The 56,687-nt window shown below is 61.4% G+C and carries 51 protein-coding genes and 7 pseudogenes (1 of these 58 running past the window's edge); 19 read left to right on the plus strand and 39 right to left on the minus strand.

Features of this window, described 5'->3' with window-relative positions:
- Both LB554_RS17670 and LB554_RS17675 read right to left on the minus strand, forming a co-directional pair.
- A partial coding sequence (locus tag LB554_RS17670) for a DUF4347 domain-containing protein (protein WP_224585910.1) occupies positions 1–1,601 on the minus strand: 1,601 nt, incomplete at its 3' end.
- A 92-nt stretch (positions 1,602–1,693) separates the two neighbouring features.
- On the minus strand, positions 1,694–2,494 hold the full coding sequence (locus LB554_RS17675) for a DUF4347 domain-containing protein (protein ID WP_224585911.1): 801 nt from the start codon (positions 2,492–2,494) through the stop codon (positions 1,694–1,696).
- A gap of 948 nt (positions 2,495–3,442) precedes the next feature.
- Here LB554_RS17675 and LB554_RS17680 point away from each other — a divergent pair.
- Together LB554_RS17680 and LB554_RS17685 are read left to right on the plus strand one after the other, a co-directional pair.
- Complete coding sequence (locus LB554_RS17680; protein ID WP_224585912.1) at positions 3,443–5,467, plus strand: tetratricopeptide repeat protein; 2,025 nt, start codon at positions 3,443–3,445, stop codon at positions 5,465–5,467.
- A gap of 70 nt (positions 5,468–5,537) precedes the next feature.
- Complete coding sequence (locus LB554_RS17685; RefSeq protein WP_224585913.1) at positions 5,538–6,473, plus strand: hypothetical protein; 936 nt, start codon at positions 5,538–5,540, stop codon at positions 6,471–6,473.
- Positions 6,474–7,039: 566 nt separating this feature from the next.
- Here LB554_RS17685 and LB554_RS17690 read toward each other — a convergent pair.
- From LB554_RS17690 to LB554_RS17700, 3 genes are all read right to left on the minus strand, one after another.
- Complete coding sequence (locus LB554_RS17690; RefSeq protein ID WP_181171503.1) at positions 7,040–8,026, minus strand: GNAT family N-acetyltransferase; 987 nt, start codon at positions 8,024–8,026, stop codon at positions 7,040–7,042.
- Positions 8,027–8,285: 259 nt separating this feature from the next.
- Entirely contained in the window at positions 8,286–9,830 is a 1,545-nt protein-coding gene (locus LB554_RS17695; protein ID WP_140793341.1) for an oligosaccharide flippase family protein, read from the minus strand.
- 59 nt (positions 9,831–9,889) lie between these two features.
- Complete coding sequence (locus tag LB554_RS17700) at positions 9,890–11,029, minus strand: DegT/DnrJ/EryC1/StrS family aminotransferase (RefSeq protein ID WP_140793339.1); 1,140 nt, start codon at positions 11,027–11,029, stop codon at positions 9,890–9,892.
- Between the two features lie 1,368 nt (positions 11,030–12,397).
- On the opposite strand from LB554_RS17700, the gene LB554_RS17705 reads away from it, so the two are divergent.
- Together LB554_RS17705 and LB554_RS17710 are read left to right on the plus strand one after the other, a co-directional pair.
- Entirely contained in the window at positions 12,398–13,585 is a 1,188-nt protein-coding gene (locus LB554_RS17705; RefSeq protein ID WP_140877024.1) for an acyltransferase family protein, read from the plus strand.
- 21 nt (positions 13,586–13,606) lie between these two features.
- Positions 13,607–14,695 (plus strand): acyltransferase family protein, encoded by a 1,089-nt coding sequence (locus LB554_RS17710; protein ID WP_224585914.1) that lies wholly within the window; start codon positions 13,607–13,609, stop codon positions 14,693–14,695.
- Positions 14,696–14,700: 5 nt separating this feature from the next.
- On the opposite strand, the gene LB554_RS17715 is transcribed toward LB554_RS17710, so the two are convergent.
- The 4 genes from LB554_RS17715 to LB554_RS17730 all read right to left on the minus strand — a co-directional run bounded on the left by LB554_RS17715 (position 14,701) and on the right by LB554_RS17730 (position 19,425).
- The gene (locus tag LB554_RS17715; protein ID WP_140793333.1) at positions 14,701–15,672 is read right to left on the minus strand and encodes a glycosyltransferase family 2 protein; all 972 of its coding nucleotides are present in this window, start codon (positions 15,670–15,672) and stop codon (positions 14,701–14,703) included.
- Positions 15,673–16,644 carry a glycosyltransferase family 2 protein gene (locus tag LB554_RS17720; RefSeq protein WP_224585916.1) on the minus strand — a complete coding sequence of 324 codons (972 nt, stop codon included), beginning with the start codon at positions 16,642–16,644 and terminating at the stop codon, positions 15,673–15,675. It abuts the gene before it with no gap.
- Positions 16,641–17,276, minus strand: coding sequence for a polysaccharide deacetylase family protein (locus LB554_RS17725; protein ID WP_224585917.1), 636 nt, complete (start codon positions 17,274–17,276; stop codon positions 16,641–16,643). The genes LB554_RS17720 and LB554_RS17725 overlap by 4 nt, the downstream gene beginning before the upstream one ends.
- Before the next feature lie 577 nt (positions 17,277–17,853).
- The gene (locus LB554_RS17730; protein WP_224585920.1) at positions 17,854–19,425 is read right to left on the minus strand and encodes a glycosyl transferase family 1; all 1,572 of its coding nucleotides are present in this window, start codon (positions 19,423–19,425) and stop codon (positions 17,854–17,856) included.
- Positions 19,426–19,662: 237 nt separating this feature from the next.
- On the opposite strand from LB554_RS17730, the gene LB554_RS17735 reads away from it, so the two are divergent.
- From LB554_RS17735 to LB554_RS17750, 4 genes are all read left to right on the plus strand, one after another.
- Positions 19,663–20,148, plus strand: coding sequence for an acyltransferase (locus LB554_RS17735; RefSeq protein WP_140793327.1), 486 nt, complete (start codon positions 19,663–19,665; stop codon positions 20,146–20,148).
- Positions 20,149–20,442: 294 nt separating this feature from the next.
- Entirely contained in the window at positions 20,443–21,468 is a 1,026-nt protein-coding gene (locus LB554_RS17740; RefSeq protein WP_140793325.1) for a Gfo/Idh/MocA family protein, read from the plus strand.
- 1 nt (position 21,469) lies between these two features.
- Entirely contained in the window at positions 21,470–22,573 is a 1,104-nt protein-coding gene (locus LB554_RS17745) for a DegT/DnrJ/EryC1/StrS family aminotransferase (RefSeq protein ID WP_140877014.1), read from the plus strand.
- 69 nt (positions 22,574–22,642) lie between these two features.
- A complete protein-coding gene (locus LB554_RS17750) occupies positions 22,643–23,710 on the plus strand; it encodes an NAD-dependent epimerase/dehydratase family protein (protein WP_224585922.1) in 1,068 nt (355 codons plus the stop codon).
- A 977-nt stretch (positions 23,711–24,687) separates the two neighbouring features.
- On the opposite strand, the gene LB554_RS17755 is transcribed toward LB554_RS17750, so the two are convergent.
- Positions 24,688–25,083, minus strand: coding sequence for an ArsR/SmtB family transcription factor (locus LB554_RS17755; RefSeq protein ID WP_224585924.1), 396 nt, complete (start codon positions 25,081–25,083; stop codon positions 24,688–24,690).
- 421 nt (positions 25,084–25,504) lie between these two features.
- Here LB554_RS17755 and LB554_RS17760 point away from each other — a divergent pair, with 421 nt between their 5' ends.
- Positions 25,505–26,569: a TadE/TadG family type IV pilus assembly protein gene (locus LB554_RS17760; protein WP_140877008.1), complete on the plus strand. Its 1,065-nt coding sequence runs from the start codon at positions 25,505–25,507 to the stop codon at positions 26,567–26,569.
- A 725-nt stretch (positions 26,570–27,294) separates the two neighbouring features.
- On the opposite strand, the gene LB554_RS17765 is transcribed toward LB554_RS17760, so the two are convergent.
- The 10 genes and pseudogenes from LB554_RS17765 to LB554_RS17805 all read right to left on the minus strand — a co-directional run bounded on the left by LB554_RS17765 (position 27,295) and on the right by LB554_RS17805 (position 34,731).
- Entirely contained in the window at positions 27,295–28,164 is an 870-nt protein-coding gene (locus LB554_RS17765) for an SDR family oxidoreductase (protein ID WP_224585926.1), read from the minus strand.
- A gap of 593 nt (positions 28,165–28,757) precedes the next feature.
- The gene (locus LB554_RS17770; protein WP_224585928.1) at positions 28,758–29,036 is read right to left on the minus strand and encodes a DNA -binding domain-containing protein; all 279 of its coding nucleotides are present in this window, start codon (positions 29,034–29,036) and stop codon (positions 28,758–28,760) included.
- Between the two features lie 770 nt (positions 29,037–29,806).
- A pseudogene (locus LB554_RS17775) lies at positions 29,807–30,412 on the minus strand (amino acid ABC transporter substrate-binding protein); the annotation flags it as partial.
- A gap of 195 nt (positions 30,413–30,607) precedes the next feature.
- Positions 30,608–30,832 carry a DUF982 domain-containing protein gene (locus LB554_RS17780; RefSeq protein WP_224585930.1) on the minus strand — a complete coding sequence of 75 codons (225 nt, stop codon included), beginning with the start codon at positions 30,830–30,832 and terminating at the stop codon, positions 30,608–30,610.
- Positions 30,833–31,647: 815 nt separating this feature from the next.
- Entirely contained in the window at positions 31,648–31,869 is a 222-nt protein-coding gene (locus LB554_RS17785) for a DUF2274 domain-containing protein (protein WP_140877006.1), read from the minus strand.
- A gap of 1 nt (position 31,870) precedes the next feature.
- Positions 31,871–33,004, minus strand: coding sequence for a TrbI/VirB10 family protein (locus LB554_RS17790; protein WP_224585932.1), 1,134 nt, complete (start codon positions 33,002–33,004; stop codon positions 31,871–31,873).
- Positions 33,001–33,285, minus strand: a complete 285-nt coding sequence (locus LB554_RS29455) for a TrbG/VirB9 family P-type conjugative transfer protein (RefSeq protein WP_318013210.1) — start codon at positions 33,283–33,285, stop codon at positions 33,001–33,003. The genes LB554_RS17790 and LB554_RS29455 overlap by 4 nt, the downstream gene beginning before the upstream one ends.
- Positions 33,283–33,822 (minus strand): annotated as a pseudogene (locus LB554_RS17795) (replication initiator protein A); the annotation flags it as partial. The gene LB554_RS29455 and the pseudogene LB554_RS17795, both read right to left, overlap by 3 nt.
- A 17-nt stretch (positions 33,823–33,839) precedes the next feature.
- Positions 33,840–34,121, minus strand: coding sequence for a helix-turn-helix transcriptional regulator (locus LB554_RS17800; RefSeq protein ID WP_140715771.1), 282 nt, complete (start codon positions 34,119–34,121; stop codon positions 33,840–33,842).
- Between the two features lie 283 nt (positions 34,122–34,404).
- On the minus strand, positions 34,405–34,731 hold the full coding sequence (locus tag LB554_RS17805; protein ID WP_224585936.1) for a DUF736 domain-containing protein: 327 nt from the start codon (positions 34,729–34,731) through the stop codon (positions 34,405–34,407).
- A gap of 702 nt (positions 34,732–35,433) precedes the next feature.
- Here LB554_RS17805 and LB554_RS17810 point away from each other — a divergent pair.
- Positions 35,434–36,159 carry a GNAT family N-acetyltransferase gene (locus LB554_RS17810; RefSeq protein WP_224585938.1) on the plus strand — a complete coding sequence of 242 codons (726 nt, stop codon included), beginning with the start codon at positions 35,434–35,436 and terminating at the stop codon, positions 36,157–36,159.
- Positions 36,160–36,362: 203 nt separating this feature from the next.
- Here the strand turns inward: LB554_RS17810 and LB554_RS17815 are convergent, their stop codons facing one another.
- The 4 genes from LB554_RS17815 to LB554_RS17830 form a co-directional block, all read right to left on the minus strand.
- Positions 36,363–36,725, minus strand: a complete 363-nt coding sequence (locus tag LB554_RS17815; RefSeq protein WP_224585939.1) for a recombinase family protein — start codon at positions 36,723–36,725, stop codon at positions 36,363–36,365.
- A 168-nt stretch (positions 36,726–36,893) separates the two neighbouring features.
- Positions 36,894–38,396: an FAD-dependent monooxygenase gene (locus LB554_RS17820; protein WP_224585941.1), complete on the minus strand. Its 1,503-nt coding sequence runs from the start codon at positions 38,394–38,396 to the stop codon at positions 36,894–36,896.
- A gap of 210 nt (positions 38,397–38,606) precedes the next feature.
- Positions 38,607–39,464, minus strand: coding sequence for a sigma-70 family RNA polymerase sigma factor (locus LB554_RS17825; RefSeq protein WP_224585943.1), 858 nt, complete (start codon positions 39,462–39,464; stop codon positions 38,607–38,609).
- Positions 39,464–39,937 carry a carboxymuconolactone decarboxylase family protein gene (locus LB554_RS17830; RefSeq protein WP_224585945.1) on the minus strand — a complete coding sequence of 158 codons (474 nt, stop codon included), beginning with the start codon at positions 39,935–39,937 and terminating at the stop codon, positions 39,464–39,466. Before LB554_RS17830 ends, LB554_RS17825 begins: the two co-directional genes overlap by 1 nt.
- A 388-nt stretch (positions 39,938–40,325) precedes the next feature.
- Between LB554_RS17830 and LB554_RS17835 the strand changes: the two genes are divergently transcribed.
- Positions 40,326–40,847, plus strand: coding sequence for a GNAT family N-acetyltransferase (locus LB554_RS17835; RefSeq protein WP_224585947.1), 522 nt, complete (start codon positions 40,326–40,328; stop codon positions 40,845–40,847).
- 79 nt (positions 40,848–40,926) lie between these two features.
- On the opposite strand, the gene LB554_RS17840 is transcribed toward LB554_RS17835, so the two are convergent.
- Both LB554_RS17840 and LB554_RS17845 read right to left on the minus strand, forming a co-directional pair.
- Positions 40,927–41,880, minus strand: a complete 954-nt coding sequence (locus LB554_RS17840) for an alpha/beta fold hydrolase (protein WP_224585949.1) — start codon at positions 41,878–41,880, stop codon at positions 40,927–40,929.
- Between the two features lie 68 nt (positions 41,881–41,948).
- The gene (locus tag LB554_RS17845; RefSeq protein WP_140789386.1) at positions 41,949–42,404 is read right to left on the minus strand and encodes a hypothetical protein; all 456 of its coding nucleotides are present in this window, start codon (positions 42,402–42,404) and stop codon (positions 41,949–41,951) included.
- A gap of 90 nt (positions 42,405–42,494) precedes the next feature.
- Here LB554_RS17845 and LB554_RS17850 point away from each other — a divergent pair, with 90 nt between their 5' ends.
- Positions 42,495–43,118 carry a TetR/AcrR family transcriptional regulator gene (locus LB554_RS17850; RefSeq protein WP_140876988.1) on the plus strand — a complete coding sequence of 208 codons (624 nt, stop codon included), beginning with the start codon at positions 42,495–42,497 and terminating at the stop codon, positions 43,116–43,118.
- A gap of 587 nt (positions 43,119–43,705) precedes the next feature.
- Here LB554_RS17850 and LB554_RS17855 read toward each other — a convergent pair.
- The 3 genes from LB554_RS17855 to LB554_RS17865 all read right to left on the minus strand — a co-directional run bounded on the left by LB554_RS17855 (position 43,706) and on the right by LB554_RS17865 (position 45,268).
- Positions 43,706–44,206, minus strand: a complete 501-nt coding sequence (locus tag LB554_RS17855; protein ID WP_224585951.1) for a DUF2285 domain-containing protein — start codon at positions 44,204–44,206, stop codon at positions 43,706–43,708.
- A 55-nt stretch (positions 44,207–44,261) separates the two neighbouring features.
- A complete protein-coding gene (locus LB554_RS17860; protein WP_140715787.1) occupies positions 44,262–44,456 on the minus strand; it encodes a transcriptional regulator domain-containing protein in 195 nt (64 codons plus the stop codon).
- A gap of 128 nt (positions 44,457–44,584) precedes the next feature.
- Positions 44,585–45,268: a hypothetical protein gene (locus LB554_RS17865; protein WP_224585953.1), complete on the minus strand. Its 684-nt coding sequence runs from the start codon at positions 45,266–45,268 to the stop codon at positions 44,585–44,587.
- Between the two features lie 95 nt (positions 45,269–45,363).
- On the opposite strand from LB554_RS17865, the gene LB554_RS17870 reads away from it, so the two are divergent.
- Positions 45,364–45,624: a helix-turn-helix transcriptional regulator gene (locus LB554_RS17870; protein ID WP_224585955.1), complete on the plus strand. Its 261-nt coding sequence runs from the start codon at positions 45,364–45,366 to the stop codon at positions 45,622–45,624.
- Between the two features lie 45 nt (positions 45,625–45,669).
- Here the strand turns inward: LB554_RS17870 and LB554_RS17875 are convergent.
- Positions 45,670–45,849, minus strand: a pseudogene (locus LB554_RS17875) (DUF736 family protein); the annotation flags it as partial.
- Between the two features lie 89 nt (positions 45,850–45,938).
- On the opposite strand from LB554_RS17875, the gene ligD reads away from it, so the two are divergent.
- Positions 45,939–47,978: a DNA ligase D gene (ligD, locus tag LB554_RS17880; protein ID WP_224585956.1), complete on the plus strand. Its 2,040-nt coding sequence runs from the start codon at positions 45,939–45,941 to the stop codon at positions 47,976–47,978.
- A 4-nt stretch (positions 47,979–47,982) separates the two neighbouring features.
- Complete coding sequence (xth, locus tag LB554_RS17885; RefSeq protein WP_224585958.1) at positions 47,983–48,786, plus strand: exodeoxyribonuclease III; 804 nt, start codon at positions 47,983–47,985, stop codon at positions 48,784–48,786.
- Between the two features lie 148 nt (positions 48,787–48,934).
- On the opposite strand, the gene LB554_RS17890 is transcribed toward xth, so the two are convergent.
- Positions 48,935–49,525, minus strand: a complete 591-nt coding sequence (locus tag LB554_RS17890; RefSeq protein WP_224585960.1) for an SOS response-associated peptidase — start codon at positions 49,523–49,525, stop codon at positions 48,935–48,937.
- A gap of 59 nt (positions 49,526–49,584) precedes the next feature.
- On the opposite strand from LB554_RS17890, the gene LB554_RS17895 reads away from it, so the two are divergent.
- Together LB554_RS17895 and dinB are read left to right on the plus strand one after the other, a co-directional pair.
- On the plus strand, positions 49,585–50,091 hold the full coding sequence (locus LB554_RS17895) for an SOS response-associated peptidase family protein (protein ID WP_224585962.1): 507 nt from the start codon (positions 49,585–49,587) through the stop codon (positions 50,089–50,091).
- A 33-nt stretch (positions 50,092–50,124) separates the two neighbouring features.
- Positions 50,125–51,210: a DNA polymerase IV gene (gene dinB, locus LB554_RS17900; protein WP_224585964.1), complete on the plus strand. Its 1,086-nt coding sequence runs from the start codon at positions 50,125–50,127 to the stop codon at positions 51,208–51,210.
- 167 nt (positions 51,211–51,377) lie between these two features.
- Here dinB and LB554_RS17905 read toward each other — a convergent pair.
- The 6 genes and pseudogenes from LB554_RS17905 to LB554_RS17930 form a co-directional block, all read right to left on the minus strand.
- Positions 51,378–52,173: pseudogene (locus tag LB554_RS17905) on the minus strand (ArdC family protein).
- A gap of 259 nt (positions 52,174–52,432) precedes the next feature.
- Positions 52,433–52,744, minus strand: a complete 312-nt coding sequence (locus LB554_RS17910; protein WP_224585967.1) for a hypothetical protein — start codon at positions 52,742–52,744, stop codon at positions 52,433–52,435.
- A 262-nt stretch (positions 52,745–53,006) separates the two neighbouring features.
- A pseudogene (locus LB554_RS17915) lies at positions 53,007–53,117 on the minus strand (proline racemase family protein); the annotation flags it as partial.
- A pseudogene (locus LB554_RS17920) lies at positions 53,110–53,280 on the minus strand (helix-turn-helix domain-containing protein); the annotation flags it as partial. The pseudogenes LB554_RS17915 and LB554_RS17920, both read right to left, overlap by 8 nt.
- Before the next feature lie 154 nt (positions 53,281–53,434).
- Positions 53,435–53,917 carry a hypothetical protein gene (locus LB554_RS17925; RefSeq protein WP_224585968.1) on the minus strand — a complete coding sequence of 161 codons (483 nt, stop codon included), beginning with the start codon at positions 53,915–53,917 and terminating at the stop codon, positions 53,435–53,437.
- A 31-nt stretch (positions 53,918–53,948) separates the two neighbouring features.
- Positions 53,949–54,671: a thermonuclease family protein gene (locus LB554_RS17930; RefSeq protein WP_224585970.1), complete on the minus strand. Its 723-nt coding sequence runs from the start codon at positions 54,669–54,671 to the stop codon at positions 53,949–53,951.
- Between the two features lie 248 nt (positions 54,672–54,919).
- On the opposite strand from LB554_RS17930, the gene LB554_RS17935 reads away from it, so the two are divergent.
- Positions 54,920–55,102 (plus strand): hypothetical protein, encoded by a 183-nt coding sequence (locus LB554_RS17935; protein ID WP_224585972.1) that lies wholly within the window; start codon positions 54,920–54,922, stop codon positions 55,100–55,102.
- Between the two features lie 41 nt (positions 55,103–55,143).
- Here LB554_RS17935 and LB554_RS17940 read toward each other — a convergent pair whose 3' ends face one another.
- Complete coding sequence (locus tag LB554_RS17940) at positions 55,144–55,566, minus strand: hypothetical protein (RefSeq protein ID WP_224585973.1); 423 nt, start codon at positions 55,564–55,566, stop codon at positions 55,144–55,146.
- 538 nt (positions 55,567–56,104) lie between these two features.
- Here LB554_RS17940 and LB554_RS17945 point away from each other — a divergent pair.
- Positions 56,105–56,305 (plus strand): annotated as a pseudogene (locus LB554_RS17945) (SOS response-associated peptidase family protein); the annotation flags it as partial.
- 242 nt (positions 56,306–56,547) lie between these two features.
- Here LB554_RS17945 and LB554_RS17950 read toward each other — a convergent pair.
- Positions 56,548–56,687: the 3' portion of a hypothetical protein gene (locus LB554_RS17950; RefSeq protein ID WP_140620253.1), read on the minus strand. It continues 67 nt past the right edge of the window; 140 of the gene's 207 nt are visible here — the last part of the coding sequence; its start codon lies off the right edge, out of view; the stop codon is at positions 56,548–56,550.

A 56,687-nucleotide genomic window follows, 5' to 3' on the forward strand; every position in this document is an offset into this window, starting at 1 on the left:
GCACCCGTGGCTCCGGTATCGCCGGTTGCACCCGTGGCTCCGGTATCGCCCGTTGCGCCAGTTGCTCCGTTGTCGCCGGTCGCGCCAGTCGCTCCAGTGTCGCCGGTCGCGCCAGTCGCTCCAGTGTCGCCGGTCGCGCCAGCCGCACCCGTTGAACCTGTGGCGCCGGTGTCCCCAGTCGCACCGGTGTCGCCCGTAGCGCCGGTGGCACCTGTTGAGCCAGGATCCCCGGTCGCACCCGTGGCTCCGGTATCGCCGGTTGCACCCGTGGCTCCGGTATCGCCCGTTGCGCCAGTTGCTCCGTTGTCGCCGGTCGCGCCAGTCCCACCGGTTGAACCGGTGTCGCCCGTTGCGCCAGTCGCTCCAGTGTCGCCGGTCGCGCCAGTCGCACCCGTTGAACCTGTGGCGCCGGTGTCCCCAGTCGCACCGGTGTCGCCCGTAGCGCCGGTGGCACCCGTAGCGCCGGTGGCACCCGTTGAGCCGGGATCCCCGGTCGCACCCGTGGCTCCGGTATCGCCGGTTGCACCCGAGGCTCCGGTATCACCCGTTGCACCCGTGGCTCCGGTTGCACCAGTATCACCGGTGACGCCAGCGGCGCCGGTCGCTCCAGTCGAACCCACCGGGCCGGTCGCACCAGTAGAACCCGTGGCTCCACTCGAACCTGTGGCGCCTGTGGCGCCAGTCGAACCTGTAGCGCCTGTCGAACCTGTAGCTCCAGTCGCACCGGTGGCGCCTGCGTTGCTGCTAGAAGAAACAGCTGTGAGCCTGAAGACACCATTTGAATTACTGGTGTCTGGGCTCGCAATCGTTCCCGCCCCTGAGGATGCAATTGTGAAGGTGCCCGCGGCTACAACGGTATAGCTCGAATTATTGTCATCGCTGTTGGTAGGAACCAGAGCTATAATATTATAATTTCCGCTTACCGGCACGTCTGCAATCATCTGAACAGAAGAAAAATTACTTGTTGATGTTCTAGAAGGTAACGTAAAACTGCCTACAATAACGTCAGATGAATTTGTTATATAATATTGCACAGGGAACACGCCTGACACCCCCATGGATGTGTCAAGCGAACCGGTAAGGGTGACCTCAAGACTTAGAATGGCGGCGAACCTTCTCACCCCCATTTCAGTTAAAGGCGGCATCACCCGTTCACCATCAGACACAAGGTCCCACGCTCCGTTCAGCGCCTCGGCGCCCACGAGCCCTGCCGCGGCCATGACCTCCGCGCCGGTCGCATCATGCAGCGCCTCGACAAACGTCTCGCCTGTCTGGCCCTTGCCCGTCTCGCAGCTCCACAGCCTGAAATCGCCGTCGATGCTCAGCGCCCTGCCGATCGCCGCGAAGTCATCCGCCGCATCCTCCAACATGTCGACTGACCAGTCGCCCGAGCTGAAATGCATTCGGCCTGGCGAGCCGTGGGCGACCACGTGCACGGCGACCAACCCGCTGCGCCCTTCCAGTGTCTCGGCAATCTGGCGCGCCACCTGTCGGTGGCCGTCCAGCATGATCGCTTCTACCTCCGGCCGCAGGTTGGTCAGGATTGTCCCCAGATCCGGCGCGGAGGGGTCGACAAAGAGAATTTCAGAAACGAGGGCCATGGCGAGGTCCTTTTGACTCGAAGTCAGCTCACGAGAACGACAAAGGCCGGCAGTGCCGGCACTGCGAAATGGGAGGTCTGGAGGATCAGCGATCATCTGCTAGACGGCCCAAGCGCTCCGGTTGGCTCCGCGGAGGCGCTCACGCTCAGGATGCTGGAACGCTGGAAGTCGCCGGCGGCGTCGAATGTGCCGATGGCTAGCGAGGCTGTTGCGTTCGGCACCTTGACCGCCATGGACACGGGCATTGCCTTCGGCATCGCACTGGGCAACATGACCTGACCGACGATGGCCTTCTGGTTCATGTCGACGATGTAGTAGGTGACCGACCCGGCCATATTGCCGACCGGCAAGGTACCGGTAACCATCACCTCGGCGATCAGAATTCCCGCATAGATTCCCATGCCCACCTCCGTTAGCGGCGGCTGCGCCTCGGCGCCCTCCGTCCGCACGTTCAGTTCCCAGAATCCGCCGAGCACATGCGCACCGACGTTGTGCGACGCTGCCGCGACCGGCCTGCCGGCCGCCCGAGACAGCGAAACGATGAAATCAGATCCCTCAGCGCCGGCGCCCGCCTGGCAGCTCCACAGCCCGAGAGCGCCGCCTTCGTCGAGCGAGCCGCCGATCGTGGCGAGGTCGCCCGCCTCATCTACCGGCGTCTGGGACGACCAGTCGCCAGCAGCAAAGGCGACCCGGCCAGGCGCGCCGTGCGCGATGATGTGGATCGCGCGCAGTTCCGAACGGTCTACCAGCGCCGCCGCCATCTGACGCGCCGCTGGCCTCCAGGCGTCGAGAACGATCGCCCCGATCTCCGGCCTCAGATGCCAGATGATTGCGCCGAGATCGGATACGTTGGGATCAACGAAGAGGATTTCGGAGACGCCGTGGAGGGCCACGCCGGGGTCTCGAACAGGAGGCGGTCCGGCCTTGATCGAGGCAGTGGCCTGTTGAGGCACCTGGCGCCCAAGCTCCAATGCAGTGGAAGAACTCTCTCCAGCGCCGGACCGCCGGTTGACCCGACGCTTGTCCGAGCCGCGGGTTTCATTGCCCTGACTCTCGTGAGATCCGATGCGATACAAAACGCCCCCCATCCCGGTGGCACTGCTTTGCCAGCGACAACTTGCGAGGGACCCGAACTACATGCGAGGAACATCAATTTCGGAAAGACGTCGCCCGGGTGAAGTCGGCACGACGCCATGGTGGCAAGCAAACACCCTGTGCCTCTGACGCACAAAGTGGCCTCCCTCCCGACATTCTCCTAGCTTTGCAGATCTCCACGACCCGGCCGCCCTTCGGCTAGTCAGTGGCCCACTCTCGTTACCTAAACGTCTAGTAAATTGGAAATAATCTGGTTGTAAATGGATCAATTTATAATGGTAACTGCGAGTGGTAGATTTAATTTGTTACGAAAGACAATTGGAATCCGTGACTTAGACACCTTACGTTGACACCACGGCAATCTCGTATACTCCAAAAGTTTGATGCCGACGATGGCTGGTATGAGCAAGCTCCTCCAAAAAGAGTATCCCTCTACGCCGGCGCAAACATTGGCTAACACGGCACGCGCCGGCATTTTCCAACGAGTCGATTGCGACCGAAGTAGAAGAGCAGGCGATGAAATGAGTGATCATGCAAGAAGTTGAGACACCCAAAGCTTGGCGGGGCATAGTCCGCATCCGATTGCGCCTGCGGCTAGCTAGATTCAACAGCTGCTAGTCCATGGCCAGCCGGGACAATCGAGGGTCCCTTATACAGCCGCAATGCAAATATGGCGGCCTCTGTGCGCAATTATCCAAGGAGCGGGCAGTCGGAAAATGACAAACGGCGGGCGAATTTGTCTGAACATGATCGTCAAGAATGAGATGGCTAATCTCGAGCGCTGTCTTGGCGCGGTTGCGGAGCACATCAATTGCTGGGTCATTGGCGATACCGGCTCGACCGATGGAACCCAGGATTTCATCCGCAACTTCTTCGCCGCACGCAATCTGCCGGGCGAACTGCATGAGTTTCCTTTCTACAATTTCGGGCAAGCGCGCAATGCAGCACTCGACCACGCCTATGCCTCGCCACTTGCGTACGACTATCTCCTGTTCGACGATGCGGACATGCAGCTTGTTGTTGAAAACAAGGCATTTCGCGAGCGGCTCGATGCACCGGGCTATCGGTTCCTGCAACGGGCAGATTCGGGCCTTACCTATTGGAACACGCGCTTGGTCAAGCGCGATGTCGGCGCGCGCTACCATGGCGTAACCCACGAATATATCGACATACCCGGTGGCGCGAAGGAGCTTCGGGGGGTTTGGTATAAAGATCACGCCACAGGCTCGAACCGGGTCGACAAGTTCGAGCGGGACATCAAACTCCTGCTGGGTGCCCTCGAAAAGGATCCAGAGAACCATCGCTCCTGGTTCTATTTGGCGCAATCCTACCGCGACGCCGGGCGTACAGCCGAGGCTGCGGTCGCCTATGCCAAGCGTGCCGCGATGGGTGGCTGGGATGAGGAGGCGTGGAACGCCAGGCTGCAGGAGGCTCGCTGCCTGAAGAAGATGGGCGACGATGCCGGCTTCGTCCGACAGGCACTCGCCGCGTTCAACCAGCGACCGCATCGCGCCGAGCCCCTTTACGACCTTGCCCGTTATTATCGCGAAAAGGGTATGAACGATGCCAGCGTGCTTTTCTGTGAGGCCGGGCTGGCAATCGCGCGGCCTGAACAGGATATCCTTTTCATAGAGGATTATGTCTATGCCACCGGCCTCCAGGAGGAATATTCGATCGTCGCGAATTACGCCCGCGATCCCGCTCGGAAGGATCGCGGCCGCGCGGCCTGCAACTGGCTTGCTCTGAACAGAGGGGCCGGCGACGGTCCCAGAGACCAGGCGTGGTCCAACACCTTCTTTTATGTGCAGCCCGCCCTGGCCCTGATGCCGTCCTTCAGTGCCCGTCCGCTGGGCTTCACGGCGCCGGACGGCTACCGGCCAACTAATCCGTCGGTGGCGAGAATAGGCAAGCAAATTGTGCTCGCCCAGCGGACCGTGAACTACACGATGACGGAAGATGAGCTGCAGTATGAAACAAACGGCGATGCAATCCGCACCCGGAATTTTCTGCTCCGATTGAGCGACGATTTGGACATTCAATCAGCAAGCGAGATTTTGCCGCCGGTCGACATGCCGGACCCTGTCTACAAAGGCGTACTTGGTTTCGAGGACCTGCGTCTGTTCGCGATAAATGGTGAACTCTGGGGCTCGGCGTGTGTGCGCGAGTTTTCGCAAGACGCGCTGTGCCAACAGGTTATAGCGCGGATCGAGGAAAGTGGTTCCTGCCACCTTACTGACTGGCGCATTCTACATCCGGCGGGGCAGCGGATTCATCAGAAAAACTGGATGCCGCAAGTGGTGGCCAATCCGTCGGATATAGGCGGAGACGAGCTTCGCTTTATGTACCTATGCGATCCAACCCGAACCATCGACGATCAGGCCCGCACTCTCAGCGAAACCTTGCCCCCGATTGCGGCGCAACGATTCAGAGGTGGCAGCCAGCTCATAGCGTTCGACGGAGGATGGCTGTGCCTGATCCACGAGGTGCAATGGAGGCAACCGGAAAATCGACGTTACTATCTTCACCGCTTCGTATGGTTCGACAAACAGAACTCTCTACAGAAAGTGACCCGCCCGTTTTTCTTCAACAAAAAGGGCATCGAATTCGCAGCCGGCCTGGCCTGGCATCCTGATGAAAGTCGTTTGTTGATTTCGTACGGCGTAACCGACAGAGAGGCCTGGCTGGCAACCGTCGATGAGGCGGAAGTACGATTTGTGCTGGAGGACGTAAATATGCTGCGGTCCGGCGTCACCGACTTGCCCCAGATCTGATCAAGTACCGCCAACGGTAGAAGCGACATGCCGGAAGGTGTCAAAGTGTCTCTGACGATCGGCGCCAAGGTTGGATGATGAACCCGGCAAAGGGCCAACTTTATTTACGCGGCGGCAATTGGTACTTGGCACCGTTGTGGCGGGATCAATCGCGGCGATGCCCAGGATCAACTCGGAGACCAGTCACGCCGCCATGCCGATAAACCCAAACGCCTCTTCTGCGACCCTTCTTAACGCTCCGATCGAGCTTGCCGGTGACTGGGGCCGCATGTTGGAGGGCGCGGCCACTCAGGTCATCAAACGTATGCGGCGCTCCTGCCTGACTGACGTCCGGCTTGTCTCCGATCGACAGCCAGCGCGCGTGCGCGTCGACTCGCATACCTCCGGCCAACCCGCGATCTGGCTGCACCCGGACGGAAGCAGCGTGGCATGGATCATCGTCGATATCGGCGAGCGAGACTGGTCGAAGCTCGCGTATCAGTTTGGCCATGAACTCGGCCATGTGTTTGCCAACAGTTGGCAAGCCGACGCCAAGCCCGCCGCACCCTGTCAATGGCTTGAGGAAGCCATGGTCGAAGCATTCTCATTGCGCGGCCTCGGACGTCTGGCGGAGGACTGGAGAAAACATCCCCCGTTCGTCGGCGATAACGCTTTCGGTGACGCCATCGCCCAATATTGCCAGAACATTGTTCGCGCCTACGCGACCCTTGCCGATGGTCAGGATCTCACCCGTGACGCCGCCGCTTGGTTCGCCGACAACCGGGGGGCGATCGAAATTCCCGGTCTTAATCCGTTCGCGCAGGCAATGAGCGTGACGATCCTCGCCGAATACGACCAGAACCCCGATTGCATAGAAGCGCTCGGCGCTCTCAACCGCTGGCGTGGCCGCAGCGGAATTCCCGTCGCTGAATATCTGCAGCGATGGAAAGAGAGCTGCGCGGAATTGCAAACCTCTCCGCATTTACCGCTCCGCTTAGGCGAGCTATTGGGGGTTGTTACGCCCTAGTAAATAGATGGAGCACAAACCGCCATCAGCCCGGTTGGCAATATGGCCTGCATGTCCGACCTTTCCTGTTTTTAATTCGGGTAGGCCAGGTGCCAATCACGCTTCGCCTTCTACTCCTTCGTTATTCGTTTGGATGAATTCTACTCATATAATCAATAGCATATATGTCGACGTCGCCGGCGCGCAAATTTGAGGATCCTGCCGGTCAAGGCCCGGCGCCATAACCCCCAACCCCGCAGGCGCCGGGCCGCGCGCACTCACATAAGGCAGTCTGCGCAAGCGGCCCGACAGCCTGTTGGGGTACAATTTGTCCGACCGTCGGGCCTGACCGGCTCCGTGGGTGGCGTTGCCGGCTGGACGCAACAATAATATTAGCATCTTCGAATTAATACCTCACAAAGCCGTTTTCCCCGGCTTTGTACCTCAGCGGCGAAGTGACTGCTCTCGCCCAGGCGATCACCGCGGTGGGTCGGCCGTCGTCCCCGGTCTTGCAGAGTTCGAGCCGGTTCGCTCGATTGGGTAAATGTCGCTGCGCTATCAAACAAAAAAGAATTCACCCAGCGAAGTCACAGGAGTCCGAGCCGATACAGCGCGCTAACCGCACGCGGGCGAAAGATGGCACCGTAACGACCGGCCACCGGCTCACCCCAACTCTGCTTGTAGTCTTGCCCGGAGCCGAGATCGAACTGGCGATGCCCAACGCGTGCGGCCCATTCGATCGAAGCCTCCATTATGCGGACACCGACCCAAAAGCGGTCGTATTCGGGATCGCGGACGATGCATTGGCCGAGCACGACGCCGTCCTGACACATCAGGACGACGCCGGCTGTGCGCCGATCACCATCGAGCAGGTGCAAGGTGTGGAACTGGATTGGGCTGCCGGCGGTCTGCCGCTTCATGAAGGCGCGCCAGAACCGCAGACGATCCTCGGCAGCGACCGTCTCCTCGGCATCGTTGCCTTCCCACATGCGGCCCCATTGAGCGCAGCACCATTCCAGGTCGGTCTCGTCGTCGATGCGAAGCCGCATGAATTCGTCGCAGCGCTGGCGGGCCCGGCGCACATTCTTGCGATGATTGCGGCTCCAGCGCGCCTCATAGTCGCCCCGCAGATTGACGCTGTAGTTGTCCGGGGACCAGTAGGATCGCGGATTTAGCTCCACGACGCTCTTGTCGAGCCCCGCCTCAACCCGCACCTCGACGCCCAAGGCGTGCAGCGCCCGAGCAAGGGCGGCGGGAGAGGACGCAGGCGCGATCACGCCGGAAAGCGATTGATAGGCGACGGGCTCCCAGTATCGGCGGCGGCGACGCAGGGAAATGAGCGCGGTCGGGTGGCCATTCTCCGTCGCCAGGGCGTGGCGCTTGCGGGCGCTCGTGGGTCGGGTGAGCTCGCGATAAAGGTCGCGGTCGCAGCCGGGAATGGCCGGCAAGAAGCCCAGGGCCTGGTCGAGGGTCGAGTTCCAGGCGTCGAACCAGGCGATATGAACGCCCCGCGTCGTGAAGCGGGTGACTATGCGGGCAGTGGCGATCACAGCGGGCGCGGCGACATGGGTCATCGCGCGCTTCAAGCCCGAGCCGGCGGGGTTCGCCCGGGCGGTATCTGTGGCGTCAGAGCGACTCATCCCCGATTTCCCTGTGCCGTCCTTGCTTGTCGGCCATCCAAGCAATTGTTGAAAGAGGGCGGCCCGTCCCCCGTTGGCGGCAGATTACACAGCTTGCACCCCGCCCGGACGGCCCGCAATATTGCGTCCTTATGTTTCAACCATTGCGCGCCAAAATGTAGCGGGCGCGACCTTGTTGACGTGGCCGGGCGGATCACGTTTCGCCGACCGCGGGGCCTGGCGCGGCCGCCCGTCCCTGTTCGGCTTCTTCGCCCAGGAAGCCCCGGATGAGGAGGAGGGGGACGTGTAGGTGCACAGGCACCAAGGCCTGGGTCTTATTCAGCAGGTAGGCCAGTTCGGCGGCGAAGGGATGACGGGTCAAACCCATCGCCAGGAACCAGAACATTGCGCCAAGCCCGCCGCCCAGAACCGCCTGCAAGACCGATATGTTCATGTCGAAGCCATTCAGCACGATGACGACGAGCGGGCCCAGCGCCGTGGCCAGTGTGGCGGTGGCGCTCGGCACCAGAGCCCACAGATATTCGCCAACGCTCAACTTCAGTCGCCGCATCAGGAACCAAAGGCCAGCGCCCACCTGGATCGGCGTGGTGGCGAAGATCGAGAGCGCCAGCGCGAAGGGGCCATGCTGGGCCGCCAGGATCATGATCAGGCTGGTCATCGGCAGGGAAATGATCCAGGCCTTGGCCGTGTCGCGGATCCCGCCGGCGGCGACCAAGGCCGGGAACATCAATGGGACGGGGAAGTAGAGCATCGTGGCCGCGGCCATCACCTGCACCAGCGGGATGGAGGTGTACCATTGCGGTCCCAGTATGGTGTGCACCAGGGGATGAGCGAAGAGGATGACCATCGCCAGGCCCGGCCAGTGGAACGCCGTCAGGCTGGCCGCGGCTCTGAGATAGGGCCCCTTGAGGGGATGACCCGTGCGCGCAAGGGCGGCGAACCCCGGCAGTGCCACCGCCGAGATCGCCGATATGACGAGACGGCTGGGCATTTCCGTGACCTGCTGGCCTCGGCTGTAGAGGCCGACATCCGTGGTGCCGCTGGCCCGACCCAGCATGAAGGTCGGAATGACCTCGCCGAGGCCGGTCAGGAGGCCGGTCGCGGTGTTGAATCCACCGAACGCCAGAATGTCGCGCCATTTGGTGAACTGGATGCGGAAGATGGACAGGTCCGGACGTATGAGAACGGCGAAGACGAAGGTGGAGAGCGGATAGCTCAGCGAGCCCCAGGCGAAGCTCATATAGCCGACACCCGTCATCACCAGAGCGGTGGTGGTGATGTTGCCGACCAGGGCCGAGCCGAGGTTTATGGCCGCGATACTCCAGAATTTCAGGTCGCGGCGAAGCAGAGCCACGATCGGCGAACCGATGCTGGAGAACAGATACCCAAAGGCCACGGTGCGGACAAAATTCTCCAGACGCGGTTCGTGCGCGAAGTCGGCGTAGAAGCCCGCCGTCACGACGAAGGCCGTTGTAAGGACGATGGCGACCACCAGCATCATGGTGAAGGAGGTGCGTATTTCCTCCTTGGAAAGCGTTTCGGCGTTGACGATGTAGTTGGTCACGCCGAAGTCACGAAGCCCCTCGGCGAGCGCGAGGATGCTGGCGCCAAGGAAGGCAGCGCCGATGTCGTTGGGGGTCAAAAGCCGCGACGAGACGTAGAGCGTCGCGAAATTGAGGATGAGGGTGGCGTACTTCTCGAAATAGACCGCGACCACCGCGCGCCGAACGTTTGCCATTTCTATCGCTCACCTTCGATGAGACTGGCCCGATGCAGGATCGCCACCATATCGCGCCCTTAAAACCGTGTGGCCTCGATCAGGGTCGAGGCGACCTTCTGTTGATCCTCGTCGGTCATCTGGGGGTAAAGCGGAAGGACGATGGCATGATCCTGGGCTGCCTCCGACTCCTGCAGAGACATGCGCAACGGTCGGGAGGCATAGACGTCCTCGCGGTGGGCACACATGATGCCGCGCCGTGTGGCGATACCGGCATCCAGCATAGCCTGCATGACGGTGTGCTGGTCGGCGGACTCCGGCAGACGGACGCAGAAGCTCTGCCAATTGGTTCGCACGTAGGAGGGTTCGCGCACCAGGCCCAGCCATTGCGCCTCGCCAAGCAATTCGGCGTAGCGAGCGGCCAGCGCGCGGCGGCGGACCACGATTCCGGGCAGGCGCTTAAGTTGCTCGCGGCCGACAGCGGCCTGGATGTCGGTCATGCGATAGTTGTAGCCGAGCACTGGGTGGCTCTCGAAGATCACCTGGGCCGAGCCGTGGCGGACTGTGTCGGGCACGCTCATTCCGTGCTGGCGCAACAGCTTGAATTTGGCGGCCCAGTCAGCGTGCTTCGTGGTCAACATACCGCCGTCGCCGGTGCTCATGATCTTGCGCGGGTGGAAGGAGAAGCACGCCACGTCGCCGTGCACTTTGCCGACCTTCTCCCACCGCCCGTTCCAGAAGATCTCGCTGCCGCTGGCGCAGGCCGCATCCTCGATCACGGGCAAGCCCTTGGACTTGGCGATATCGACGACCGCGGCCATGTCGCAGGGCAAGCCCATCTGGTGGACGATCAGAATCGCCCTAGTCTTGGCCGAAAGCGCTCGCTCGATCAGGGCCGGGTCGATGTTGTAAGTGGCCGGATCGATGTCGACGAAGACCGGGATCGCGCCGCAATAGGCAACGGAATTAGCCGTGGCGATGTAGGAGTGGCTAACCGTGACCACCTCATGGCCGGGCATCACCCCGGCGGCCAGCAGGGCCAGATGCAGCGCTGTGGTGCAGTTCGAGACGGCCGCGGCGTGCGGCGCGCCGGTGAAGGTGGCGAACTCCGTCTCGAAGGCCGCGACCTCCGGGCCCTGCGTGACCCAGCCGGACAGGATGACGCGGCGCGCCGCCTCGGCCTCGGCCCCATCCATCGTGGGCTTGATGATCGGAATCATGTGAGGACCTCAGCTGAAGGAAGTTGTATCTCGGCGTGAGAAGTTGCAGTCGTCGTATCACGATAAAGCCGGTCGCTCACCTTCTCCTATTGTGGGATACGGCAGGAACGGCCAACGAGCCGGGCGTAGTGGAATAAGTGACGTCGCCGTTCTAACTCGGCTGGCAGCTCCGCCTGAATCTGTCGTGCAGAGCGCAGGAACCGTAAGGAACGCGCCCTTCCTGACTACCAGGCCGAGCATGAGGACACTTAACTGCAGGGGGTCGACGGCACGACGCCCGCAGAGGGGTCTAAGCCGGGCCGATCACCTCAAGGCAGAGCTGTAGGAGACGAGGTCCCGGTGCCCTCTGGGAGTTTCGCAAAAACAAAGAGATAGAGCTTTTCGCCGTTGCGGTGAAACGCTCAACGCCCGCCGCCTCGCGCGACATTGGAGCTGGATCTGCGGAGTCCGGCACCATTGCGCTGGGGCAGGCAATATTGGACCCAACGCTTTGACGGGTGACCCCAAATGTGTAGGGCCTCCCGGTAGCTCAATGTATGGCCAGAGCACCGTCCCTTAGACGTATAGGTTAACGCTGACAGCGAGGGGTTCAGCAATATGACCTAGCCGTGAGTGGCTCCACAGGGATCTGGCATGAATACTGCTTGAACCAGCTTACTAGGCAATAATTGGGGATTTTCCAAATGCGGGTAAACACTCAGCCAAGCCGAAGAGCAGGCTTGTCAAAATGCATATTTTGCGAGCCAATCCATGTCAGGGATGTGCAGACCAACCAAAATGGAGACATTATAATCTCCATAACGGCCGATGATATTTACACGAAGAACTCAAAGCAGCGCTACGAGATAATATTGACCGACGAAGAAGTCGGCATTCTTAACGCTGCTACGCGGTGACTCGCCGTCTGCAGATAGGATCCACGGACGGGCCGACTGATACGCCGGAGCCGGCGGCGCTGCCAATGTGGCACAGGCCCCGCTGCTCCATTTTGGGACGGCGCGGCATCATCAATGAAGCCTAACTAGGCGCTGCCGCTATGACGTCAGCGGGCCTTCGTTGTGGCCTTGCCCCTTGCTGGGGCGCTAGTTCGGCAGACTCTAACGCGCGCTTTGGCCTCTGGACAACACGTGCCCGGCAGCGCCCGGCGCTAGAAGGGCTCGCCACGTCGGCCCGATCAGGGGCGGCCGCCTAAAGAAGATCATCAATCTAAAGTTGGCGCGATGGAGCCCTGGAAGGTAGCGCGTTCAAAGCCTACGCCTTCTAGTCGAATTGATGTGACGAACAGTTAGGCGTCTATAATCGCGAAAGTCCGACCGCCCCAGGCGTGGGCATGGCTGGGTTGCGGAGCATCGGCTCGAGTATTGATCTATGGCAACGATATATCAGGGTGCGATTTTCGCCGTTCAGCCGTCGCGGACCATGGTCCGGCCGGCGGAAGACCGTATCGCCGGCTTCGACGGCGTGCGCGCGATCGCGGTGCTGATGGTCTTCATCAGCCACAAGACGACGCTGCCCCATCACGATTCCTATGGCTCCGTCGGCGTCTGGCTCTTTCTTGTGCTCAGCGGCATGCTCATCTCCTCAATCCTGTCGGAGATGCGCGGAAAGGTCGAAGCCGGGACGCAGTCGAAATGGCGCTCGATGGGTGACTTCTATCTGCGCCGCAGCCTGCGCATTTTCCCGCTCTATTATGCCTGTCTGGGTGTTTTCGCGCTGGCTTCGCTGTTCACCTCATTCGTTGGATTCTCGCGCATGGAAGCGACGATCTACGCCCTCTACGGCACCAACATCTATATCGCGATGACGCCGACTGGGGACCACGGCCATTTCGGTCACCTCTGGTCGCTGTCGGCGGAAGAACAGTTCTATCTGCTCTTCGCGCCGATCCTGCTGTTCACCCCGCGCAAATACCTGCTTCGGATTTGCGTCGGATTCATGCTCGCCGGCGCGGCCATGCTGGCTTGGCTAGTGTCCGTGCGGACCCACCCGAACGCCATCCACGTCGATCCGCTGATCGCTTTCGGCATGCTCGGCGTCGGCGGCTTCGTCGCCTCCTTGAAAAACCTCAAGCCGCGCGCCTGGCTGGTGAGTGCGCAAGCCCAGGCGGCGGCTGGCCTGACCCTGATCGCGATCCCGCTGGTGTTCGGCTATTACCGAGACACATGGAACGTCTGGGGACCATTGACCTGCACGGTTGCCGGCCTGTTTCTGTTCCAGATCGCCCGCAACCAGCAGACTCCAGTCGTGGCTTTCCTCAACTTATGGCCTCTGCGCTCGCTCGGCCGGGTGAGCTATGCCTTCTACATCCTGCACCAGTTCGTCCATTTTTACGAAGTCCAAGCGGTGTTCCATAAGCTGCACATGAACATTGACGGGCCCCCTATCGTGCAACTGGCCGTGGAGCTGTTCATTACGGTCGCGCTGGCGACGCTCTCCTGGCATTTCTTCGAACGGCCGCTCCTACGGTTGGGGGCTAGATTGACCGCGCGGGAGGGCGCCGAGGCCAGCAGCGCAGCCGCCGCCTTGTCCCCGGGACGGCAAGCGGCCACGCGGTAGAGGCGGGCGGAGCTACGGCCAATGCGACTCGACAACGAACGCCGCATCAGGGGTTTCGATGGCCTGCGTGCGATCGCCTTCATCTTCGTGTTCATAAGTCACAAATTCCATCAAGGGACGTATGCATCCCTTGGCGGCGACGGGGTAATGCTCTTCTTCGCACTCAGCGGCCTCTTGATCACCCGTATCCTGGCTCGCACGCGGGTGGCGGTCGAGGCGGGCGAGACGACGAAGCTGGCAGGTCTTGGGCGCTTCTATCTTCGGCGTTCGGCCAGGATATTCCCCGTCTACTACGCGACGATCGGCTTCTTCCTGATCGCGTCGCTGTTCGTTCATTTCGACGGCTTCGAAGGCGGCGCGCGCCTGGCCATGCTGCTCTACGCCACAAACATCTATGTGTTGACGACCGGCCACTGGGTGGGCCACTTCAACCACTTCTGGACGCTGGCGATCGAAGAGCAATTTTATCTATTGTTTGCACCGTTGCTGCTGTTCACCCACAGCAAGGCCGCCGGACACATCTGCGTTGCATTCGTAGTTGTGGGTCTCTTCACTCAGGCGGGCCTCGAATGGGCCGGAGTGTCGGCGAAGGTCATCGGCCTGAATCCCATGACCGGCTTTGGTTATCTTGCTTCGGGCGGTCTGGCAGGACTGAACCTCGACCGGCGAGTGCCGGCATGGCTGGTTTCCACGCCGGCCCAGGCCATCGCCGCGCTCACCCTTCTCATCGTGCCCCTCACTATCCTTAAGGACGAGATCATCTGGCGCGTCTATGCGCCGGCAGTCGCAGCTACAGCCGCGCTTCTGGTCCTCCAGATAGCGGGGAACCAGGCCTCGCGTTTCGTCGCCCTTTTGGAGACCTGGCCCCTGCGCAACCTGGGACGCATCAGCTACGGTTGTTACGTTTTCCACGAGTTTATTCATTTCTACAACGTCGAGGCAGCGGCCCGGAAGTTCGGCGTCGTATTCCAAGCGCCGGATTGGATCTCGGCTCCCATCGAGCTTGTTTTGACCATAGGCCTGGCGACCTTTTCCTGGCAATTCTTTGAACGACCCATCATGGCCTGGGCCCATCGGCCGACGCAGAAAGCCGCGCCTGCCGCTGCCTGAGCCCCTCAGCTCGCCCAGCCGAGCACCCTTCGCAGCAGGCCAAGGTTGTGGTTCAGGCGAAGGTAATACTCGCGTTCCGGCCGGTCGCGGATCTGGAGCACGGCCAGTGGCGGGGTTGCGATCAGCATTTTGAGCGCGCGCGCGATTCTCTGGCTCCGCGTTTTCAAGCTCCTCAGTTCCACCTCGCCTTCCTTGCGGGCACGCTCGGTGAGCCATGCGCGCGTAAGACGGCCAGCATGGACCTTGTGGTCCACCACGAAGGCGTCCGAGTACCAGCAGCGATAGCCGGCCGCAATCAGGTCGGTCATCATCTGGGCCTCTTCCCCGCTGGCGAGGTTCGAGCCGACCCGACCCGTCGTGACGTCGAACCCGCCGAGCGCGTCCAGCGCGCTGCGGCGGAACAACATGTTGGCGCCGACGCCAATGGGATGATGGGTCGTGTCCACGAAGCCGTCCTCATCGACCACCGACAATAACAGGCGCGCCCGCGGCCCGAGGCTGCTCGGGGGCATTTCAAGGCTGCCGGCGTTGTCGGGCCAGTGTGGGATCACCCGCCCAGCCAGGATGGCGGTGTGGACGTCACAGCGGGCCGCGCAGGTGATCGCCGCCTCTACCCAGCCTGCGCGCGGCACAGCGTCGTCGTCCAGCAGCGCAATCCATTCGCCCCTACCGGCCTCGAAACCCGCGTTGCGGGCCAGGGCAACGCCGGGCTTGTCGAGCCGGATGAGGCTCAGTCCATCGCGTCCCCTCAGGTCCTCCAGCACCTCGGCATGCGCCGGCGCCGAGGCGCTGTCGATGACGATGACCTCCACCGGCTGGCCCACGCACTGCGGCAGCAGGGCATTGACGTTCTCCAGAACGTCGTGGCTGCGATTGTGCGTGGCGATGACGATGCTGATGACCGGGGCACCGGCGCTGATATTCGGCGCGTCGTTGGCGTCGCTAGTGCCAATTCGACGGTTAAATTCCATCCCCATTCAGTCCAACGCCGCGTCCTGGGCGGCCGGCGGGCGCGCACCCAGGCCGATCGACCAAAAGAATGCGGCGCGCAACGGCGTCGGCGTCACGAGCTGCCTTACCGCCCGGAACGGAAATACCAGCAGCGCATGACGCACCGCGAATCGCACGCCTTTGGCATCCCCCCTGGCCGCCCGCTCCACCGCTGCATCGGCGAAATAGGTGTAGAACCCCAAGAGCGTGGCGAAATAGGAATGCAGCCACTCTTTCGGCGAGCGCCACTTGCGCCACACCGGCATGGCATGCCGCATGAACACCTTGCGCGTATAGGGAATCCGGCTCAGGACCAAGGCATCATAAGATCCCGACGGACGCTGGCGGAACAAGACGCAAGGCACGGTCACATGCTCCATATGCCCTCCTCGGGCGAGGCGCAATTGCCAGTCCCAGTCCTGGTCGGCCAGCAGGGTCTCGTCAAAATAACCGTACAGGTCGCGTACCCCGACACGCGCCATCGTGGCGCCGATCTGCGGGAAATAGCCGTCGAGCATCATCTTCAGATGGTCGCCGTCGAGGCGGACGTCATAGGGAATTGGGGCGGCTATGGGCCGCAGATTAGGATCGGTCATCACGACCTGACCGAAGACCGCCTCGACTTCCGGCTGGCAGTCGAAGATTTGCAAGTGCGACCGTACATGTTGCTCGGTCCAGACGTCGTCATCGTCCAGAAAGGCTAGAAACTCGCCTGTGGCCGCCCGCATCGCCGCGTTACGCGCGGCCCCGGCGCCAGCAGTTGTCACGATGAGGTGCTGCGCGCCGTGGGCTTGCGTCACCTTGGCGGTGGCGTCGTGGTTGGAGCCGTTGTCGCCAACCAGAATCTCGAACGTCAGGTCGGGGCCTTCCAGCGCGCGGATGCTCGCCAGCGCCGGGTCCAGGAACTGCGGACGGTCGCGGGTCGGGACGACCACAGAAACGATGCGCACCTTATTCACCCCCACTCCTCCCACCGATCGAAGACGCCCGACAGGGCGGCCGAAAATACTCGGATGCTGTCGAAGCGCGTGATGAAGGTCCGCGCGATGGTGCCGGCCGAACGCGTCTCCTCGGCCTGCGCGTAGACCAGATCATAGCCAGCTGCCTTGGCCTCCCGCATAGCAACCGCCGTCCAGTTGGCCGACTGGCCAAGCGGGATTGCGAACGACGTCGTCGCAAAGCCGAGCCGAGCCTCAATCATAGCGCGCGAACGGTCCAATTCCTCGCGCGCGGCGGGGCCGTCCAGTTGCCCAAAATCGGGATGGGTCGCGGAGTGGCTGCCGATTTCGGCGCCGTCGGCGACGAGGCGCTCCAGATCGCGCCAGCCCAGAACCTCGTCGGTCGCCCAGGGCGAGCCACCTTCGCTCCAGTCGGTGACCACGAAAAGGCTCCATGGTACCGCGAAGTCTTTCAGGATCGGCGCAGCCACGGTCATCACGCTGCGGAGGCCGTCATCGAACGTGATGGCGAGGTCCATTGGGTCGCCCCCCGTCCGCGCGATCTCCGAGGCTGGCACGAACCGGTAGCCCCGCGCCGCAGCCCACTCCAACTGGCGACGGAACAGCTTCGGCGGCACATCGTTGTGGTCCATCAGCGGCTGGCCGACCGAGTGGTAGGCCAGGATCCGGCCTCCTGAACGGGGTACGCGTCGGCCTAGAATGGACAAACCTTGACGTTCGATGGCCATACGTGGCCCGACCACATGACGCCTTTCGACACCGAACGCGCGCACAGCGCGCTTCAGAACCTTCGGTGCTCGCCCAAGCATACCCACTTTCGCCCTCTTTCCTTTACCCGAGTCGAATAACAAGCCTGAGCCAGCTATGGCTTCTGACGAACCCGAGGCGCCTAAAGCCCCATCCCGTCGAACGGCACCCCTCTATCGGGAGAAAGAGCAAGGCTCTGACAGGCTGTCGAAACTGTTTTGGTCGAGGAGCGTATCAGATTCAAACCATGCACAGACCAGAGTCAAAAAGGGTATCTCCGCCACTTTTTGGGCAGCCTGCTAAATCAAAAGTGTAAATCACGATGGCTGCCGGAACTGGAAGCCCCCTTCGTGCGGGTCGCTCCTGAAGGCCGGTCAGTCTGCGTCCTGGCATCGCACACGCGGCCGCCGAAGTGCCGGCCGGCAAACTTTACAATTGAACCCAAAAATTAACTGCCGCTCCTTAGCCGGCCACCAACCGGGGCAGCCATTCAGGCAGCAGGTTTCGGATGGCGTCCCAGGGCCCGTCGAAGGTCCTGGTCCGCGCCAGGCGCCCCCATACCCGTAGCCGTTCGGGCAGCGACATCAGGCGCACAGAACGTTTCAGGATCGCCTCGACCGTGTCGAACTCGCCGAACACCCCATTGAGCAGGATGTCGGGATAACCGTCATAGAATTCCTCGTCCGCGGGCGCGCGCTGCCCACGAAGCGGCGTGACTGGCGGGATCGCCAGGGCCTTGGCGTAGAGCGCCTCCAGGCTTGCGAGCCAATTGGGCGCGGTGTGCAGCCGCTTGACGTTGGACGCCGTCTCATCGCCCCGCTGACGCAGGGCCTCTGGGGCAGCGAGCCAGTCCGCCAGGATGCGGTTGTAGTCCGCCATGGAGGTGGCAAAGCCAATGGTTGGCGCCAGCCCGGGCATATCGGTGCTCATGACGTTCGCATCCGACGGATAGGGAAACAGCGTCACGCAGGGCGCGCCCAGCCCGCCGGCTTCCAGCATCGAGGTAATCGAAACAAAGGGGTACGAGTCAAGGTAGATGTCCGCCGCCTCGAAGGCGAGCGACGGATCGGGCGTCTCCGGCCGTCCCATGATCCGCCCGCCAGTCGCCGCTATGGCCTGTTGCCAGTCGACCGGCTCCCCCGGCCCTACGACCAACAATCGCGCATCGGGACGAGCCAGGAGCGCCTCGACATGCATATCGGCGAACGAGACCCCGCCCATCGTGCGGTATTTCACGCCTCGCGCCACGGACACCAGGAGCGGTCCGCCGGCCGGAATGCCGAGCCTCTGCCGCGCCTCGGCCCGGCTGTACTTGCGTACCGGCAAATCGATCTGGATCGGCAGGATGGCGTGACGCTCCGCTGGGATCGCACGCCGTTCCACCACCAGCCGCTCGCCCGACACCCGCGAACTGGCGATCAGGTCGCACACCGATAGCCCGACCCAGAACGCGTGGTCGGCGTGGTTGATCAGGACCACGGGCGGTCGGTTGCGCTCGTCAGCAAAGGCTATGCCCGGCGTCGGGTCCTCGTTGCTGACGTGCAGGACGACGAGGTCGAAATCGAGCGACAACTTGCGGAGCGCACGGGCCCATTCCACCGGTCCGCCGCGCGTCGCGCCGATCATATGGATGTGTCCGCCACGAGCCTCCACGGCCTCGCGCACCGACGGCGGCGGCTCGCCGGGATGGCGCAACAGGGCCAACGAGTGATGACGTGCCTCATCGGCGGCGATCCAGCGGCGCATCATCCGCGTGAGGCCGCCGACCTCGTTCAGAGTGGTGGCCACATGCAGCACGCGGCCGATCTGCGTCCGCGCCGGTCGCGCAGCTTCGGCCTTTGCGGAGAGCGTCCGTCGCGCGATCTCGATCAGTATTTGCTCAAGCGGCTCTGACCGATAGAAGCCGCAGTGCCGCTTCCGTGCAAGCGTGACGGCCGCCTCTACATAGGCCGCCGCGGAGTTGAGGTCATCAGCCTCCAGGCAGCGCTCAGCCTCACTGCGAAGGCTTTGGAACTCTGCGTAGTTGTGACGCATACGCGCCACCTCTGGCTCGCAGGGCACGCTTTCAGATCGCATCGTTTCCGGCATCCTTCCCCCAAGGTCGCAGCCTGCCTTAAAACTTGTTATACCGAGTGGCCAAGGCTTGCCAAGCGACAAGGCAGGTTACATAGAAATGGTCACCGACGCTGCCGATCCGATCTTTGAGCGCGCGCCAAGGCTCGCATCCGATTTGCAGGAGATGGCGCGACAGACAGCTCCAGAGGGGAAGCGATGCCGATTTCCGACAGTGTGGTTCTGCGTGGCGAGGTCGTCGTCCATCACCCCAATCTGGTGAACCTCTACGGCTGCGAGGTCGGTAACGGCTCGCGCATCGGCGCCTTCGTCGAGATTCAGAAAAATTCCTGTATCGGCGAGCGCTGCAAGATCTCCTCGCACACATTCATCTGCGAGGGCGTGACCATCGAGGACGAGGTCTTCATCGGTCATGGGGTGATGTTCACCAACGATCGCCTTCCCCGAGCCACCAACCTGGACGGGAGCGCCCAGAGTGATGCCGACTGGAAGGTCGAGCCGACCCTGGTCAAGAAGGGCGCCTCCATCGGCTCCAACGCCACTATCACCCCGGGCGTGACCATCGGAGAGCGGGCACTGATCGGCGCCGGCGCCGTCGTCACCCGTGATATCCCCGCCTTCGCCATTGCCGCCGGCGTTCCAGCCCGCGTGGTCGGAGACGTAAGGACCGCAAAGCCTGGCTGACTCCCCTGCGGCAGGGTTTCTATACACCGAATTGCGATCTTTGGTGGATTTAGAGAGATCGTTTGAGGTACTTCCAGGGCCCGCCCTCGCCTGGCTGGATGATGCTGGTTAGGTCTTGATGACCCAACGGCCATAGTGACCGCACGGCTTTGCCGCTTCAAACTACGAGTTGAAGAGGTCGAGATGGCACGACATTGGACGATCAATTGGCGACTTCCTTTCTCAACCGACGACAGGCTTCAACGGGCCTCCAAGACTCCGGCGGGCCGGGGGTGGAGTGAAGGGTAGGTCAAAATGATCAATATCGGCATCATCGGTTACGGCTACTGGGGGCCGAACCTCCTGCGCAACTTCATGGAGTTTCCCGATGCCCGGGTCCGCATAGTCGCCGACCTGGATCCCAAGAAGCGCGAGTTGGTGGAGCGTCGCTATCCGGGTGTCCAGACCACCAGGGACGTCCAGGCGCTATTCCGCGATCCCGAGATCGACGCCATCGCCGTGGCGACGCCGGTCAATAGCCACTTCGAACTGGGCATGTCGGCGCTGAAGGCCGGCAAGCATCTCTGGCTCGAGAAGCCGATGACCGAAACCTCGCTACAGGCCAGGATGCTGGTCAATGAGGCCGACAAGCGCGGATTGACCCTGATCGTCGACCACACCTTCATTTATACCGGTGCAGTCCGGAAGATGCGCGAGATCGTCGCCGCCGGCGACCTCGGCCAGATTTATTATTACGACGCGACCCGGGTGAACCTGGGCCTCTTCCAGAAGGACGTGAACGTCATCTCCGACCTGGCGGTCCACGATTTCGCGATCATCGACCGTCTGTTCGAAGAGCATCCGACCGCGGTTTCGGCCAGCGGCATCAACCATTTCCCCGGCACGCCGGAAAATCTGGCCTATATCTCGCTGTTTTACGACTCCGGCATGATGGCGCACATTAATGTGAGTTGGCTGGCTCCGGTGAAGGTGCGCAACATCCTGGTGGGCGGCTCCAACAAGATGATCACCTATGACGATCTGGAGCCGTCCGAGAAGGTCAAGGTCTACGACAAGGGCGTGTCCTTCACCGACGACCCGGCCAAGATCCACGAGATGCGCGTGGGCTACCGGACGGGCGACATGTGGGCGCCCAAGCTCGACTCCACGGAGGCCCTGCGCATCGCTGGCCAGGAGTGGATCGACTGCATTATCGAAAAGAAGGTTCCGACCGCTGATGGCCGGCTTGGCCTGCGCGTGGTGGAAATCATCGAAGCCGCCACCAGTTCCATGCGCGGGCGTGGCGAAACCGTTCACCTGCGACGCAAAGACGCCGCCTGATATGATCCCGTTCGTCGATCTCACTACCCAGTATGTCTCGATCAAGTCCGAGGTAGATGCCGCCATTCAGCGCACCCTGGAGACCTCTCAGTTCATCCTGGGCGCCGATGTCGCTGAATTCGAAAAGGAATTCGCCGCCTATTCGCAAGCGGCCTTCGGCGCCGGCGTCAACACCGGCACCAGCGCCCTGCACCTGGGCCTGCTGGCCGCCGGGATTGGGCCCGGCGACGAGGTGATCACCTCCCCCTTCACCTTCGTGGCGACAGTGGCGGCCATTTACTACACAGGCGCGACCCCCGTGCTCGTCGATATCGATCCTGCAACCTACACCATCGACCCGGCTCAGATCGAGGCCGCGGTCACGCCGGCCACCAAGGCGATTATCCCGGTCCACCTCTACGGCCAGCCGGCCGACATGGACCCGATCATGGCCATCGCCCGGAAGCACGGCCTGATGGTGCTGGAAGACGCCTGCCAGGCTCACGGCGCGGAATACAAAGGCAAGCGCGTCGGCGCCATCGGCGACATGGCGGCTTTCAGCTTCTATCCCGGCAAGAACCTTGGCGCCTATGGCGAAGGCGGTATGCTGACGACCGACAACGCCGACCACAACCGCGCCGTACGCATGCTGCGCGACTGGGGCGCCGAGCGGAAGTACCACCACGAAGTCAAGGGCTACAACTACCGACTGGAAGGCCTTCAGGGCTCTATCCTGCGCGTGAAGCTCAAGTACCTGGACCGGTGGACCGAGCAGCGCCGCGCCACTGCCGCCCGCTATGACGCCATGTTCGCCGGCACCGGGCTGCCGACCCCCTTCGTGCGCGATGATGTGCGCCACGTCTACCACATCTACGCCATCCGCACGCCCGACCGCGCCGGCTGGCAGGAGGCGCTGAACGCCCAGGGGATCCAGTCAGGCATCCACTATCCCATTCCGGTGCACCTGCTGCCCGCCTACGCCGACCTCGGCTACAAGCAGAGCCAGTTCCCGCACTCCGAAAAGGCCGCCGCCGAGGTTCTGTCCCTACCGATGTTTCCGGAATTCACGGAGCAGCAGCAGGACGTGGTGGTGGCCGCGGTCAAGGAATTGCAAGCAAGCGTTTGACGAGCGGGTCCCCGCTCAGCCGGAAACAGGCCTACCAAGGCGCTTCCAAACCGATGACAGGGAAATACGATGAAACTTGAAGGCTCTCGCATCCTGGTGACCGGCGGCTGCGGTCTGATCGGCTCGACCACCATCGACCTGCTACTGAAGGAGCACGCGCCGGAAAAGATCGTGATCCTCGACAACCTGGTCCGTGGCAGCCTGCAAAACGTCCAGGACGCCCTGCAAGACCCGCGCGTCGAACTCGTCGAAGGTGACATTCGCGACGTGGCGGCTGTCCACAAGGCCACTGACGGGATGGACGCCGTCATCCACATGGCAACCTTGAGGGTCATCGCCTGCGCCGCCGAGCCTCGCGAAGCCCTCGGCGTCATGTGCGATGGCAGCTACAACGTCATTGAGGCCGCCCAGGCCAAAGGCGTGAAAAAGATCTGCGCGGCCTCCTCGGCCTCGGTCTACGGCCTGGCCGACCTCTTCCCGACCGATGAGAGCCACCATCCCTACAACAACCGCACCTGGTACGGCGCCAGCAAGATCATGCTGGAAGGCCTGTTGCGCTCGTTCAACGACATGTACGGCCTGCCCTACGTGGCCTTGCGCTATTTCAACGTGTACGGCCCGCGCATGGACCTGCACGGTAAGTATACCGAGGTTCTGATCCGCTGGATGGACCGCATCGACGCCGGCCAGCCGCCGCTGATCCTCGGCGACGGGTCCACCACCATGGACTTCGTCTATATCGAGGACATCGCCCGAGCCAACATCCTTTCCCTGCTGTCGGACGTGGAGGACGACGTGTTCAACATCGCCACCGGCGTGGAGACTAGCCTGAACGACCTGGCCGCCTCGCTCCTGCGCGTGATGGGCTCCAAACTCCAGCCGGAGTACGGGCCCGAGCGCAAGGTGAACCCCGTCTCGCGGCGCCTGGCCGACACGTCGAAGGCAGAGAAGATGCTGGGCTTCAAGGCGACCATTGACCTGGACCAGGGCCTCACCCGCCTGGTCGAATGGTGGCGCGCCAATCGCGAGCAGGTGACTGACGGCCCACTCGGGCGGCGAAGCTCTCCTGATAGGCTTCGCACGCCGCCTGCGCGCGACGCTGAGTTTTCCCTGATAGGGATTGCGCGGGCCAGATAGCGCCACAAGCTTGCCGCTGCGGCTAGCGCCATGCGCTTCACCTGGGTGCGATCGGACCAGCACACAATCTTGGCAAGCGGACCAGCGTCAAGGAAGTCACTGCAGAAGTGACGTGCCGCAGCTCGTGGTGTTGGGTCCCTCGGCGTAACTGGAATGGCGGCGGCTCTGCCTTCCTGATTACCGCCGACTGGCCCGACATCTGGCGCGTACTTCGGGGCGGCTGATCACGCGCCACATTAAGGATCAGCCGTTGCCTCCGACCGTGATGCCAATTGTTTTCACATTGCACGCGGCCACTGATAGCGACCATCGTCTGAAACAACGTGTCGAGTGCGTTCGTCCACTGGGCTCTGCTTTGCAGATTTGCAGCGCCTGCAAATCGGCTGGCGCTCCGAGAGCCAGGTACAAAATTTTGAAGCAATTCTGGATCGCAAACTCCCCGGGGGCACGGCGACCAGGGGGGCAGCTACCCGCCTCTCGTTCATGTGATCGGTGGGGAAGACGACACTGGTCGACAAGCCGACGTAGGCTGCCTGGAGCGTATCAGTTCAGCCAAGGACCATTCCAGCGAATACCACAGTGAGAAGCAGTGACACTGGCACGGCTAGAAGGCAGCACATCTCGATGGTTCTGGTATCTTGCTGCTTGTCCATCTTCGCCGTCTCGCATTGTTCGCTGTCATTTTGACGCTAGCGGGTCGCCGATGGAAGCCGGTCCGAGCGAGGCCGCTCGAGAAGCAGCCGGGGTGCTGTATATTAGCAACACCTTGGCCGATCCCAGGCAGCCGCCATCTCCGGCATTGCCTCCAACGATCACGGCACGGCCTCGAACAGCGCCGCCGAGAAAACAGGGTGCGAGCATTCAGAAAGGCAGGCCAACGCCAACACGATGTCGCATGAGGCAAGTTCCGGCATCACGCCCCCTTGGATCTGCGTCGGCCACGAGTATGCGATTGTTCAGGCCGGCCAGTCTGCGGCTTACCCGAGGCGCCAGGAAGACGACTTCTTTCCCGATCCTTTTCCCACCGGGAGTTTGTCATTGTCGGCGAGGTTGCTGAGGAAGCCGACGAGCATCTTCGCCTGCTCGGACGTGCAGCAATATAACCGCCGTTGGGCTTCGGTTCGCGATTTGACAATTCCGAGTTTGGCCATATCGATCAAATGCTGTGAAAGGGCGGACTGTGTCCCACCGACCAAAGAGACCAGCTCCGACACCGATCTCTCACCATCCATCAGATGAACAAGGATCAGCAACCGCTTGCTGAAACCCAGGACCGCGAGTAGCCGCGAGGCAGCGGAGAGCTGCCTTAGCGAAGGCCGGCCCTTAGCTCGCGGGCGCCTGCGAAGGTTGGAATCATCTTTGATTTCAGCCATACGCTGTCTCACGTAGGTACTCAAATCCACCTCGCCGCGGCTAAACACACTAAAGCCCGCCACTGAGGGAACGGTGGCGGGCCTTGTTTGAAAACTGTCCGAACAACTCTCGGGCGCCTCTGTCGGGGGCGTGGAGTAGTGAACTTGGGCCGACAGGATCGGTTCCCGGCCGGAAGCAAAAAATCCCGCCGGCGGAACCCAGCGGGCGGTGGTAACGGCAGATCTTTCGATTAGCCGGTCGGGCCTGTGACCGTGATCGACGAAGAAGTTCCGGCCCTAACAGCGGACAGTGAGATCGGCAAAAGAACTGAAAAAACCGGCCCGCGGGGAAGGAATACATAAACTTTGATGGGTCACATTAGAGCTTGGTTCGCCGGCTCGTGGTAATTGCACGCTCGCTAACGTCTGTCGGGGGTTTGGAATGTTCAGGATTTTGCGCGGCTTTGCCCGCTCCAGCAGCGGGTCGATGATGCCGCTCTTCCTGGTGAGCCTGATGCCCCTGATCGCCGTGATCGGCTTCTCGGTCGATTATACCGGCGCCGTCCAGACCAAATCCAACCAGCAGCAGGCGCTGGATGCCGCGATCCTGACGATCACCACCATGGACACCACGTCGACGCTGGCGCAGCGCCAGACGCTGCTCCAGGATTCCTTTACCGCCAATGGCGGGCAGGGCACCGCGACGCTGACCAACTTCGCGGCTGGCAACACCACCACCGCCACCACGGCGCAGGCCACGGCAAGTTTCGCCATGCCGACCGTTTTCATGTCGATTGCCAGGATCAACACCGTACCGATCGCCGTCGGCGCGGCGGTCAGCAAGCCGCCGGCGCTGGTTGCGGCTACCTTCAAGGTCTCCGGGGTTTCGGGTTACTGGAACAAGACAATGACGCTTTACGGCACGCAATTCGGCGCGACGGTGGCCAAGCCGCTGATGACGATCGATTATACCTATGGGAACACCAAGGATCCCAAGGGCTATGGCACGACCAATGTCAACGTCCTCACCACCGATTCAGCCGGCAAGACCGTCACCACGCTGGTCCAGAAGCAGGTCTGCACCGTAGGCAACAATCCGCCAAGCGGCGTGACCCTCAAGACCGATGCGAGCGGCACGAAATACTACTGCGTCGATACGATGTATCCGGCCAACAGCGCCGGCGCGGCGATCGACGTCAGCGCGATGGGCGGCCTCTATTTGCAGATGGACGTACCGTCGGGCAACCCGAAAAAGCTGATCTCAAACGATCCAACGACGTCCAACCGGCTCTATAGCGGTTTGAGCGCGACCACCCTGACCGAAACGGCCACCGGTCAGCCTGTCGATATCTTCAGCGTCGTGCCTTGTGGCGCGACAGCCTATCAGGCCTGGGAAGACGGCGGCAACTCGGTCCCGGCCCCAGTCAGCAATGCCGACTTCTTCTACAACGTGACCGGCAAATGCGACTTCAACAAGCGGCCCTCGCAGACGGCACTGACGCAGTGACGTGGACGATCCACCACAAGGGGGAGATTGGATGTGGTGCGGTGGCCTCAGTGTCTCGCCTGCGGCGGCTGCAACGTACCAAATGGGCGCCCGACAAGGCTACCGGAGCAAACCTTGAGTCTGTTGAATGTACGGTTAGGTTGGTCGGAAGAGGCGCGACAGCGTAGGGTATACTCCTACGTGGTCCTCGAACTCCCCTTCTCGGCGTAACTTTTGAGCCAAGGTCAGCCATTTTTTACAACGTCGTGCTGGGCTTAAAACCTGATGTGACGCGCCGATGATAGGTCACGCGCTTGGAAGGTCCCGATTGCCAGTAAGGCCGGGATTGAGGCCGCTGGCTGCCGGTCAGCTTCCAAGCTGATCTCCCGAGAAAGCGGTCATCCGTGGTCAGCGTCTGCCCTCCGCGCCCTTGTCTCCAGTATCTTGCGCGCGACGAGCGATGCGCCGTCGGCCAGGCCGAAGCGCACCGCTACGTGGACACCCGCTACCGTCTCCTCGCCGTGGTTGCTGGCGATCAGGTCAAGCGACAGCAACGATAGCCGCCGCGATTCGGCGTCAGCACCATACGCGCGAACCAGGGATCGACATTGACCCTGACCTTACCGCTGACGTTTGCGGCGGCGCCGGAAGATGACATTGCGGATTGGGGTCCTTCTTCACCGAACAATGACTCGGCGCCCCCGCTTCGGACAATCGCAGTTTGGCGGAGGAGCTTCATCAGACCGCTACATGGCGCGGCCGCCGGTGACGGCTATGACCGCGCCAGTGATGTAACTTGCATCTGCCGAGGCAAGCAGAACATAGGCCGCTGCCAACTCCGCCGGATGAGCGGGCCGGCCGATAGGCGTGTTTCGGCCAAACTCGGCAACTTTCTCCGGCGGCATGGTCGAAGGGATAAGCGGTGTCCAGACGGGTCCGGGAGCAACGGCGTTGACGCGGACGCCGCGCTTGGCGACCATCTTGGCTAGCCCTTTGGTGAGGTTCACGATGGCGCCCTTGGTGGCCGCGTAAGCCAGCAACTGTGGAGATGGGTCAGCTGCCTGGATGGATGCCGTGTTGATTATGCTGGCACCTTCCCCCATGTGTTGTAATGCGGCTTTCGACAAAAAGAACTGACTGTAGATGTTCGTCCGGAATGTCCGGTCCAGTTCTTCTGCTGTGAGATCGGCAATATCATCGACGGTGGTCTGGTGGGCAGCGTTGTTGACCAAAATGTCAACTCGCCCAAACTGGCGCATGGCCGTCTCGATTATCTCAATGTCGTGGCTTTCGTCCCCTACGTCGCCGGGAACGAGGATTGCACGTCGTCCCGCGCGCTCGACCCAACCAGCCGTCTCGCGCGCATCATCGTGTTCGTTCAAATACGCCAGGACAATATCGGCACCTTCTCTGGCAAAAGCGACCGCCACGGCGCGACCGATACCGGAGTCTCCACCAGTGATGATCGCCGTTCGCCCTTCGAGCTTGCCACTCCCCTTGTAACTATACTCTCCGTGATCGGGTCGCGGAGACATTTCGTTCGTTTCGCCCGGAATGTCCTGCTGCTGCTTCGGCAGTTTCTCTTCCAGGTCCCGGGTGTCCACGCCAGAGGTCATGTGCATTGTCTCCTTTGAAACCAGTCCCGAACGACGCTGACGTGAGGATGTTCCCCACACTTCATACACGTCGACTCGAGCCGGTTGGGCCGCTGACCCCTCGTTGAGCACCTCGCAATGATTGCCTTGGCGACTGGCAGGATCACCGCGAGTTGCCCGAAGCCCGGCACGAGGAGGAGGTGGCAATCTGGAGATGAAACTCCAACCCCAGGAAGAACATCAATAGGATCAACTCACAGCTGCCGCGACCGTAGTGAGCGCTGCTTTCGCCAGCGTGACTCATGACGGACGCGCCGGACTCGGGCTGAGAACAGCGAGATTCTTCCCGGTCATCCGGAACATCAGTCGGCGCTTGCAGTTCGACGGGCATCGGGCACGGTCGACCATCTGGGTGCCAGTGGCTCGCTTGCGAGAGGGGCGAGGCCCGCTCGCAGACCAGGTAGATAGCAATGTGCAAAGTCCTCTCCCGGTACCCGCACCAGGCAGCGGACTTCGGAATGAGCATTCCTGCCGATACGCAATCGGGTAGTTGGAGAGTCGGCAAACCGTCGGCAAATGGCTGTGCTGATTCACCACACCATGGCCTGGGGCTCTCAGTGTGGCGCACCGCCGGCCAGAAGATATCGGTAGCCGTTCGTCGTCATCCAGCGGGCGCGGGCCAGATGCGTCTCCCACGACCGGAAGGCCCGCTCCGGTTGCTGGTCAGGATCTATGTGGAGGACGATCCTGGCCACCTCGCGCCAATCCGCATCTTCAGCCGCCGCGTCGAGCAGGCGGATGTAGGTGAGCAGCCGCTCCTCATCATAGCCGGTCAGGACCGAGGCATTCGGCGCGACGTCGGCAACATCGGGATCGAGAAGCGGCTTAAGCATGTATCGAATCGCTAATGTTTGGCGGCGATCCCGAAGGAACTATTATTCAGGTCGAGTTATGATCATAACAAATAGAAACGATCATTCCTAGAACGATAGTTCCCTTTCTGGTCCCTAAGGATTGTAGCCCCACGAGCGATCCGGAATGCAGGCGCTCCTGACGTCTGTTGAACGACTACTGGTCGCCGCATCGGTCCTGCCCAGCATTCATTGTATTGGCGGTTTACCGAATGGCATCGGACTGCCTGTTGCGCGCAGGCGTGAATCGGTACGCCAATGCAGGCGCACGCAACGGTGAGAGTGAGATAACGCAACATCGATTTCTCTCCTCTGGATGTACAAAACAGCTCGGGCAGCGACCTTGCCCACGAGACCACCGCCCTTTCTCCCGCGAGATCGAGATGTCATGCAAGATCGCCAGCGCTGTATTGGCGGTAGCCCCCGGCCGCTACGGCCCCCGAGCGCCAGAAACTTCCTCCCCGCCCGATTTGCAGGCCGTAACCTCTATTGCCGCTTAATCCATCCAGCCCTTCCATCCCGGATCAACCTCAGACTTTCCAGAAGGCACGTGGATTTCATGGACTTTGTAGAAGTGCGGAGCCGTGAAGTGGTGCTCGCCAAGAGCGCGGCGCATCGAGCGATGTGAAATCCGCAGCCACCGACCGACAGCTTGCTGAGGGTGGAAAATTTCTGACGAGCGGCTGTTCGAGAGCGTCCCCTGTGAAAGAGAAACCGGAAGGCAGGAGCCTGCCTTCCGGATCACATTTCGATCAGCGGATCGGCGGCGCGTATTGCAGGCCGCCCTTGGTCCATAGCGCATTGATGCCACGGGCAATCTTGAGCGGGCTGCCGGAGCCGACATTGCGGTCGAACATTTCGCCGTAATTGCCGGTGGCTTTGACGATGTTGACGACCCAGTCGTTGGAGACGCCGAGGTCGGTGCCGATCTTGGTGTCTGCTTCCTGGCCGAGCACACGCTTGATCTCCGGGCTGGCGCAGTTTTTCATCTCGTCGACATTGGCCTTGGTGATGCCGAGCTCCTCGGCGTCGAGCAGAGCGAAATAGGTCCACTTGACGATGTGGTACCACTGGTCGTCGCCCTGGCGAACGGCAGGTCCGAGCGGCTCTTTCGAGATGATCTCGGGCAGCACGACGTGATCGGCCGGCGAGCCGAGCGTCAAGCGAATGCCGTAAAGGCCCGACTGGTCGGTTGTGTAGACGTCGCAACGGCCGGCATCATAAGCGGCATTGACCTCTTCGAGCTTCTCGAAGACGACCGGATTGTACTCCATCTTGTTCGCCTTGAAGTAGTCGGCGAGGTTGAGCTCGGTGGTCGTGCCGCTCTGCACGCAGACGGCGGCGCTGCTTGGTTTGAGGTAGTGCAAGACGAGCTCAATGAAATTCACAATGATCTTAGGCCAGAACGCAACAGAACGATCCATAGCTACTGGATACATTCGCCGATGAGGTGCTCAGCATCCAGCATACCGCAAAGGTGGTCAACGACCAGAGGGCCAGGCGCTTGAGATCGTCCACCCAAACCAATCGCCGTTTGCGAGATCACAGCACTCTCAATCCGCATTGCGAAATGTGCTGGTAAGATAAAGGACTTGCGACATCGCTACCACGGTCTGCCGCATTTCCCTAGCCGTCTCAGTGGACATTCTCCCAAGCGCACCCGCCTCCTTGGCTGCGAGACGGAACAGCCGCCGGGCCTCTTGCGGCGTCGCTTGATCGGCAAGACAGGCCATGCAGGCGCGGACTGCTTTCTCCCAGTGGGGCCGCGTTTGTTCCATTTCAGTGATTCGGCAGCGGCGCCCTCAACGTTGGAGCAGTGATACGTGGGGCCCATCTCACCCGTTGTCACAGGGACGGCAGGGCTAAACCAGCTGAGTGCCATCGGGGAGGTTCCTCGTAGAGGCTGGCTTCTTCTGCATGGTCCAGCCGTTCAAGGAGTTCTTTGACCCTATTCGGGAGGGTTTCGTCACCGCGGAAGATGGGCAAGGTCGCCGTGTAGTGCTTCAATGCCTTTGAGCCATCTGACGCATGACAGACGCAGCTAGAGTCGTCGGCCTGTTGGCATTCTCACGATAGTTGATGTCGGATTTGTCCCACAATATCCGCGGCCGGCCAATCGTTCCGAAATAATCAAAGTTGTGGCAAGGACCCTCACGCAACTGACCAGCGAAGAAGGCCGACTAGGCCAGGAGCCCAATCGACCTCCATCTTCGCGGGGGACTTGGAGGGGACCAGTCCACCCGGTTCGAACCTTCATTTAGCTCTATCTAAAATAGATTGGCAACATACACCTTTGGATGGCAGAGCTGTCATTCTTCTTGATCCATGTCCCTCACAGTCCGGTGTGCCGTTATTCAGGATCATTTGTTTCTCCGAAGCCGGACCAGCCGAGCGCTGCGGAGCCGTCCGATCGTTCATTGCCACTGCCAGCAGGTAAAGCCGGATCGAGCTGCGTCGCTTTGAAGTTAATCAAAGCTATAGCGAACGATTTGGCCGTTCAGGCCTAAGTGGCCGTAAGCCATCGACAGGAGCGCATCCTATCGGCCTCCCGGCTCAACACGCCCGCCGCTCGTCGGCCGTAGGAAAGCTCGGTCTAAACCTCTTCCTTCTTTGCTCTCGCAAAGCCGCGGTCGGTTGCGATGAACCGTTCAAGCATCGGCGCAACCAAGCGTGATGGATCGGCAGATGGCCGCCCGGTCTCGCGGCCAAGGATCTCTGCGTATTTCACCAAGTCGCGATGCAGAGGCGCCGGCAGTTCCACCGTAATCTTCACCGGCTTGTCGTCGGCGATCGTTGCAAGTTTCAACTTGGCCATGTCAACCTCCGTATGGTTCAAGGGCAAGGTCGCGGGTGACGAGGACGCGAACGGGAAACCCCGGCCGGATCGTGAGGGTCGGGGCGATAGCGAGTTGCCGCTGAACGACCTGTTGGCCTACCTGGCTGACGCTATCGGAAGCGCCGCTACGCAAAGCCCGCACGATATCGCTGTCTTGATCAGAAGAACCGGCCTGCGCGCCAACGCTCAGAACGGTCGACAACGCCGCGGCCTTGAACAACTCGCGCCAGTGATAATCGACCGCATCCTCTAGGCCGGCATAGCCCTGAGTGTCTGCACCAGGCTGCCGCTCCAGCACCATGGAGCGTCCGTCGGGAAAGATCAGCCTGTTCCAGACAAGCAGCACGCGGCGCTGCCCGGAACCAATTGCGCTATCGTACTGCCCAACAATTCGAGTGCCTTGCGGGATGAGCAGCGAGCGGCCGGTGGGGCTGTCATAAACATTTTCGGTCACCTGAGCGCTGATCTGCCCGGGAAGGTCCGACCGGATACCCGTAATGAGCGCGGCCGGGATCACGGCACCGGCTTGAAGCACATAGGGTGACGCGGGAGGGGTGATGTGATCCGAGGCCACGGTACGCCGGTCAGCGGCGGCGGACAGGAAGGAAAGCTGGCGATCCTGCCCATTTGGCTGAGCGTACTGACTGGCAAGATCGCTGACAGCAGGAGCGGACGCTTCGGCGGTCCTGGAATCTCCTTGCGCTGTCTGGAAGAACACGTGCGAGGTTCTGGCCGCTTCCTCTTCGGCTTGCCGTCGCTGCTCGCCTTCGTCGATCGCGGGACTTGCGATTGATGGGGGCACCACGGCTTGCCCTTTGTTCTGTGCATCGAGAATCGGCCTGCCGAGATCGCCAGGCAGCGGCGCCCCAAGGATCGGGCCGGTATAGTCGCGCGGCAGTCTTGCCAACCCGTCGGCGGGCGGCCGATTGGAGGTAGGGTAGAGCTCCTCGCCCTGCTTGAATGTGCTGGCGTCCTGCAGAGCGTAAACCAGCGCACCGCCGACACCGAGCGAGGCGACGAAGCCGATCGCTGCGAGCATCTTGCGCGACAGACGCGTCACACGCGGCGGGTCGGCGCGAAGCCGCATGGGTTCAGCCATATTCTTCCCGTTCATGGCTGCCGCGCTCCCCTGTGCATTGCGTTCGGCAGCTCCGACGCGGCGCTGTCGCTTGGGCCCCGCCCCAATCCACCGCTTCTTCTGTCGACGCGCACTATCCTGACCGTCTGCTGCCGCTTGCCTGCGCCAAGACGCAGTTCGGCCGCACCAAAAAGGCGGTCGATGATGAGCATGTTTTGATAGACGCGGCTGTTGGTGATTTCAGCCTCGCCGTCCGGACCGATGACGAAAATCGGCGGCATCTCGCCTTGCACGATGCCGCGCGGAAACTGGACCATGACGGCGCGATAGAACCAATCGGGCAGGATCATTTCGACGCCGAGCGGGCGACCGTTTCGACCGCAGCGCTCCTGCCATTCATTGATCCACGAGAAGCGATGTCGGCGGCCCTCGGCCGGCTGGCGAATGGAGGTGACGACGCTTGTCGACTGCAGGCGATCGAGCGCCGCCTTGAGGCGCTGGTAGTCTCGCTTCGAGACGCCGCGGCCGATGAAGGTAAGCATCTCATATGGCGTCGCGGCCATCAGGCGGGATGTGCGCAATCCGGCGTCCCGCGCGTTGACGATCTGGCTCGCGGCCCAGATCAGGATATCCGCATCCCAGATCGTCGCCATGCCGTGATCGGGCATCGCTTCGACGCGGATCGCCACATCGCCGGCGTGAAAGTCGATCGGAGCGAGGCGCCTGGATTTGGCGAGGGAGAAGAAGGGATAGGCCATGAGGTCCTGCGCATCGCGTGGCGCCACGACACCGGGCAGCGCCTGGAACAGGTCGAGCTGTTCGCGCTCCAATGGTGGGCGTGGTCGTGCCGACATGGGGGAGATCGGCGGGCTCAGCGCCTTTCGCGTCCGGCATAGGGGATCAGGCGGGCGGCCTGAGGCTTGGCGGGCAGCAGCGAGCCATACGGATCGGATGTCGATGTCATCGCGCCGCGCTGAACCCAGGCCTGGAGGTCGTCGACGGCGTAGACGACGCGGCCGCCGAGTTTGCGATAGGCGGGCCCTGTGCCGTAGGTGCGATGTTTCTCAAGTGTGCGCGCCGAGAGACTGAGGAAATGCGCGGCTTCCGAAGTGCGCAGGTAGCGCGGCGGCAATGGCGCGGCGTCGGTGTTCATGAGGTGTCTCCTTCCTGCCGTCGAGGTTGAACGGCGATCGATGGCCAGGATGGAGGAGCCAGGGCACCGTGATCAGGTGCGCAATTGAGGGGCGCTATTTCGCACCGCTAAGAGGCCATCGGGAGTGCCGCCGACACGTGCTGCAATATCGCCGCGCGCGACCATGTTCACGCAGGCGGCATCAGCAACGTATCTGATGACAGAAAGCCCGGTGGCAGCCCGCGGAAAGCTTTCGCCTCATCAGGAGACGCCCCGCCCGGTACCGGGGGGGGCGTCTGCCAATTCACTCGCCGTTGCGGCGGCTGGGGCGAGACCAGATGAGGCTGTAGCCCTCGCCTTCCTCGTCGGCGAAGAGGTTGGCGTAGATCGGAGCGGTGAAGCTCGGATCATCCAGCTTGAGGCCGAGATAATCGCGACCCTCGTTGGAGCGCTTGGACCAGGCGGCGCCGATCTCGGCCTTGCCGACCACGACGCGGTGGCTAGGTGCGTTCTCGCCGCTGGCCCGGGTGTCGGGGACGATGCGCACGCCTTTGGCCTGGACGCTGAGGGTGACGATCTCGCCGGCGAACTCGTTCGCACTGGTCTTCTTGAAGATGCCGATGGTAGCCATTTTCAGTCTCCGTTCTTCCTTTCCGAGCCCGCACCATGCGGCCTCGATGGCGATCGTGAGGCCGGAGGCGACCGCCGCCGCATCGCTTGCGACCGCAGCACAGCGCAGGATGGCGCAGGCGCGCGTTTCTTGGTTCCGCGAGGAATGGGCTTGCCCAGGGGAAGAAACTCGCGCTGCGCCATTGCGGCATAGGCGGTCGAGGCTTCAGCCGTCCTTCGGCCAGATCAGCCCGTTCGAGAGGTCGCTGGTGCGCTCCGCGAAACGGCCCACGGAGGCAATGGCGGCATGCGGGATCAACAAAGATTAAGCGGATTGTTTCGCCAGCGGATTTCCTGACACGGACTCGGCAAGTACTGTATCGAAGCCTCATTTCCTCCAGTGCCAATCGCACGCTACCTTCGAGCGGCTTACTGCTCGAATCGAGATGCGTTCGCCCGCGCGGCAGCGTCGACGGGTCGTGCTACGGGTGCAACGCCATTTGGATCGCGCTTCCCGCAGATCTATGATGACGTTTGCTGGACACTTTGGGAATCGGCGGCGAAAGACGTTTTGATGCTACCTTTTTTCGTCGCCCGGCATTGTCTGAATGTCTCATTAGGGGCCGGAAGCGGAATTGCGGCTCTTGTCGCCTGAAGAAAAGATAGCGGACGTTCAGCCCGGCCAGATCAAAGTCCGAAGCTGACCCGAAAGTCGGACTTTCGCTTGGACGACGAATGCGGAGTAGATATTTCGATGAATGAGCCTGTTCTCGGCATAGCCGTGGATCCTACGCCTCGCCCGTTTCCCAAGCGCGAGGTTCACCACGGAGTCTCGGTGTCTTTGGAGCCTCTTGCGGAAAATCATATCCACGAGCTCTGGGACGCTGCCAAAAACGCAGAACAATCCTGGACCTATCTGCGGTATGGACCGTTTTCCTCAGCCGACGCACTGGCCAGCCATGTCCGGAATTTGGCTGGACGGGCTGATCAGCCGTTCTGGGCTGTACGTCCTCGCTCCAACCGCAAGGTTGAGGGATGGTTGTCCTTCTGTGATATCTATCCGGCCGATGCGGCGATTGAAATTGGCAGTATCTGGTTTTCCCCGAGACTACAGCGAACACGCGCAGCAACGGAGGCGATTCTCCTCCTCATGCAGCATGCTTTTGACGAACTCGGTTACACGAGACTGGTATGGCGCTGCCAAGCTTTGAATACAGCTTCACGTCGCGCGGCGGGGCGCTACGGGTTCAAAGCTGAGGGTATATGGCGCGCGGCGGCCGTCGTCAAAGGTTGGCAGCGCGACGTTGCTTGGCACTCGATGCTCGCCGACGAGTGGCCATCGCATAAGGCCGCGCTTTTGGCATGGCTGGACGATAACAATTTCGATGCTACTGGCATTGCTCGCTCAACACTCGCCGAAATCCGAGAACGGGCGCAAGGATCAAAGTGAACTTGATTTTAGCCGGTGACGCATGCGCCAGTCGCGATTCATCTGGGTCGAGTACCTGCGCAAGCCACATATCCGTCGGGTCTGGCCGACACGGCGGTAGGCGAGGCGACCACGCCAAGGATGGGAAGCTCCCACGTTTGCTGTCCTCAATCGAAGCTCCTCTCTATCGGCGTGTATCTCTTAAACGCATATCGTCGGACGGCTTAACGCAAACTTCCCGGCAGTAGCCGAAATGCCGGCGCCTGCCGCGAAGTCTGCGGACATCCTGCTTCTGTTTTTCGCTGACCGTCGAAGGGCGACCGGGGACCTTTCCGAGTTGGCGCGCGTGAGCCGGATTGCGTCCGCGCGATCAGCAAGTCCCGCTCGAACTGCGCGACGGTATTGAACGCGTTCATCATCGTCGTGCAGGTCGAACTCGTGAGGTCAGCGCCCCCAAGGGCGAGGAAGCAGGCCCGGACCGCGATCTCGGCCAGCGTCTTGACCGTGATGCAGACTTGGATCGTGTCGCGGCTGAGCCTGTCGAGGTTGGTTACAATCAAAATGTCTCCAGCCTCGAGCTTGTCCATCAGCCTGGAAAGCCGCTGTGCAGCAGCACGCAAAAGGCCATCGCCACACCGTTGTGTTCGCGCCAATGGCGCCGCGCCGTTTCTCCACAATGCAGCCACCAGCGGATAATGCCGAATCTGCGACCGGCGACGTTATAGGTTTCACAGAATGATGTGGAAGCCGGTGCGCTACGCCGTGGTAGGCGGTCCGAACCAAATGGTTAGCGCTTCGGCTAGGCCCATCCCGGTCGAGTCTGCCACCCAAGCCACATAGCCGTCGGGTCTGATCAACACGGCGGTGGGCGCGGCGACCGCGCCAAGAGCCGGAAGCTCCCACACGCCATCGTATCTGGCATCGACCAGCTGGACCCGATCCGCCCACGGTGCGATGTCGTGGCCGCCGGACTTGCCGAGGTTCAGCAGCACCGGCCGGCCACCATGCAGCAGGGTGAAGACCCGCAGCGGGCCATTGGCGGCAAGCACGCCGAGATCGGGCACACGGCGTCCGAGCAGCGGATGTCCCTCGCCGAGGTCGTAGTGGATATCGAGACCTGACATCATTGCGGCGAAATGGTTGCGCGGCTCTGGCATGCCCAGGAGCTCGGCCACGGTGTCGCGCAGCGCCTTCGTGCGGTCGTCCTCGCGGCGAAGGGCGACCGAGGCCATCGTGTTGCGCAACACGCGCGCACCAACCGGGTGGCGCTCGGCGTGGTATGTATCCAACAGGCTTTCCGGCGACGTCCCCTTGACCACCTGGGCCAGCTTCCATCCCAGGTTCACCGCATCCTGCACACCAGTCTGGAGGCCCTGGCCACCATCGGGGGCATGCACATGCGCGGCGTCGCCGGCCAGCAGCACGCGCCCCTTGCGATATGACGCAGCCTGCCGGGCCGCGTCGGTGAACCGGGAGATCCAGGTGGGAGAATGAATGCCGTAGTCGGTCCCGTAGGCGGCGATGAGCGCATCGCTGAGATCGCGCAGGGTGGGTTCGGTCGTTCCTCCGACGCCCCGCTCAGTCACCAGGACGCGGACCGGCCCCGCGTCGGGATAGACGATCTCGCCATTGCGGATCTCATAATCAACCCTGCCGAGGGAGTGGATGCCGAGGGCGTCACGGCGGATCCCCCATTCTGGTGGCCTCTCGGCCAGCTCGGCCTCGGCAATAAGATTGCTGGTAGTAGGATCCGATCCCGGAAATGCGATGCCGGCTGCCTTGCGGATCAGGCTGCGTCCGCCGTCGCATCCGATGAGATATTGCGCCCGCAACGACTGACCATCGGATAATGCGACGTCGACGCGGGCATCGTCCTGAACGAAGCCCGTCACCTCAATTCCGCGATAGACTGGCACCGCCAATTCGGCGACCCAGCCGGCGAGTATGCGTTCGATGTGATTCTGCCATAGTCCGAGACTGTAAGGGTGCCGGGTGGGAAAGTCGCTAATGTCGAAAGAAACGCCGGCGAATCCGGCGACTTGGGCAACCTTTCCCTCCGAAAGGAACCGATCCGCGATGCCACGCTGATCGAAAACCTCGATGGTGCGTGAGTGCAGGCCGCCTGCGCGCGAGCCCTTCAGGATAGTGCTGGAGCGCCGCTCGACGATGGCAACGTCGACCCCTGCCAAAGCCAACTCGCCTGCCAACATCAGCCCCGTCGGACCTCCTCCCGCGATCACCACAGCATAGCCGGTCACCGCGGAGCCTTTGGCGCGCCTTTCACCAGCAGTATCTTCTGAGCTAGACCGCAAATCTAAGGTCCTCCTGCAGGTTCTGAACGATAAGCGCTTCATTGCTTTAAATCGGCGCAGACGTGCGGGGCCACCGTTGTCGACCAGGCAAAGCAACCCCAAATGCCGACCTCGAACCCCGCGCCGCAATATCCCGGGATTTTACAGTCTGCCAGTCTAGTGCAGATGCCTCAACTTTTCGGGATTCCGCACCACATAGATCGCCGCGATCTTCCCGTCCTCGACGTCGAGTGCGGTAGTCTGCAGTTCGCCATCGGCTTCCAGCGTAACGAACCCGGGCAATCCGTTGACGAAACCAATACGAACAAGTGTGGAGCCGTTCTTCTGGAGCCAGGCCGCTACACGCTCGTATTGCGCCATGACGGCATCGAAGCCCAGGATCACTTCCGTGGCTGCCGGACGCTTCCCGCCGCCATCGGCATGGGCGCTGACGTCGGCCGTCAACATTGCACCAAGCTCCTTCATGTTGCCGCTGCGCGAGGCGGCGAAGAAAGCCTCGGCGATTTCGAGGCCACGTTGCCTTTCCACCTTGAAACGCGGTCGCGCCTCGCGGACATGGCCGCGTGCTCGGGCGGCGAGCTGGCGACAGGCCGCCGGGTCGCGCTCGATGGCGGCCGCGACCTCGTCGAATCCAAGCCCGAACACATCGTGCAGCAGAAAGGCCGCGCGCTCGAGCGGCGACAGGCGTTCCAGCACCAGCATAAGCGGCAAGGTGACATCGTCCACCTCGTCCTCTTCGACGACGGGATCGGGAAGCCACGGGCCAACATAGATCTCGCGTTTGTGTCGCGCGGCTTTGAGCTGGTCGAGACAGAGCCGCGTTACCGTGCGGCGCAGGAATGCCTCGGGCTCGCGCACCGTGCCGCGGTCGGCCCTCATCCAGCGGATGAAGGCCTCCTGCACGACGTCCTCGGCATCGGCCACGGAGCCAAGCATGCGATAGGCGACCCGCATCAGCGTCGGGCGCAGCGGGTCGAACTCCGCTCCCGCATGCTCGGATCCCGCGTTCGTCATCAGGCAGCCGCCGCCTTGGCAGCAGACCGTATGGCCGCCGGATCGGCCCAGCCGCCGAACCCAACCGCAAGGCGGTTGTAGCCGTTGATGACATTGATCATCAGGGTGAGCTTGACCTGCTCCTCGGGCGTGAATTCGGCCTCCAGGGCGCCATAGGCAGTTTCGTGCGTGTGGCCTTCGCTAATCCGCGTCAGCGCCTCGGTCCAGCCGAGCGCGGCGCGTTCACGATCGGTGTAGCAAGGCGCCTCGCGCCAGGCCGACAGCAGATAGATGCGCTGCTCGGTTTCGCCGTCCTCGCGTGCAAACACAGTGTGCATGTTGAGGCAGTTGGCGCAGCCGTTGATCTGGGACGCACGGATCTTCACAAGCTCGGCCAGGCTGGGCTCGAGGCTGGAGGAAATGGCAATGGATGCGCGCTGCCATTCTTTCATCAGCGAAGGGGCGGCGGCGAAAAGGTCAAGTTTTGCAGTCATGATTGGCTTCCTTCTGTTGGCGTCGACATCATGACGAGTCAGGATCCGTCAATGTGACACACACACAAAGAATCTCTGGTCGGCGCTGCAGCGATCAGCCCTGCCCGAGGGTCAGGTGGCTATGCTTGAGCGTTGCAGATATCCTACCACGAGTTCGTCGGCCAGCATTGCAGAGCCGTATAGAAAGGCGTTGCGTGTCCACGCCCCGGCCTATCTGTATGAGGCTGAGGCGTGGACAGGACGGCGGGCCGCCGCGTGAACGCTCACTCCGCTCTATTGTTCTCATCGCGAGGATGGAATCGACCCTGAGCAGACGCTCGTCCCTCTCGCCGAATTCCCCCCGTGACCCGTTGCTGCCGTCCGGCCGCCGCGATACGCTCAAAAATAGATGAACCAGACATCTTCCACATCGTCTCCGTACCTGCTTCGCCGCCTCAGCGCTGCCGATGCCGATGCCTATCGCGACTTGCGCCTCGAAGGGCTTCAAAATCATCCTGAGGCCTTTGGCGGATCATGGGAGGAAGAAGCAATCATGCCATTGGATTGGTTCGCTGACCGGCTGGAGCGTAATATCGTGATAGCTGGTTTCGCTGACGACTTACCGCTCTTGGGCACCGCTGGCCTGGGTATCCAACAAGCCCCGAAGCAAAGCCATAAGGGCATGCTTTGGGGTATGTATGTCCGCCCAGAGGCGCGAGGGACTGGTTTGGCAGCAGCGTTGGTCCAGCGTATGATAGGCGAGGCTCAGGGCGTTGTTGAAGAAATCCAACTGCGGGTCGTTACATCCAATGAAGCCGCAGTTCGCATCTACTCCCGTTTTGGGTTCAAGGAATACGGACTTGAACGACGGGCATTGAAGATCGGCACTCGGTATTATGACGAGTTGTTGATGACCTTGGCCTGCCAGTAAGCGGTTCGTCGCAGGCGGAGAATTTGGGAACGGCTGTGCGACCACGAGGAGAAAGTCGCATCACCGTTCACGCCGGTCCTCAAGCAACTGCGCGCAGGATGATCGCCCGCGCCTCCCGGCCTTCTGGCGTCGGCATTCCCGCATAGTTGTGCGGCTGATCCTGTTCCAGGTGAAGCTCCACCGACACACCCGCGGCTCGCGCCTTTGCGGCAAGATCAATGCAGTCGGGATAGAAAAGATCGAGCGTGCCCGAGAACACGATCATCGGAGGCAGCCGACGGAAATCGCCATTCAGCGGACTGACATAGGGGTGGGTGACATCGAGGTCGCCGGCATAGAGGCGTCCCGCTTCGCGCGCGCCGGGAATATCGTTGATCGGATCGCGCTCGGCGATCGCCACCTGCTGCGGGCGGCCGATCGAAAAATCTCCGCCAGGTGAGATCAGCACGAGTCCGTGCGGTTGCCGATATCCGTGATCCCGCAGCCATTGGGTTGCCGCCAGCCCCAGTGCGGCGCCCGCCGAATTGCCGACCACCGTGATCTTCGCAGGCCCCGCATCTTCGACAAACCTGCGCAGCAATTCGCCCATGGCCGGCACGACATCCCTGGCGGTGGCATGGGGAGCCAGCGGATAGATGGGGACGACGCAGCGGACGCCAGCCTCGCGGGTCAGCATGCCGACGATGCGCCAGTGAGCGCGAACGATCTCGTTGATATAGCCGCCGCCATGCAGGAACACCACGATCTTGCTGACGTCGTGATGCGCTGACGGGGCCGTATGGTAGACGGGCCACCCAGCCACGTCTTTTCTCGTCACCTCCACGCCACGCCCTAGGCCCGTTGGTCCGTAGGACGCGGGCCATAATGCCAATCGGCGCACCTGCTCTTGCACGACGGCCGCGGATGCCATCCGCTTCTTGATCGGAAGCAGCCTCAGCAAACCAACGATGATTCGGCTTTGCAAGCTTGGCCCGTCGTTGTTCGACGCCAGTCGTCGCGACGTTCTTTTGCCGTCTCGAAACTGTTGTGTCATTTGGGCTCGCTTTCACATGCATTCCGTTTTCAGCGTCGGCGTCGTCCGGAGACCGCCAAAGTCCGAGATCACGCAAACGGGTTCAGTTCGGGCTTCGTGGTCATCAATGCGACAATGAGCGCAAACAGCGTGATCATGGCCATGCGTCCAGCCAGTGCGCGTTTGTCGCTAGCGATTGCCTTAACCTCGACGGCCGAGACGGCACCGCGAAGCGCCGCCTGGGCCTGCGTCGCCCATGGACGAACGAACTTGTGCTCGACCGCCATCAAGGCGGCGATAAGCGCAAACGACAGCACCAGCCAGGGTGTCAATAAGGACCAGCCGCCAATAAAGACAAGGACGATGCCGGCGAGCACACCGGCAGTTATCAGAAGCCCCGCAAAGCGACTGGCGAAAAAGGCCATTCTGGCCGGTCCCCGTTGCCCTCTTCGGGCAGGAATCAGCAGCAGTTCATTCACGGCGAACAGCAGCAAGGCGGCGCACAGGGTGCAGGTATGGATTCCCAAAACAATTCCATAAAGCATTTGTCATCGTCCACATCGATCGAAAGCATTGGTGGACATAATGCGAGCGATAGCTCACAATTGTCTACTCGCATTGGAAACGACAGGAACATGGCACCCAAGCTGCTCACGAATCCAAGGAAGGACGCGTCTCAGGAGAGATCACGCGCGACGGTTGACGCGCTTGTTGAAGCGACCGCTCGCATTTTGATCAGGGAAGGTTTCGACAAGGCAAGCACCAACCGGATCGCAGAAGAAGCAGGCGTGAGCGTCGGCTCGCTTTATCAATATTACCCCGGCAAGGAGGCGCTAGTCGCCGCCGTCATCGATCGTCACAACCGGGAGATCATGCAGGTCGTGCGTGGGGCGTTTGCCGAGGTCGCGTCGCTGCCGGTCGATCGAGCGGTGCGCAGGCTTGTCGCCGTGGCGATCGAGGCGCATCGCATCGACCCCAAGCTGCATCGTGTCCTTGCCGAGCAGATCCCGCGTACAGGGCGCCTTGAAAACGTCGAAGCCTTCAATCGCGAAGCCCATGCCCTATTCAAGACCTATCTAGAAGATCACAGCAACGAGCTGCGCGTGGCCGATCTAGGGCTTGCAGCCTTCGTGTGCGTGACTTCGATCGAGGCGCTGGCGCACACTGCGGTGTTGCACAGCTCCAAAAGGCTTTCGAATGAAGCGATCGGAACGCTCATCGACGAAACCACCCGCCTAGTGGTCGGATATCTGCAATAGTCGCGGCGCAACCTACCCCATTGGCCGCTGCACTGCCCGCCCCGACCGAAGTCGATTTTCGTGTCCTACCTTCAATGCGAAGGTCCCCAGCGCACATGTCGTCGTGCGCGCATCCGTACCATGATCGACCCCGTCAGGTTTCCGAGCTATGCCGCCGGGTAACAGATCAGCCTCAACCTGGGCAGTGCGGACAGTAAGGATTTGGAGCGTGGTATCAGGACAAATCGTACAGTTCGAGGACCGTAGGCGGAGTTGAACTTCTTCGAAGCGTCGCGACGAAGAAATGGGCGCTTTGCCCCATATCCTTTCGAGACGCGAAATTTCGACCCTGAGTTCGTTGAGAAGCTCTTGCGGAAGTGGACGCCACTGCGGTCTTTCCGCCGCCTCGGGATCGAAATTCGGCTCGAGCCACGCCTAAGCCTCACTCTCCACATTGCCTAGGGCTAGTCGTGATTTATGTCTGCTATTAGGGAGTATCGCTTGCGCCTGAAACGACCGCATGGAGGCGCAAAAACGCCGTTCACTTCAGGATCGTAGGCCCGGCTTGGAGACCACGCATCAAGTGAACCTGGCGGCGTCGAACCCCTTCAGGAAAGGCGCCGTCGCGCGCGAAGCAATTGACGGTAGCCGCGCTCGACCATCCTGAAACCGTCCCGCACTAAGCGATGCGTCTGATATCGAAAAGCCGAGTCGTGCCAGTCGACGGCACTGACCAGTCGCCGACCGAACAAGGCGGTAGCGACTTCAAAATGAGATGCCTGCTCTTCGCGGCCATCGAGGCATCGCAGCATTTGGCTTAGGCGCCGGCGCTGGGCTGCGGTCAATCGAGCGTCGGGAAGCTGCTGCCTTTGGATCGAGCGGATGAACCGCTCAATGGCTTGCAGCCGGTCGTACGCCATGTCGTCCAGCGGTATGATGGCGGCAAGCGGTTCGCCTGGCTTCGTGTCGCCAAGAAGCGCCAGTTGCATACCGCCAAGCGACGAACGCATGTGAAGGCCGACCTCATCATGCCGGCCCATGGCCAACGGTACGTCGAAGGCGCTGCCCTCCCGCGCTTGCAGATCCGGTGGAACCTCGACAAGGTTCACGACCCCAGGATCGATCTGAGGCGCCCAATAGACGGGCTGCTCGACCGCGGACTGGTCAGGCCGAGCGGCGAAACTGCAAACCCCAGCGCTTGCGTAATGCGCGCCTCGACTTAGCCGAGCGGGAGGTTGCGAAGTCCTGCTGATAGTGCGGGTTGCGTCGCAGGAACTCCCAGGCGATCTCGTCAGCGGCTGCGCCTTTGACGAATGCATATGCCTGTGGGTCACGCCACTGCGATGTGTCGGGCTTCATCCGCGTCCTTCCCTTCTCAAGGATTGATAGGGGTACGCGGCGTTGACCGAAATCCTTGGATTCCGTCATTGACGAAGGGACGAAGGCATATCTCGGCACCGAGCAGTTAGACCAAGACTTTGCGATGCCTATTGGCTTGCACCCTGCAGTATTTTGAATGTGCTCGTCCATGTGCGATAGCCTTCGTCATCACCCTGGCACCACGCGCTGAACGCGCGCCAAGCGGAGAAGGACGAGGCGGACTGCTCGAACAGCGAGCCGATCGACTGGTCGCCGGCGGGCCAGCCAGCTGGCTGATCGTTTATCGCGTGCTGCGTGAGACGCCGCAGATCGGCCAAGGCGGAGCGGATGTGCGGCAGCGGAAATTCGCACAGATCGGTGTTGTCAGTCGCCTCCCGAATGACAGCCGCAAGCTTCGCAACCACACCCACTAGACACTGGGCAGGCGTCGCCGCAATCTCCGCCAACAAGGCGTCCGCGCTTTCAGCGTTGTCCTGCTCTTCCTTGCACAAATCAAGATAAACTGGGTCGGCGTTAGCCCCCTCCCCGCGCCCGATGACTTCGCCAATAGACAACAGTGCGCCGTGCTCTAGGAGCCCGCACTCAGCCTCCTGCTGCCGGATACAAGAGGCCAGCTTCGCTACGTGCGCCCGGAGCCAGGCGAGGGACACGGCAAGCGCTGGATCAGCGGGTGGCTGATCTTCAGCTGCATGGTCGGCAGGAGGCTCAGGACGCTCTGCTGTCAACGGAGATTCGGGCTCCCGTCCCAGCGTGACGGAAGGCAAAGTCGTGGTATTGTCGGAATCAGCCATGATCCGAGCTCCACACAGCTTGGCTTTGGTCAGGTCGAAAAGGGTGTTCGCGCACCCTCTTCGACCGCAAGTTCGAGACAGGGGTAATATACAAATTGATTGACGTCAATCATAATATTGCAGACAAGGCGGCGAATTTCAGCGCTGAGCAGTGCCGCGGCGCACGTGCAATGTTGGGATGGAGCCAAGATGATTTGGCCCGCGCGGCCAGCGTCGCACGGCAGACAATCGCTGATTTCGAACGCGGTGCCCGGACTCCGATTGCCAACAATATATTAGCGATCGTGAATGCGCTTGAAAGAGCTGGCATTGAAGTACTTCCTAACAATGGGATTCTGTTACGAAAGAGCAGGTGATGGCGGTTTCACCGTCAAATGCCAGTCGACGGGCCCGCTTGACAGTTACTCGCCATTGCGGCGGTTGGGGCGGGACCCAGACGAGGCTGTGGCCCTCGCCTTGCTCGTCGGCGAAGAGGTTGGCGTAGATGAGCTCGGATCGTCGAGCTTGAGTCCGAGATAGTCGCGGCCCTCGTTGGAGCGCTCGGACCAGGTGCGCAATGGCGCCTCCGGACCTGATGCGCGCGAGCTGCCGCCCAAGGGGCTGTGCAGCTGCGACACCCACATACCCGACGCCACATCGACAACATCAAGGTGAAGACGCGGGATTTCAGGTGAAACGCCGAATTTCTGCCCGGCTCAGGATCGCAAATCGCACCAAAGCGTTACAGGTAGAACGTCTTGACGGCGCAGCTACGAAACAGGAAGACGATAATGGCAGACACAGTTGGGTCTGGTTTGAGCCAGGTCAAGTGAGCAAGTCAGCGTCGCGTCGCCCAATCATCAAAGGCGTTTCCACTCGCCCCACGAAGCCAGCCTCGCGCGGCTTGGCCATTCTGGCGCCACCTGCATTCCAGCCGGTCCAGCTTGCAAAACTGGTCGACACAGTCCCCGCCGGCGACCGCTGGATCCACGAAATGAAATACGATGGCTATCGTATTCTTGTCGCTGTGGGCGGCGGCGAGGCGCGCGCCTATACGCGCTCCGGTCTGGACTGGTCGGACCGCTTTCCCTCAATCCTGTCCGAGGCACGAAGGCTTAAGGTTCGCTCCGCCCTCATCGACGGTGAGGCCGTCGTCATCGACACCGAGGGACGATCCAGTTTCCAGGCGCTGCAGAACGCGTTGAAGGCTGCTCCCGCGAGCATCGATTTTTATGCCTTCGACCTGCTCCAACTCGACGGGGAAGACCTGACGAGGCTGGCGCTTCTGAAGCGCAAGGAGAAACTGGAGACAATCCTGCCGGCGAAGAGCCCCATCCTTCGCTACTCCGATCATATCCAGGGCCGGGGGGAAGAATTGCTGAACCGCTTCTGCGGCGCCGGCCTCGAGGGGGTTGTCTCGAAGCTGGCGGATTCGGATTATGTCGGAGCCCGCGATGGAAGCTGGCTGAAGATCAAGTGCATCAAACGTCAGGAATTCGTGCTCGTCGGCTGGACCCCGTCAGACAAGGATCGCGCCTTTCGATCGCTGATCCTTGGGGTCCATGACGGCGGAAAGCTGCGCTATGCCGGCAAAGTCGGGACCGGTTTCGATGCTGCCGAGATGGCCCGGCTGATGAAGACGATGGCCCCACTCGAGCAGAAGGACGCCACGGTCGAAGCGCCGCGCGCGGAGGTTCGCGGCGCGCACTGGCTGCGTCCCAGGCTTGTCGCCGAGATCGCCTTCACCGAGATGACCAATGAAGGAACACTGCGGCATCCAAGCTATCTCGGCCTGCGCGAGGACAAGAAACCGGAAGCGGTCGTGCTCGAGACGGAACACCGCACAGCGACACTGCCGTCGGCGACAACGACAACGATCGCGATTAGCAATCGCGGCCGCGTGATCTACCCTGAATCCAACATCACCAAGGGTCAGCTTGCCGATCATTACACCGACGTCGCCGCGATCATGCTTCCCTGGGCCGGCAGCAGGCCGATCAGTCTTGTCCGCTGCCCGCAGGGCCGAGCAAAGAAATGTTTTTTTCAAAAGCATGACGCGGGGAGCTTCGGCGACAAGGTCCATCACGTCGGGATCACCGAAAAGGATGGTCACGAGGAGCCCTACCTTTACGTCGACGACGCCGAGGGGCTTGTGACCTGTGTCCAGATGGGAACGATCGAGTTCCATGGATGGGGAGCGCGCATCGAAGACGTCGAGAAGGCCGACCGCCTTGTCTTTGACCTCGACCCCGACGAGGGACTGGATTTCGAGGCGGTTCGCGCTGCCGCATTCCAGTTCCGCGATATACTAAAGTCCCTTGGGTTGACCACCTTCCCGATGCTGACGGGGGGCAAGGGCGTGCATGTAATCGCGCCGCTCACGCCGCGAGCTGAATGGCCTGAGGTAAAGGCCTTCGCCTCAGGGCTTGCACAGGCGGTCGCGCAGAGCGACCCCGCCCACTTCACGGCCGTGTTGTCGAAGGCGAAACGGAAGGGACGGATCTTCGTCGACTATCTGCGCAACCAGCGCGGCGCAACGGCGATCATGCCTTATAGCGCCAGGTCGCGGCCAGGAGCCCCGGTCGCGGCACCGGTCACCTGGGCGGAGATGAAGACAATCGATGCGCCCTCCCATTTCCATGTCGGCGATGCGCCCGAGTTGAAGAAGCGCGCCGCATTGAAGGCCCTCGCGGGATGGGGCCGGGCCGATCAGTTCCTCCCGGATCTATAACGCCATGAAGATCGCGACGTACAACGTCAACGGCGTCAACGGCCGCCTGCCAGTGCTGCTGCGCTGGCTGGAAGAGGCAGCGCCGGACATTGCCTGTCTTCAGGAACTGAAGGCGACGCAGGAGAAGTTCCCCGAAGGGCCAATCCGCGACCTTGGCTATGACGTGATCTGGCATGGCCAGAAAAGCTGGAATGGCGTCGCGATCCTGAGCCGCGTCGGCAAGATTCACGAAACGCGGCGCGGCCTACCGGGCGACCCCGACGACAGCCATAGCCGCTACATCGAAGCAGCAGTCAATGGCATCATTATCGGGTGTCTCTATCTTCCGAATGGCAATCCGAAGCCTGGCCCGAAATTCGACTATAAGCTGCGTTGGTTCGAGCGATTGATTGACCACGCGGCAGAATTGCTCGGCTCCGATCAGCCGGTGGTGCTGGCAGGCGATTTCAACGTCATGCCGAGCGAACTCGATGTCTACAAGCCCGAGCGCTGGCTGGACGATGCCCTGTTTGCGCCCGAGGCGCGCGCCGGCTACGCGACGCTGCTCAAACAAGGCTGGACCGATGCGTTGCGCGCGCGTCATCCCGGTGAGAAGATCTACACCTTCTGGGATTATTTCCGCAATGCCTTCGGCCGCAACGCAGGCCTGCGCATCGACCACCTTCTGCTGAGCCCGTCACTGAAGAAGCGGCTGATCGACGCCCAGGTCGACGTCGAGGTGCGCGGCTGGGAAAGAAGCAGCGATCACGCGCCGGTCTGGATCGAGCTCTCGCAAAAGGCACCGCCTCGCGTCCGTTCGAAGGCCTGACGACGATTCAGCTCCGGTCTCGGCTGGGGCGTTGGTTGCTCGCCAATGATGAAACCTTCGCGCCATATAGCCGCGGGGCCCACAGGCTTGGTGCGCCTAGAATGCCTCCGCCCAAATCGCGGCAGCATTGAGCGGCGCCCGCCTCACATCACCCGACCTGCTCCACGACCAGCGTCCCCGCCTGAAGCGGCTTGATCAGGGATTTGGCGGACACGGAGGGATCAAGCCAGCTCGCCCAATCCTTGCGCTCCAGGATCACGATCTGCCGATCGTGATATGGCGCGATGTCCGGGCCAGGTTCCATCGTGAGCATGGTGAACGCCTCCCCGACATCACTGGTATCGCGCCAGATCCCGGCAATGCAGAAGACCGGCTCGTCGCGCTTGGTGAAGAGCCACTTGTCCTTGCGCTTCTTGCTCTTCTCTGCTGGTTCGGTGAATTCATAAAACCCATCGGCTGGTATTAGGCAGCGGTTTGACGCGAACTCGCGACCGTCCGAGCGGAAGTTGTAGACCGGCCTCTTGTTCGGTCCAGGCCAGCTCCACCGGCGCTGAACAAGGTCAGCCTCGCTGCCCGCGCCATCGACTGGGCGGATGATCGGCCCGATCTCCGTTATCTTGATGTCTTCGCGCGCCTGGATGTTCGGCGCTCCTTCACTGAAGCGTATTTTGATCTTGAGATCGGCGAAGTCCTCCACGATCGAGGCGACATCCACCATCAGCCGATAATCATTGCACATGTTTCACCTATGTCTGCGGCATTGCGCGGCGGCTTCGTTCCTGTTATGTTCTTTTGGCTATGAGCGCAACAGTTTTCGGTACCGACAGCCCGCTCGACGAGCCCCGCGTCATTATAAGACGCCACGGCGGCGATGTTGAGATGTTCAAGCTGCCGTGGGGGCTTCAACCAAAGGAACCAGGCGGGCGCCCTTTCACTGTGGTGCGTGCGGAGGATCGAACATTCCCAAGCCGTCGCTGCCTCGTGCCGGCGTCCGAATTCCGCCACCGCAGCCAGGGGAAGAACTACAGCTTTCGCCTCGCCAATGGTGACTGGTTCTATTTCGCCGGCATCTGGCGGCCGGCGACGCGCGATTGGCCGGAGGCCCACGTAATCCTCACGATCCAGGCCAATGACGACATCGCGCCCTACCATGATCGCCAGATGGCGGTGCTGCGCCGCGACCAGCGTTCGGCGTGGCTGGACATGACGCGTCCCGAGCACGAAGTGGTTGTTCCCCTTCCCAAGAACAGTTTTCGGATTTCCCGCCTCCACCAGGGGCGCGCGCAGGCTGAATTCGCGATCTGAGATCCGGCAGAACGAAGCACATATCCTGGCGAAATGGCCCCTGACCGACGCGCCGACCAGCGTAAGATCATTCATGTCGACATGGATGCGTTCTACGCGTCGGTCGAACAGCGCGACAATCCGGACCTGCGCGGCAGGCCGCTTGCCGTTGGCGGGGCCGCCGCGCGCGGCGTGGTGGCTGCCGCAAGCTACGAGGCTCGCGCCTTCGGCGTTCGCTCCGCGATGCCGTCCGTCACGGCAAAGCGCAAATGCCCCAAGCTGGTTTTCGTGCCGCCCCGCTTCGATGTCTACCGGTCGGTCTCGTCCCAGATCCGCGAGGTGTTCGCCGAACACACCGATCTCATCGAACCGCTCTCGCTCGACGAGGCCTATCTCGACGTGACGCAGAACAGGCTCAACATTTCGTCTGCCACGACGATCGCCGAGATGATCAGGGCGAAGATCCTTCTGGTGACCGGTCTCACCGCTTCCGCCGGCAGCTCATACAACAAGTTCCTCGCCAAGATGGCGTCCGACCAGAACAAGCCGAACGGCCAGTTCGTCATCACGCCCCGCCAGGGGCCGGCCTTCGTGGAGACGTTGCCGGTCAAGAAATTTCATGGTGTCGGTCCCGCGACCGCCGCCAAGATGGAGGCGCTGGGCATCAAGACCGGCGCCGATCTCAAAGACCGCCCGCTTGCCTTCCTGCAGCAGCATTTCGGCAAGTCAGGGCTTTGGTACTATCAGATCGCGCGCGCCATTGACGAACGCGCGGTCGAGCCGGATCGGCCGCGCAAATCGATCGGCGCCGAAGATACGTTCGCAGCCGACGTCTTGGAGCTCGCTGCAGCAATCGCCGAGCTCAAGCCGCTGACAGCCAAGGTGTGGGGGCACTGCGAAAGCAAGGGCATCCGCGGCCGGACGATCACGCTGAAGGTCAAATTTGCCGATTTCCAGCAGATCACGCGCAGTCGCACCGTGTCGGTGCCAATCGAGCTCTCTGAGCTCGAACGTATCGCAGCCGATCTCCTGAGGTCGGTGTTCCCGGTACAGAAGGGAATCCGGCTGTTGGGCGTAACACTTTCGTCCCTAGGCGATGTGTTGCCGCCGGAACAGCGGCAACTTCGGTTCGAACTTTAGGATGGCCTCGAAAAGGAAATCGGCCCTCCGGCTCTGCGATCAGCCCGCGTGTGGATCGATTTCGCGCTCATGTAGTAAGCGTCTCCGGCATGCTTCGGCGGCATGGGCCGAGCGAAACAGATGGGAAGGCACATGGCCTCCCCTTCCGAAGGCTAATGGGTGAAACATCAGGCGCCCTCGCGCTCTTCCGCGGCCTCCGGCTGAAGGCCATGCAGGAAAGCCACGGCACGCTGCGCATGGGCAGCAGCCGAGAAGATCGCGCGCTTGTCGTCGCCGAGGACTTTCAACCATGAGCCGAGGTAGCTCGCATGGTCCGGCCTGGGCTCGAGTTCGGGCGCGATACCAAGATCGGCGCAGAGGAAGCAGCTTCCGAGCTCGGCAATCAGTTCCTCGCGCGCTCGCTCGCTGCGATCTTTGGCGTAGCGGCTAAGGTCGCGGTTCACGCGATGCGGCGCCGACGTCCAATGGGTGACCTCGTGACTGATTGTGGCAACGTACGAAGCGGCGTCCCGGAACGTCTGGAACGGCGGCATCTGAATGTGATCCGTCACCGGGGCGAAGTAGGCGCGATCCCCGCCGTGCCGGATTGCCGCCCCAGTATTGGCAAAGAACTGGTCGGCATGCTCGATCCGGGCGATCGGATCGCGCACCGGCTCTGCCTGCCATAGACCCGGTCTCGCCCTTGCGAACCCCGCCGCCAAGTTCGAGCGCCTGCTTGAATGTCATCCACATCGGGCTGGAAAAGCCGCGTGCGACGGCTTCCGACCAAAGCAGCAGCACATTCATGCCGTTATAGGGCAGACCATTGTGCCTGAGTGGCCGGGTGACCGCATTGCTGGATTGCCACGGCTGCATCCAAGGACGGATACCCTTCTCCAGCTCGGCTACGATGCGGTCGGTGATGCGCGCATAAACGTCTGTTCCGCCGTGCGGCGTCCGATTGTTGCTATCTCCTCCACGCAGGCTTTAACGATGGCTACCTTTCCCGGCTCTAATCCAATACTGGCGTAGTCGAACGGTTCGGGACGCTTCTCCAACGACGAGTTGTTCTTTTTACCTCTTTGGCGGGTTTGGCACGACGATTATCAGCTGGCTGTACGATCGGCTTCGCGGCCTGGTGCTTCTGTTTGCCTTCCATTTTCATAGCTCCTTTTCTCTATATAGAAGGAGGAGAGCCCTAGTGAATTTCAGCAGCGGCGTCAAAAACCGAGAGTTGATCTAACTATTTGATAACCAAAGGATTCCTCAATCTTTTTTGGCTAAATTCCTTCAATATTTTCTGGCCTAAATTAAAGTGCTTGCAAATCAACGTTCCGACAGGATTCGTTCCGCCGCGCCGCAAGATTTCAGAAAATGCGATAGATGGTTTTTTGCTCAAGCTGACTGCGTCAGCATGACGCAATTTGGCGCCCTCTGAACGGTCATCCAATGGCGGCTGGAGCTTCAGCCGCTTCATTGCGCCGTTTGACGCGGTTTGATTAGCTGCATCATCCGCCTTGATCGGAGCAGCATCACGTGCCGATACAAGGATCATATCCGCGGGGCGCCGACCGACAGCAGGTCATGACGCTGGATTGGCGGGATCGATGAAGATCATCGTGCTGCCGATATCCTGTCCGGTTAACGCTACGCATGCGCAACGAAGCCCAGGAATGGGGGCACTCCAACCCAAGCATACGGCACCCTTGCGGCCGTAAGCGGACTAGCAGCTTCGGAATTGGAGCTTTAGAAAGCTGCCTTTCAGGCCGCTACGGGGTCGAGGTGTCATGCTAGCTACGTGCGGCTGATCGGTACCCTTATCGGATCTGGAATCCATGCGCCAATGGGTCGCGGTCGTCGACGAATATCGTGTTGTGACCGATGACCCGCGACCAGCAACGGACACTCGGCATTATGCCTTCGAATGGTCAGCCCCTCCAAGCCGCTATCATTGTAGCGCGTGAGGATCTTGTAGCCGGTCTTGCCCGAGAAATCGAACTCACGGCAAAGCACGGCCATCTTCTCGCCGTCCAGCAGCCGCGCGACGAACTTCAGCCGCTCGTCCATGACGTTACACTCCTTCCAAGGCACCTTGCTCTCCTTGCAAAGGGCCGAAAGTGTAACCCATCTATCCGGAATGAACTGTCACCCATCTCTCGGGAAGGGCACAGTCGCTTAGCGGGAAGAAGCCGCCTTTTCTACGAGGCTCCCACATAATTGTCCCACACTAAGGATGATCGCGCATCTAATTTGCAAGCAAGGCGAGCATCCAAGCGGCGACACCTGGCAGGCTTGCAAGACTGGCATCGAGCGCCTTTGTCGCCAAGGATCCGAGCGCGTCGCTAGGAAGCTCCCTCAGCTTTGACACGACCTTCTCCTTTACGGTTTCGTCCTCGCCGGATGACAGGACCCTGGAAACGAGAAGTTCTCGCAAGGCATCTCCATGCAGCCGGACGGTCACGACGCCCAGTATTGCTCCGAGACCGCCATCGTCAGTGATGAAATCAAGGCCTTTTGCGGTAATCGACGCTTGAACAGGCGTTCTACCCTGATTGCCATTATGCCACGTGATCGCGACCAGGCCGTGCTCCTCTAGATAGGCGAGGTTAACCTTTAAATCGTTGCCGGTCTCGGCAAAGGCTCGCGCGACTGCAGTGCGTTGGGGGTAGTCGCCGGCGAGCACTCCCAGAATGTTTCTCTGCAATCCTCGATCCAGCAACTCGCCCACGCCGCACCTCACTCCTCACACCTAGTTGCGCCTAGCAAAGCGTCTCGCACGCGAAGCCATCCCCGTCCCGATCCAGCTTCCGGCCCCACGAGCAGTTGTGAAGATACCATTGGGCTTCTTCACACGAGCCGATTTGCGTGCAGTACCGTCGCGGTTCACACGAAAGCCCGCTTTGAGCGACCAGCTTGCGGCTGATTATGCCGAGCGGCTGGCTCGACGGCGCGGCGCCGTCGGCATGCGCTGCGCGCCATTCCCATGGCGCCTGGAAGCTCCCGACCCACACGCCGACCTTTGCTGCTTCCGCTTTCGCCTGCTGCTGTGCGTACGCCCCGTGGCTGTAGCGGGGCCAATCTAGTGCCTGGCCGTGCTCGACCATCCAGGCGGCGGCGCTGACGCCGTCGGCGCGCCGGCAGTCGCCGACGAAGCGCTTATAGCGGTCCCAATTCACAAACGTGCATTGCACTGGCCTCGAGGCCGCCAGGAACGTGTCGAGCGCTTCGGCCGACCGCCGGCCGCACGGGTATTCGAAGCCCTTGGCGTCGTCGCAGTACTGCTTGCTCTCCGGCGCATCGATGCCGTTGAAGCGGATCCGCTGCCCGTGGATCTCGATTGTGTCGCCGTCAATCACGGAGGCGACGCCCGCGATCGGCGCCGGCTTCGGCCCGACCAAGTTCGACAGGTTCAGATCCGGCAGGCCATCGGTGCGTTGCATGACGAACTGCGCGACCAAGGCTGCAGCCGCGGCGATGGTCACGAAGACCAACCTCAGCGGGAGAGTGCGTTGGCGCCGTCTGTGCGGGCGCCCAGCACGAAAGGTCATTGCTGATCCCCTTCGTGTCCGGTTCGACCGCCAGGTTTCGCCTCAGCCGCTCTCCCGCCGCATGGCCGACCAAGACTGTCGAATTGGGTGCTCCGGTCGCACGGGTGATTGCCGGAGTCTCCCCCGTCCCCGCCCTCTTGGCGATTTGGCCGAGATGCCGGTGCTAGCGGAATGCCGCGATATTGCTGCACAACACCAGCGATACGCTGTCCGTCACTCTCAATGTGGGTGTTGTTACTGTTAGGATTGAACGGGTCGACCGTCTGCATAAGCTGGTTCTGCTGGTTGGCATCTCCAGCCGCCAGCGTCAGCGTATCGTAGTTGTTGAGATAGTCGGCGGCGCAGCCGCTGACCACCAGGGCTAGGCCAAGGCATGCCGGGATTTGCAGGCGCACCGGCGGCGGCCTCATACCGATGACGGGTTGATGCCCGCGGCCCTGAGCTTCGCGCCGAGATCTGCGCGGGTCGCACAGGCAGCCTTGTCGCCTGTGACGCATTTGTTGTTGGCATCCTTCCAGTCCAGAAGTCCCGTGTTGATCCAGCTACCAGGGGCGCGGGCTATCCCGTAGGCTGTCGGAGGCGAGACACTAGCGACGGCTGCGGCTGCTGCAACTCCCTGACCATGAGGCGCGCGCTTCCACCCATTGATGATCAGACAGTTCTTCATGAATTGATCTTCGGCGGCCAAGTTGCCGAGAGCGTTGCCAATTCCGGCACCCGCCACAAAGCCCGGCGATCCGACCGCAATATAGCCTTGATCGGCCGAGCCCTTTTGAAGTTCGCATTGAGCATGGGCGACGTCGAAACTTGGCCCGTAGCCGATCTGCATATAGTCAGCTTGATTACTCGTCTGACAGCCGCATAGCACGCAATGGCACCAAGTGCCATCATTGAATTTATTTTCATCCCCTCGCCCTCCCAAGGCTAAGTGGCAGCATCTATCAAAGTTGATTGTCGTGCAAGCGGCGACAACTACTGTCGTTAATTCAGGCAGAGTGGAGCTTCTAGGCCCTGCATTAAAAAATGCCCGGTATAAAGGGCTATTCTCTGCGGGTGAGGGCGGCCCGGCTGCCGGGGGTGTGCTTGGCTTGGGGGGCCGGCAAACTGGGCCATGCCGGTGATCCTCGCGGCAGAAGGATCATGGCTCAGGGATCGAGCGAGAAGGCGTGTTCCGTCCTCATGCTGGCCCGGCATCCAACAAGGAGAGTTGTTGGAGGACGCCGAGCCTAACCAGCAATACTAGTGGAGGGTGGGCCGCTAGGCTCGCCGGCTGCCGGACTATGAGCCTTTCCGGCCCCTAGCGAAGCATTCAAACGAACGACGCGCTCGCCGCCGATATGCTACAATTCCCCGCAATGAGACGGGGTCGCATGCCGGTGATCCTGGCGCCGGCCGACTATATGCGCTGGCTGGGGCCGGAGCCGGACCCTCGCGACCTGATGAAGCCCTTTCCGTCCGATCTGATGAAGATGTGGCCGATCGACAGCAAGGTCGGATCGCCGCGCAACAACACGCCCGACATCATTGATGAGATCGGTCGCGGGCCTACTGATCTGTTTGACGTCTAGGTTCCGGGCTTTGGAGGCCGCTGCCACGACACATAGGGCATCTGATCGTAGACCCTTTGCACCCGGCTCGGTGCACTCCCGTCGGGCAACACGTGCCGTTTGAGTTCAGCCACTTCGCGCATTGAAAAACCTTGCCGGCACCGAGACATTGCCGACACCCAAACTTCCTAAATCCTGCCAAGTACCACCTGCCCCCCTACCTGAGACGGCAAGAACGTCAGGGGCATAAATAGTTTCACCGGCTAATCCACGTCCGAGATTTTGCCGTTCGTGAGGTGCGTCTCGATCTTGCTGAGCGCCTTCCGAATGACGTCGACCGCCTGCAAATTGACTGCGAAGTCGAAATTACCTTCCGCCGTCTCGAAAATCAGGACGCCGATCT

This window comes from Mesorhizobium sp. CO1-1-11, from assembly GCF_020164995.1.
Taxonomy (GTDB): domain Bacteria; phylum Pseudomonadota; class Alphaproteobacteria; order Rhizobiales; family Rhizobiaceae; genus Mesorhizobium; species Mesorhizobium australicum.

Excerpts from the sequence above, each read along its gene's own strand:
- LB554_RS17680 (WP_224585912.1), top strand. The coding sequence starts at position 3,443 with ATGATCGTCAAGAATGAGATGGCTAATCTCGAGCGCTGTCTTGGCGCG.
- LB554_RS17690 (WP_181171503.1), bottom strand. The coding sequence starts at position 8,026 with ATGACCCATGTCGCCGCGCCCGCTGTGATCGCCACTGCCCGCATAGTC.
- LB554_RS17695 (WP_140793341.1), bottom strand. The coding sequence starts at position 9,830 with ATGGCAAACGTTCGGCGCGCGGTGGTCGCGGTCTATTTCGAGAAGTAC.
- LB554_RS17700 (WP_140793339.1), bottom strand. The coding sequence starts at position 11,029 with ATGATTCCGATCATCAAGCCCACGATGGATGGGGCCGAGGCCGAGGCG.
- LB554_RS17705 (WP_140877024.1), top strand. The coding sequence starts at position 12,398 with ATGGCAACGATATATCAGGGTGCGATTTTCGCCGTTCAGCCGTCGCGG.
- LB554_RS17710 (WP_224585914.1), top strand. The coding sequence starts at position 13,607 with ATGCGACTCGACAACGAACGCCGCATCAGGGGTTTCGATGGCCTGCGT.
- LB554_RS17715 (WP_140793333.1), bottom strand. The coding sequence starts at position 15,672 with ATGGGGATGGAATTTAACCGTCGAATTGGCACTAGCGACGCCAACGAC.
- LB554_RS17725 (WP_224585917.1), bottom strand. The coding sequence starts at position 17,276 with ATGGACCACAACGATGTGCCGCCGAAGCTGTTCCGTCGCCAGTTGGAG.
- LB554_RS17730 (WP_224585920.1), bottom strand. The coding sequence starts at position 19,425 with ATGCGTCACAACTACGCAGAGTTCCAAAGCCTTCGCAGTGAGGCTGAG.
- LB554_RS17735 (WP_140793327.1), top strand. The coding sequence starts at position 19,663 with ATGCCGATTTCCGACAGTGTGGTTCTGCGTGGCGAGGTCGTCGTCCAT.
- LB554_RS17740 (WP_140793325.1), top strand. The coding sequence starts at position 20,443 with ATGATCAATATCGGCATCATCGGTTACGGCTACTGGGGGCCGAACCTC.
- LB554_RS17745 (WP_140877014.1), top strand. The coding sequence starts at position 21,470 with ATGATCCCGTTCGTCGATCTCACTACCCAGTATGTCTCGATCAAGTCC.
- LB554_RS17750 (WP_224585922.1), top strand. The coding sequence starts at position 22,643 with ATGAAACTTGAAGGCTCTCGCATCCTGGTGACCGGCGGCTGCGGTCTG.
- LB554_RS17755 (WP_224585924.1), bottom strand. The coding sequence starts at position 25,083 with ATGGCTGAAATCAAAGATGATTCCAACCTTCGCAGGCGCCCGCGAGCT.
- LB554_RS17760 (WP_140877008.1), top strand. The coding sequence starts at position 25,505 with ATGTTCAGGATTTTGCGCGGCTTTGCCCGCTCCAGCAGCGGGTCGATG.
- LB554_RS17765 (WP_224585926.1), bottom strand. The coding sequence starts at position 28,164 with ATGACCTCTGGCGTGGACACCCGGGACCTGGAAGAGAAACTGCCGAAG.
- LB554_RS17770 (WP_224585928.1), bottom strand. The coding sequence starts at position 29,036 with ATGCTTAAGCCGCTTCTCGATCCCGATGTTGCCGACGTCGCGCCGAAT.
- LB554_RS17780 (WP_224585930.1), bottom strand. The coding sequence starts at position 30,832 with ATGGAACAAACGCGGCCCCACTGGGAGAAAGCAGTCCGCGCCTGCATG.
- LB554_RS17785 (WP_140877006.1), bottom strand. The coding sequence starts at position 31,869 with ATGGCCAAGTTGAAACTTGCAACGATCGCCGACGACAAGCCGGTGAAG.
- LB554_RS17790 (WP_224585932.1), bottom strand. The coding sequence starts at position 33,004 with ATGAACGGGAAGAATATGGCTGAACCCATGCGGCTTCGCGCCGACCCG.
- LB554_RS29455 (WP_318013210.1), bottom strand. The coding sequence starts at position 33,285 with ATGGTCCAGTTTCCGCGCGGCATCGTGCAAGGCGAGATGCCGCCGATT.
- LB554_RS17800 (WP_140715771.1), bottom strand. The coding sequence starts at position 34,121 with ATGAACACCGACGCCGCGCCATTGCCGCCGCGCTACCTGCGCACTTCG.
- LB554_RS17805 (WP_224585936.1), bottom strand. The coding sequence starts at position 34,731 with ATGGCTACCATCGGCATCTTCAAGAAGACCAGTGCGAACGAGTTCGCC.
- LB554_RS17815 (WP_224585939.1), bottom strand. The coding sequence starts at position 36,725 with ATGGACAAGCTCGAGGCTGGAGACATTTTGATTGTAACCAACCTCGAC.
- LB554_RS17825 (WP_224585943.1), bottom strand. The coding sequence starts at position 39,464 with ATGACGAACGCGGGATCCGAGCATGCGGGAGCGGAGTTCGACCCGCTG.
- LB554_RS17830 (WP_224585945.1), bottom strand. The coding sequence starts at position 39,937 with ATGACTGCAAAACTTGACCTTTTCGCCGCCGCCCCTTCGCTGATGAAA.
- LB554_RS17835 (WP_224585947.1), top strand. The coding sequence starts at position 40,326 with ATGAACCAGACATCTTCCACATCGTCTCCGTACCTGCTTCGCCGCCTC.
- LB554_RS17840 (WP_224585949.1), bottom strand. The coding sequence starts at position 41,880 with ATGACACAACAGTTTCGAGACGGCAAAAGAACGTCGCGACGACTGGCG.
- LB554_RS17845 (WP_140789386.1), bottom strand. The coding sequence starts at position 42,404 with ATGCTTTATGGAATTGTTTTGGGAATCCATACCTGCACCCTGTGCGCC.
- LB554_RS17850 (WP_140876988.1), top strand. The coding sequence starts at position 42,495 with ATGGCACCCAAGCTGCTCACGAATCCAAGGAAGGACGCGTCTCAGGAG.
- LB554_RS17860 (WP_140715787.1), bottom strand. The coding sequence starts at position 44,456 with ATGAAGCCCGACACATCGCAGTGGCGTGACCCACAGGCATATGCATTC.
- LB554_RS17865 (WP_224585953.1), bottom strand. The coding sequence starts at position 45,268 with ATGGCTGATTCCGACAATACCACGACTTTGCCTTCCGTCACGCTGGGA.
- xth (WP_224585958.1), top strand. The coding sequence starts at position 47,983 with ATGAAGATCGCGACGTACAACGTCAACGGCGTCAACGGCCGCCTGCCA.
- LB554_RS17890 (WP_224585960.1), bottom strand. The coding sequence starts at position 49,525 with ATGTGCAATGATTATCGGCTGATGGTGGATGTCGCCTCGATCGTGGAG.
- LB554_RS17895 (WP_224585962.1), top strand. The coding sequence starts at position 49,585 with ATGAGCGCAACAGTTTTCGGTACCGACAGCCCGCTCGACGAGCCCCGC.
- dinB (WP_224585964.1), top strand. The coding sequence starts at position 50,125 with ATGGCCCCTGACCGACGCGCCGACCAGCGTAAGATCATTCATGTCGAC.
- LB554_RS17910 (WP_224585967.1), bottom strand. The coding sequence starts at position 52,744 with ATGATCCTTGTATCGGCACGTGATGCTGCTCCGATCAAGGCGGATGAT.
- LB554_RS17940 (WP_224585973.1), bottom strand. The coding sequence starts at position 55,566 with ATGCAGATCGGCTACGGGCCAAGTTTCGACGTCGCCCATGCTCAATGC.